The organism is Ignavigranum ruoffiae (genome assembly GCF_900110675.1).
GTDB classification, from domain to species: Bacteria; Bacillota; Bacilli; order Lactobacillales; family Aerococcaceae; genus Ignavigranum; species Ignavigranum ruoffiae.
In genome coordinates, this window is sequence record NZ_FOEN01000002.1 from 1 (window position 1) to 57,671 (window position 57,671).

62 protein-coding genes and 1 tRNA gene (1 of these 63 running past the window's edge) are annotated in these 57,671 nt (G+C 39.3%); 6 read left to right on the plus strand and 57 right to left on the minus strand.

Annotation, left to right across the window (positions count from 1 at the left end; translation table 11 throughout):
• From BMX34_RS02165 to BMX34_RS02295, 27 genes are all read right to left on the minus strand, one after another.
• Positions 1-216, minus strand: a 216-nt coding sequence (locus BMX34_RS02165; RefSeq protein WP_143440716.1) for a helix-turn-helix domain-containing protein, incomplete at its 3' end; no start/stop codon positions are given.
• Positions 217-352: 136 nt separating this feature from the next.
• Complete coding sequence (locus tag BMX34_RS02170; protein ID WP_092570305.1) at positions 353-769, minus strand: MarR family winged helix-turn-helix transcriptional regulator; 417 nt, start codon at positions 767-769, stop codon at positions 353-355.
• Between the two features lie 15 nt (positions 770-784).
• Positions 785-1,297, minus strand: coding sequence for a pantetheine-phosphate adenylyltransferase (gene coaD / locus BMX34_RS02175; protein WP_092570307.1), 513 nt, complete (start codon positions 1,295-1,297; stop codon positions 785-787).
• On the minus strand, positions 1,290-1,859 hold the full coding sequence (gene rsmD, locus BMX34_RS02180; protein WP_092570310.1) for a 16S rRNA (guanine(966)-N(2))-methyltransferase RsmD: 570 nt from the start codon (positions 1,857-1,859) through the stop codon (positions 1,290-1,292). Before rsmD ends, coaD begins: the two co-directional genes overlap by 8 nt.
• Positions 1,860-1,868: 9 nt before the next feature.
• On the minus strand, positions 1,869-2,198 hold the full coding sequence (locus BMX34_RS02185) for a YlbG family protein (RefSeq protein WP_092570312.1): 330 nt from the start codon (positions 2,196-2,198) through the stop codon (positions 1,869-1,871).
• 8 nt (positions 2,199-2,206) lie between these two features.
• Complete coding sequence (locus BMX34_RS02190; RefSeq protein WP_092570315.1) at positions 2,207-3,454, minus strand: FtsW/RodA/SpoVE family cell cycle protein; 1,248 nt, start codon at positions 3,452-3,454, stop codon at positions 2,207-2,209.
• Positions 3,455-3,688: 234 nt separating this feature from the next.
• Positions 3,689-4,288, minus strand: a complete 600-nt coding sequence (locus tag BMX34_RS02195) for a superoxide dismutase (protein WP_092570317.1) — start codon at positions 4,286-4,288, stop codon at positions 3,689-3,691.
• An 81-nt stretch (positions 4,289-4,369) separates the two neighbouring features.
• Positions 4,370-6,199 (minus strand): translational GTPase TypA, encoded by a 1,830-nt coding sequence (gene typA / locus BMX34_RS02200; RefSeq protein WP_092570319.1) that lies wholly within the window; start codon positions 6,197-6,199, stop codon positions 4,370-4,372.
• A gap of 11 nt (positions 6,200-6,210) precedes the next feature.
• Positions 6,211-6,990, minus strand: a complete 780-nt coding sequence (locus tag BMX34_RS02205) for an inositol monophosphatase family protein (protein WP_092570321.1) — start codon at positions 6,988-6,990, stop codon at positions 6,211-6,213.
• An 8-nt stretch (positions 6,991-6,998) separates the two neighbouring features.
• The gene (locus tag BMX34_RS02210; protein WP_092570323.1) at positions 6,999-7,274 is read right to left on the minus strand and encodes a UPF0223 family protein; all 276 of its coding nucleotides are present in this window, start codon (positions 7,272-7,274) and stop codon (positions 6,999-7,001) included.
• 387 nt (positions 7,275-7,661) lie between these two features.
• Complete coding sequence (gene epsC, locus BMX34_RS02215; protein ID WP_092570325.1) at positions 7,662-8,192, minus strand: serine O-acetyltransferase EpsC; 531 nt, start codon at positions 8,190-8,192, stop codon at positions 7,662-7,664.
• Positions 8,179-9,093 carry a cysteine synthase A gene (gene cysK / locus BMX34_RS02220; RefSeq protein ID WP_092570327.1) on the minus strand — a complete coding sequence of 305 codons (915 nt, stop codon included), beginning with the start codon at positions 9,091-9,093 and terminating at the stop codon, positions 8,179-8,181. The genes epsC and cysK overlap by 14 nt, the downstream gene beginning before the upstream one ends.
• A gap of 123 nt (positions 9,094-9,216) precedes the next feature.
• Positions 9,217-9,657 carry an ATP synthase F1 subunit epsilon gene (gene atpC / locus BMX34_RS02225; protein ID WP_092570329.1) on the minus strand — a complete coding sequence of 147 codons (441 nt, stop codon included), beginning with the start codon at positions 9,655-9,657 and terminating at the stop codon, positions 9,217-9,219.
• Positions 9,657-11,108: a F0F1 ATP synthase subunit beta gene (gene atpD / locus BMX34_RS02230; RefSeq protein ID WP_092570331.1), complete on the minus strand. Its 1,452-nt coding sequence runs from the start codon at positions 11,106-11,108 to the stop codon at positions 9,657-9,659. The genes atpC and atpD overlap by 1 nt, the downstream gene beginning before the upstream one ends.
• A gap of 18 nt (positions 11,109-11,126) precedes the next feature.
• Entirely contained in the window at positions 11,127-12,041 is a 915-nt protein-coding gene (gene atpG, locus BMX34_RS02235) for an ATP synthase F1 subunit gamma (protein ID WP_092570333.1), read from the minus strand.
• Positions 12,042-12,052: 11 nt separating this feature from the next.
• The gene (atpA, locus tag BMX34_RS02240; RefSeq protein WP_092570335.1) at positions 12,053-13,564 is read right to left on the minus strand and encodes a F0F1 ATP synthase subunit alpha; all 1,512 of its coding nucleotides are present in this window, start codon (positions 13,562-13,564) and stop codon (positions 12,053-12,055) included.
• A gap of 11 nt (positions 13,565-13,575) precedes the next feature.
• A complete protein-coding gene (locus BMX34_RS02245) occupies positions 13,576-13,878 on the minus strand; it encodes a F0F1 ATP synthase subunit delta (RefSeq protein ID WP_092570338.1) in 303 nt (100 codons plus the stop codon).
• Positions 13,875-14,378 (minus strand): F0F1 ATP synthase subunit B, encoded by a 504-nt coding sequence (gene atpF / locus BMX34_RS02250; protein ID WP_092570341.1) that lies wholly within the window; start codon positions 14,376-14,378, stop codon positions 13,875-13,877. Before atpF ends, BMX34_RS02245 begins: the two co-directional genes overlap by 4 nt.
• 27 nt (positions 14,379-14,405) lie before the next feature.
• A complete protein-coding gene (gene atpE, locus BMX34_RS02255; protein WP_092570343.1) occupies positions 14,406-14,618 on the minus strand; it encodes a F0F1 ATP synthase subunit C in 213 nt (70 codons plus the stop codon).
• A 20-nt stretch (positions 14,619-14,638) separates the two neighbouring features.
• On the minus strand, positions 14,639-15,388 hold the full coding sequence (atpB, locus tag BMX34_RS02260) for a F0F1 ATP synthase subunit A (protein WP_092570345.1): 750 nt from the start codon (positions 15,386-15,388) through the stop codon (positions 14,639-14,641).
• A gap of 518 nt (positions 15,389-15,906) precedes the next feature.
• Entirely contained in the window at positions 15,907-17,316 is a 1,410-nt protein-coding gene (gene lpdA, locus BMX34_RS02265; RefSeq protein WP_092570347.1) for a dihydrolipoyl dehydrogenase, read from the minus strand.
• Positions 17,317-17,328: 12 nt separating this feature from the next.
• Positions 17,329-18,960 (minus strand): 2-oxo acid dehydrogenase subunit E2, encoded by a 1,632-nt coding sequence (locus tag BMX34_RS02270; protein ID WP_092570349.1) that lies wholly within the window; start codon positions 18,958-18,960, stop codon positions 17,329-17,331.
• A gap of 42 nt (positions 18,961-19,002) precedes the next feature.
• Positions 19,003-19,980: an alpha-ketoacid dehydrogenase subunit beta gene (locus BMX34_RS02275; protein WP_092570351.1), complete on the minus strand. Its 978-nt coding sequence runs from the start codon at positions 19,978-19,980 to the stop codon at positions 19,003-19,005.
• 1 nt (position 19,981) lies between these two features.
• Positions 19,982-21,082 (minus strand): pyruvate dehydrogenase (acetyl-transferring) E1 component subunit alpha, encoded by a 1,101-nt coding sequence (gene pdhA / locus BMX34_RS02280; protein WP_092570353.1) that lies wholly within the window; start codon positions 21,080-21,082, stop codon positions 19,982-19,984.
• 311 nt (positions 21,083-21,393) lie between these two features.
• Complete coding sequence (locus tag BMX34_RS02285; RefSeq protein WP_092570355.1) at positions 21,394-21,621, minus strand: acyl carrier protein; 228 nt, start codon at positions 21,619-21,621, stop codon at positions 21,394-21,396.
• Between the two features lie 77 nt (positions 21,622-21,698).
• Positions 21,699-22,469 (minus strand): ABC transporter permease, encoded by a 771-nt coding sequence (locus tag BMX34_RS02290; protein ID WP_200793402.1) that lies wholly within the window; start codon positions 22,467-22,469, stop codon positions 21,699-21,701.
• Positions 22,459-23,136, minus strand: coding sequence for an ABC transporter ATP-binding protein (locus BMX34_RS02295; protein ID WP_092570359.1), 678 nt, complete (start codon positions 23,134-23,136; stop codon positions 22,459-22,461). Before BMX34_RS02295 ends, BMX34_RS02290 begins: the two co-directional genes overlap by 11 nt.
• Positions 23,137-23,466: 330 nt before the next feature.
• Between BMX34_RS02295 and BMX34_RS02300 the strand changes: the two genes are divergently transcribed.
• Positions 23,467-23,540: transfer RNA gene (locus tag BMX34_RS02300), tRNA-Arg, on the plus strand.
• Between the two features lie 253 nt (positions 23,541-23,793).
• Here BMX34_RS02300 and BMX34_RS02305 read toward each other — a convergent pair.
• Positions 23,794-24,672, minus strand: coding sequence for an MBL fold metallo-hydrolase (locus tag BMX34_RS02305; protein ID WP_234971661.1), 879 nt, complete (start codon positions 24,670-24,672; stop codon positions 23,794-23,796).
• Positions 24,673-24,812: 140 nt separating this feature from the next.
• Here BMX34_RS02305 and BMX34_RS02310 point away from each other — a divergent pair, with 140 nt between their 5' ends.
• Together BMX34_RS02310 and BMX34_RS02315 are read left to right on the plus strand one after the other, a co-directional pair.
• Positions 24,813-25,886 (plus strand): M42 family metallopeptidase, encoded by a 1,074-nt coding sequence (locus BMX34_RS02310; RefSeq protein ID WP_092570363.1) that lies wholly within the window; start codon positions 24,813-24,815, stop codon positions 25,884-25,886.
• A 12-nt stretch (positions 25,887-25,898) separates the two neighbouring features.
• On the plus strand, positions 25,899-27,497 hold the full coding sequence (locus BMX34_RS02315) for a peptide ABC transporter substrate-binding protein (RefSeq protein ID WP_092570365.1): 1,599 nt from the start codon (positions 25,899-25,901) through the stop codon (positions 27,495-27,497).
• Between the two features lie 247 nt (positions 27,498-27,744).
• Here the strand turns inward: BMX34_RS02315 and BMX34_RS02320 are convergent, their stop codons facing one another.
• From BMX34_RS02320 to comGA, 21 genes are all read right to left on the minus strand, one after another.
• On the minus strand, positions 27,745-27,951 hold the full coding sequence (locus tag BMX34_RS02320) for an LPXTG cell wall anchor domain-containing protein (RefSeq protein WP_092570367.1): 207 nt from the start codon (positions 27,949-27,951) through the stop codon (positions 27,745-27,747).
• 149 nt (positions 27,952-28,100) lie between these two features.
• On the minus strand, positions 28,101-28,664 hold the full coding sequence (gene def, locus BMX34_RS02325) for a peptide deformylase (protein WP_092570369.1): 564 nt from the start codon (positions 28,662-28,664) through the stop codon (positions 28,101-28,103).
• Between the two features lie 21 nt (positions 28,665-28,685).
• Positions 28,686-29,915 (minus strand): GTPase HflX, encoded by a 1,230-nt coding sequence (hflX, locus tag BMX34_RS02330; RefSeq protein WP_234971662.1) that lies wholly within the window; start codon positions 29,913-29,915, stop codon positions 28,686-28,688.
• Positions 29,905-30,870, minus strand: coding sequence for a tRNA (adenosine(37)-N6)-dimethylallyltransferase MiaA (gene miaA / locus BMX34_RS02335; RefSeq protein WP_092570677.1), 966 nt, complete (start codon positions 30,868-30,870; stop codon positions 29,905-29,907). The genes hflX and miaA overlap by 11 nt, the downstream gene beginning before the upstream one ends.
• A 10-nt stretch (positions 30,871-30,880) precedes the next feature.
• Entirely contained in the window at positions 30,881-32,617 is a 1,737-nt protein-coding gene (gene recN, locus BMX34_RS02340; protein ID WP_092570373.1) for a DNA repair protein RecN, read from the minus strand.
• A gap of 20 nt (positions 32,618-32,637) precedes the next feature.
• Positions 32,638-33,450, minus strand: coding sequence for a TlyA family RNA methyltransferase (locus BMX34_RS02345; protein ID WP_092570377.1), 813 nt, complete (start codon positions 33,448-33,450; stop codon positions 32,638-32,640).
• Between the two features lie 16 nt (positions 33,451-33,466).
• Positions 33,467-34,363: a polyprenyl synthetase family protein gene (locus tag BMX34_RS02350; protein WP_092570379.1), complete on the minus strand. Its 897-nt coding sequence runs from the start codon at positions 34,361-34,363 to the stop codon at positions 33,467-33,469.
• Positions 34,360-34,590 carry an exodeoxyribonuclease VII small subunit gene (xseB, locus tag BMX34_RS02355; protein ID WP_092570381.1) on the minus strand — a complete coding sequence of 77 codons (231 nt, stop codon included), beginning with the start codon at positions 34,588-34,590 and terminating at the stop codon, positions 34,360-34,362. The genes BMX34_RS02350 and xseB overlap by 4 nt, the downstream gene beginning before the upstream one ends.
• Positions 34,577-35,953 (minus strand): exodeoxyribonuclease VII large subunit, encoded by a 1,377-nt coding sequence (xseA, locus tag BMX34_RS02360; protein ID WP_092570384.1) that lies wholly within the window; start codon positions 35,951-35,953, stop codon positions 34,577-34,579. Before xseA ends, xseB begins: the two co-directional genes overlap by 14 nt.
• On the minus strand, positions 35,944-36,825 hold the full coding sequence (locus BMX34_RS02365) for a bifunctional 5,10-methylenetetrahydrofolate dehydrogenase/5,10-methenyltetrahydrofolate cyclohydrolase (RefSeq protein WP_092570386.1): 882 nt from the start codon (positions 36,823-36,825) through the stop codon (positions 35,944-35,946). Before BMX34_RS02365 ends, xseA begins: the two co-directional genes overlap by 10 nt.
• A gap of 341 nt (positions 36,826-37,166) precedes the next feature.
• A complete protein-coding gene (locus BMX34_RS02370; RefSeq protein WP_092570388.1) occupies positions 37,167-38,843 on the minus strand; it encodes a DUF1002 domain-containing protein in 1,677 nt (558 codons plus the stop codon).
• Positions 38,844-39,032: 189 nt separating this feature from the next.
• On the minus strand, positions 39,033-39,476 hold the full coding sequence (nusB, locus tag BMX34_RS02375; RefSeq protein WP_234971663.1) for a transcription antitermination factor NusB: 444 nt from the start codon (positions 39,474-39,476) through the stop codon (positions 39,033-39,035).
• Between the two features lies 1 nt (position 39,477).
• Positions 39,478-39,879, minus strand: a complete 402-nt coding sequence (locus tag BMX34_RS02380; protein ID WP_092570392.1) for an Asp23/Gls24 family envelope stress response protein — start codon at positions 39,877-39,879, stop codon at positions 39,478-39,480.
• 60 nt (positions 39,880-39,939) lie between these two features.
• Positions 39,940-41,001 (minus strand): M24 family metallopeptidase, encoded by a 1,062-nt coding sequence (locus tag BMX34_RS02385; protein WP_092570394.1) that lies wholly within the window; start codon positions 40,999-41,001, stop codon positions 39,940-39,942.
• A 133-nt stretch (positions 41,002-41,134) separates the two neighbouring features.
• Positions 41,135-41,800 carry a hypothetical protein gene (locus BMX34_RS02390; RefSeq protein WP_143440717.1) on the minus strand — a complete coding sequence of 222 codons (666 nt, stop codon included), beginning with the start codon at positions 41,798-41,800 and terminating at the stop codon, positions 41,135-41,137.
• Positions 41,801-41,876: 76 nt separating this feature from the next.
• A complete protein-coding gene (locus tag BMX34_RS02395; RefSeq protein ID WP_159428818.1) occupies positions 41,877-42,374 on the minus strand; it encodes a hypothetical protein in 498 nt (165 codons plus the stop codon).
• The gene (locus tag BMX34_RS02400; RefSeq protein ID WP_092570400.1) at positions 42,310-42,621 is read right to left on the minus strand and encodes a hypothetical protein; all 312 of its coding nucleotides are present in this window, start codon (positions 42,619-42,621) and stop codon (positions 42,310-42,312) included. The genes BMX34_RS02395 and BMX34_RS02400 overlap by 65 nt, the downstream gene beginning before the upstream one ends.
• Positions 42,618-43,061: a hypothetical protein gene (locus BMX34_RS02405; protein ID WP_092570402.1), complete on the minus strand. Its 444-nt coding sequence runs from the start codon at positions 43,059-43,061 to the stop codon at positions 42,618-42,620. Before BMX34_RS02405 ends, BMX34_RS02400 begins: the two co-directional genes overlap by 4 nt.
• Positions 43,058-43,411 carry a competence type IV pilus major pilin ComGC gene (gene comGC / locus BMX34_RS02410; RefSeq protein ID WP_092570404.1) on the minus strand — a complete coding sequence of 118 codons (354 nt, stop codon included), beginning with the start codon at positions 43,409-43,411 and terminating at the stop codon, positions 43,058-43,060. Before comGC ends, BMX34_RS02405 begins: the two co-directional genes overlap by 4 nt.
• 12 nt (positions 43,412-43,423) lie before the next feature.
• The gene (gene comGB, locus BMX34_RS02415) at positions 43,424-44,494 is read right to left on the minus strand and encodes a competence type IV pilus assembly protein ComGB (protein ID WP_092570406.1); all 1,071 of its coding nucleotides are present in this window, start codon (positions 44,492-44,494) and stop codon (positions 43,424-43,426) included.
• Complete coding sequence (gene comGA / locus BMX34_RS02420) at positions 44,448-45,503, minus strand: competence type IV pilus ATPase ComGA (RefSeq protein ID WP_234971664.1); 1,056 nt, start codon at positions 45,501-45,503, stop codon at positions 44,448-44,450. Before comGA ends, comGB begins: the two co-directional genes overlap by 47 nt.
• A gap of 253 nt (positions 45,504-45,756) precedes the next feature.
• Here comGA and BMX34_RS02425 point away from each other — a divergent pair, with 253 nt between their 5' ends.
• Both BMX34_RS02425 and rnjA read left to right on the plus strand, forming a co-directional pair.
• The gene (locus BMX34_RS02425) at positions 45,757-45,972 is read left to right on the plus strand and encodes a DNA-directed RNA polymerase subunit epsilon (RefSeq protein ID WP_092570412.1); all 216 of its coding nucleotides are present in this window, start codon (positions 45,757-45,759) and stop codon (positions 45,970-45,972) included.
• The gene (gene rnjA, locus BMX34_RS02430) at positions 45,973-47,682 is read left to right on the plus strand and encodes a ribonuclease J1 (protein WP_092570414.1); all 1,710 of its coding nucleotides are present in this window, start codon (positions 45,973-45,975) and stop codon (positions 47,680-47,682) included.
• Positions 47,683-47,807: 125 nt separating this feature from the next.
• On the opposite strand, the gene smpB is transcribed toward rnjA, so the two are convergent.
• From smpB to BMX34_RS02470, 8 genes are all read right to left on the minus strand, one after another.
• Positions 47,808-48,269, minus strand: a complete 462-nt coding sequence (smpB, locus tag BMX34_RS02435) for an SsrA-binding protein SmpB (protein WP_092570416.1) — start codon at positions 48,267-48,269, stop codon at positions 47,808-47,810.
• Between the two features lie 27 nt (positions 48,270-48,296).
• Positions 48,297-50,609: a ribonuclease R gene (gene rnr, locus BMX34_RS02440; RefSeq protein WP_092570418.1), complete on the minus strand. Its 2,313-nt coding sequence runs from the start codon at positions 50,607-50,609 to the stop codon at positions 48,297-48,299.
• Positions 50,596-51,372, minus strand: a complete 777-nt coding sequence (locus BMX34_RS02445) for an alpha/beta hydrolase (RefSeq protein ID WP_159428819.1) — start codon at positions 51,370-51,372, stop codon at positions 50,596-50,598. Before BMX34_RS02445 ends, rnr begins: the two co-directional genes overlap by 14 nt.
• A gap of 91 nt (positions 51,373-51,463) precedes the next feature.
• A complete protein-coding gene (gene secG / locus BMX34_RS02450; RefSeq protein ID WP_092570424.1) occupies positions 51,464-51,688 on the minus strand; it encodes a preprotein translocase subunit SecG in 225 nt (74 codons plus the stop codon).
• Positions 51,689-51,772: 84 nt separating this feature from the next.
• Positions 51,773-53,164 (minus strand): MATE family efflux transporter, encoded by a 1,392-nt coding sequence (locus tag BMX34_RS02455; RefSeq protein WP_092570427.1) that lies wholly within the window; start codon positions 53,162-53,164, stop codon positions 51,773-51,775.
• Between the two features lie 644 nt (positions 53,165-53,808).
• Complete coding sequence (locus tag BMX34_RS02460) at positions 53,809-54,978, minus strand: NAD(P)-dependent malic enzyme (RefSeq protein ID WP_092570430.1); 1,170 nt, start codon at positions 54,976-54,978, stop codon at positions 53,809-53,811.
• 15 nt (positions 54,979-54,993) lie between these two features.
• Positions 54,994-56,358 carry a class II fumarate hydratase gene (gene fumC / locus BMX34_RS02465; RefSeq protein WP_092570432.1) on the minus strand — a complete coding sequence of 455 codons (1,365 nt, stop codon included), beginning with the start codon at positions 56,356-56,358 and terminating at the stop codon, positions 54,994-54,996.
• An 88-nt stretch (positions 56,359-56,446) separates the two neighbouring features.
• The gene (locus BMX34_RS02470) at positions 56,447-57,379 is read right to left on the minus strand and encodes a LysR family transcriptional regulator (protein WP_092570434.1); all 933 of its coding nucleotides are present in this window, start codon (positions 57,377-57,379) and stop codon (positions 56,447-56,449) included.
• A 118-nt stretch (positions 57,380-57,497) separates the two neighbouring features.
• Here BMX34_RS02470 and BMX34_RS02475 point away from each other — a divergent pair, with 118 nt between their 5' ends.
• Positions 57,498-57,671 carry the start of an aspartate ammonia-lyase gene (locus tag BMX34_RS02475; RefSeq protein WP_092570436.1) on the plus strand. It continues 1,245 nt past the right edge of the window, so 174 of the gene's 1,419 nt are visible here — the first part of the coding sequence; the start codon lies at positions 57,498-57,500; the stop codon falls past the right edge of the window.

Here is a 57,671-nt window from a genome sequence, read left to right on the forward strand (position 1 = left end):
ATAGGTATAAACCTTCCCATGTTGCTTTTGTTGACGGACTTGTTCCACCGTACCCCGTTTGATTTCGTTATGAATTGTTTGGGGCGCCCGTCCCAGTATTCGCGCAATGGCTCGGTTAGAATAGCCTTGTTTTTTCAACAATTCAATTTGGCCCCGTTCTTTGAACGATAAGTGTTTTGATTTGCGGTCAGATGTGGTAAAGTGAGTTTGCGTCATGTAAATTCATCCTTCTTATATTTTTGTGTCGTGACTTAAATATAACATGAATTTACATGGCTTTTATTATTTTTTAGCGGTGGCTAAGTTGATTATAAAATCCGCCTCTCTTTCTGCATAATAAATATGGTAACTTCTATTTAATGCGTTTCAACAGACTAATTAACGTCTTCATTTCACTTTCTTCTAAATCTTCAAAAGCTTCTTCAATCCGATCAGCATGACACGGGAAAGATTTTGCGATGAGTTCTCGCCCTTTCTCAGTCAAATGAACAATACAGACCCGCCGATCTTGACAAGAACTCTCGCGATAGACCAAATCTTTCAAACACAGTTGATCGATTATATAAGTCGTTGATGAGTTGGCAATCAGAATCTTTTCGGTAATTAATTGAACCGTAGAAGGCCCCTTATGATAGAGTACCTCGAGCACGGCAAATTCATTAATATTTAAGCCATATTGTTTAGCATCGTTTTTTGCCAGTTTAAGTAATCGGTCTGATGTGCGCCGAATTCCAATAAACGATTTTAAGGCAGCTTCTTTATGAGACATTCCGCCTTCACTCCTTTACTTGCTCTGTTGTAGAGCTAATTCTTTCTTACGAATCTGCATGGCCTGATTCACATTCTCTGGAACCATATCGGTGATATCTCCATCGAAATAGGCAATTTCTTTAATCAAGCTAGAACTTAAATAGCGATATTGATCTGACGCGAATAGAACCACCGTATCCAAGTTCGCGCATTGTTTTTTGTTAGCTGAAGCAATTCCGTATTCATATTCAAAATCGGTGGAATTACGAATTCCGCGAACCAAAGCCGATGCGCCGACCCGATGATAATAATTAGCAATCAGTCCATTTCTTAAGGTGTCAACACGAACATTCGAAATTTGATCCACGGCTTGCTGAGTTAAAAGTACCCGTTCCTCAGCAGTGAACCAGGTTTTCTTACTTGTGTTGATGGCAATCAAGACAATCAATTCATCAAAAATCTTGCTAGCTCGCCGAATAATATCAATGTGTCCATGGGTCAGCGGGTCAAAACTTCCAGCATAAATCCCAATTTTTTTCTTAGTCATGATTGCTTTCACCTTTCTGATATATTCTAATGTAACTTTCACCGTAAATCTTCTCTTTTAATAAAGAAAAAGCACCAATCCCTTCTCTCAAAGTAGTGTCTTTTCCCGTTTCAACCACGATTAAACTGCCCACTTTAACACAATCCATCTCTTCAAAAAAGCTAACATCTTTCTCAATAGCCGCTTGCTTATAAGGTGGATCTAGAAAAATCAAATCGAATTGGCTTGGCTGCTCACTAAGATAGACCTTCAAACGATGATAATGGTCGCCAGCCAAAATAGTAAAGCGATCAGCTTCTTTGGTTACTGACACATTGGCTTTAATCGTCTCAATCGCTGGTCGATAATTATCACAAATTACAGCAAGGTCCATCCCTCGTGAAATCGCTTCGATGGCCAAGGCTCCCGATCCGCCATAAAAATCGAGGACGTTGCCTCCACTAAAGTTCATCCCTAACATATTAAAGATAGATTCTTTAACTTTATCTGTCGTCGGTCGAGTATGATTACCGGGAACAGCTTTTAAATGACGACTCCCATATTTTCCAGAAATAATTCGCATGCTCTTCTCCTAATCTTGAGCCTGATTTTCACGAATTTGCTCGGCAATTTGTAAGAAGAATTCACCGTTCTCGTGATTGCTATCATCCTGATCTTCCTGGTCAAAGACATCCGCGAAGGTCATATCAATATCGTCCTGATAAGAAAGTTCAACATTTCTTACAAAATGTAATTGCTCCAACTGTTTGATGGTTTTATCGGTTTGATCTTGGTCAACATACATCACAGCATACTTTAATCGTTGACTGATATAGTGAACAAAGCCATAACGTTTTAATACATTGCTATGTTTCAATGTGTACAACCAAACAATGAGACCCTGCCGCTTAATTAATTCCATCTTATCACCTACTTATTTTGAATTGCCTGTTCTTTATTATCTATATATATCATCTTTAATATCAAGAAAACACCAACCATACTTATAATGATACTTGAACCGCCCGAACTTATAAAGGGTAAGGTTACACCTGTTAGCGGAATAATGCCTAGCACACCACCAATATTGGTAGCTGTTTGAATCACTAAAACCAAAGCAAGACCAGTAATAACTTTAGAACGATAGGGATCAACCATCAAGGCCGCTTTACGGAAGAGTCGCATAAAGAACATTAAGAATATCATTAATAAAATGATTCCGCCAATGAAACCCAGTTCTTCGATAATATTAACCAAGATAAAATCATTATTAATCGCTGGAATTTGGCCATATTTCATAGTGCCTTGGCCTAAACCTTGACCTAACCAACTGCCTTTGCTCATTGCTGTATAACCATTGACTAATTGGTAGCCCACCCCACTTGGATCAGCGAAAGGATTCACAAAAATTCCCAATCTTTCAAGAAAATGAGTACCTGATTGGATTAAATAAGTTGAAAAATAAGACGAAAACGCATAAAAGACCCCAAATAAGACGATACAGGCCACATAAGCAATTAAATTCCGACCTTGTTTCTCTTTCTGAATCAACCAAAAAAAACCAAGCGATAAGGCAATAATCAATAACATTCCCAAGTCAGGTTGTAAGAAAATCAGCGCTAATGTGATGATCAAAGAGACGACGAGTAGATTAGGAATGGGAAACTTGCGAAAAGCTTCTTGAGTTAAGCGGACTTCTCGACTTGTATATTCCGATAACCAAGCAATCGATAACATAGCGAAGACTTTGGTTAATTCAGAAGGTTGAAAAGAAAATCCAAAAAGAAAAATCCAACTCTTAGCTCCGAAAGCTTCTTGACCAAAAAAACGAGTATAAAGCAATAATAAAATAATGACTGTCATCGCAAGCAATAAGATCACTGGATTGCGATAATAACGACTCGGCGTGACAAAAGCAATGACGCCTAACAATAAACCTGCCATGACTGCGGCTATTTGCCGCCATAAAGCTGAAAATGGGTCAGCCGGTCCCCCATTTATCGGTAAAAACATGGTAGATGAGAAAACCATGACCAAACCAAAAATAATTAAAGTTGCCATAAAGAAGAAAATTGGCCAATCAAAATTGGTCTTAAACTGTGACCAATATCCCGTAAATCGATCATGTTTTCGTACAGGAGAATGTTCGGTTTCGTCATAAAAATGATTTGACGTCATTCACTGTTCTCCCCTTTCAATTTTATCCGTCTCATTATAGCAAACAATTTCTCTCGCCTCAACGACCTCTGACTAATTCCTTTGTCATTCAAGCTTTCTGCTTAAATCCCTCAGCCAACCATTACAATAAACCAAAAAAAGACCTAAGTACAGGCACTTAGGTCTTAAAAATAAGCTTATAAAACGAGTTGTCTTAAATATTTTCAAGTGAATGATGAATACGAAGACAAGGCATTATGCTAAACGTGAAGCAACTTTATCCCAATCAACAACATCCCAGAAAGCTTTTAAATATTCAGGACGACGGTTTTGATATTTTAAGTAATAAGCATGTTCCCACACGTCTACACCTAATAGCGGAGTTTTTCCTTCACTGATTGGGTTGTCTTGATTTGGAGTTGAAACTACTTCTAAAGTTCCTTGATTATCAACTAACCAAGCCCAACCAGAACCGAATTGACCTTTGCCTGCGGCTTCAAACTTTTCTTTGAAAGCGTCCACCGAACCAAAGGCATCGACTAATTTATCTTCAAGTTCTTTTGGCATTTCTTTTTGTGAACTTGGAGATACTAAGGTTTCCCAGAAGAAACTATGATTTAAGTGACCGCCACCATTATTTCTGACTGCAGTTTGAATGTCTTCTGGAACTTGATCAAGATGAGCAACTAAATCTTCGATACTCTTATCAGCAAATTCAGTACCTTCAACTGCTTTATTAAGATTCTCAACATAAGTGTTGTGATGTTTGTCGTGGTGCAATTTCATTGTTTCTGCATCAATGACAGGTTCTAAAGCATCGTAAGCATAGGGTAAATCTGGTAATTTGAAAGTCATTCTAATTCCTCCTGTATCTTTTGGCTTGTTAACCTAAGTATAGCATCGACCGACCATCAACCAAAAGAAAATGCTCAAGACTTATTTGGCTTTTTTATTCGATTTCTCCCGGGCTCCCTTATCTAGGATAATTTTTCTCAGACGAATGGATTCTGGGGTAATTTCACAATACTCATCATCATCCATAAATTCAATGGATTCTTCAAGGGTTAAGATTCTCGGTTGCTTAATGACAGCAGTTTGATCTTTGGTCGCTGAACGAACGTTCGTCAACTGTTTGGCTTTAGTAATATTGACTGTTAAATCATTCTCACGACTGTGTTCCCCCACAATCATACCACTATATACTTCAGTACCAGGTTCAACAAAGATAGTTCCTCGATCTTCCAAGTTCATAATGGAATAAGTCGTGGCTTGGCCTTGATCAATTGACACCAAGGCCCCGGAACGCCGGCGACCAATATTACCTGGAACCACTGGACGGTATTCATCAAATGTATGATTCATAATACCGTATCCACGGGTGATAGACATGAACTCCGTCGAGAAGCCAATTAAGCCCCGGGCAGGTACTAAGAAGATAATCCGAACTTGACCCGTTCCCGTATTAATCATATCTGCCATCTCGGCTTTTCGTTGGCCTAGGGCTTCAATAACAGACCCCATATATTCTTCTGGTGTGTCAATTTGAACACTTTCGAACGGTTCATGTTGAACGCCATCGATTTCACGAATAATTACCTTTGGCCGTGACACTTGAAATTCATAGCCTTGTCGACGCATATTCTCAATGAGAATCGATAGATGTAATTCACCCCGTCCAGAAACGATAAAGGCATCGGGTGAATCCGTCGGTTCAACTCGTAAGGATACATCTGTATGAAGTTCTTTCATCAGACGATCTTCCAAATTGCGAGCAGTCACAAATTTTCCTTCGCGGCCGGCAAATGGAGAATTATTAGTTAAGAAAGTCATTTGTAAAGTTGGTTCGTCAATATGGAGAATAGGTAGCGGTTCAGGATGACTTTGAGCTGTCACGGTCTCACCAACATAGATATCTTCCATACCGGAAACAGCGATGAGGTCACCCGCACTCGCTTCTTGAATTTCTACCCGATCTAAGCCAAAGAAACCAAATAATTTGGTAACTCGGAAATTCTTCTTGCTACCATCTAACTTAATCAAGGTCACCGCATCACCTACTCGGACTTTCCCCCGGAAGATCCGACCAATCCCAATTCGACCCACGTAATCATTATAGTCTAACAGGGAAACTTGGAACTGCAGCGGTTCTTCTGAATTATCAACGGGGGCCGGAACATATTTTAGAACAGTATCAAAAATAGCATCCATACTTGCTTCTTGATCAGCTGGGTCATCAGATAAACTTGAGGTTCCATTAAGAGCAGAAGCATATACGACTGGAAATTCAATTTGTTCATCATCTGCTCCGAGCTCAATAAATAAATTAAGAACTTCGTCAACAACTTCTTGAGGACGAGCAGAAGGCTTATCAATTTTATTTACCACAACTACCGGGGTTACCCCAGCTTCTAAGGCTTTCATCAGTACGAAACGAGTTTGAGGCATGGTTCCTTCATAAGCATCTACCACTAAGAGCACCCCATCAACCATCTTCATAATCCGTTCTACTTCTCCACCGAAATCCGCGTGCCCAGGAGTATCTAAGATGTTAATTCGATGCCCTTTGTATTGAACGGCTGTATTTTTAGCCAAAATGGTAATACCGCGCTCTTTTTCAATATCATTATTATCCATCACGCGGTCGCCAAGTTCAGTACGGGCGTCCAAGGTGTCAGACTGCTTGAGTAATTCATTGACCAAGGAAGTCTTACCATGGTCAACGTGAGCAATAATGGCAATATTTCGAATAGTTTCTCTTGTTTTCATATTTATTTCTCCTATTTATTCGTTGATTCAACCATCGACATGATTTCTCGATGGATTAGGGGCGGTGCAAAGATTATTGTAGAGGCTTGAAGGATGTCGGGAGGCAATCCATCTAAAGTTGTCACTTTAAAACCAAGAGCTTGACAGATTGCATAACCAGCCGCAAAATCCCAGGGTTGTAAACCGACCGATAGATAGGCACCCAATTCCCCTTTAAGGACACCAATGATTTCAAAAGACGCTGAACCATAATAACGAATCCCTAAGGATTTACGATAAATATGGAAGAAAGCATCTTCATGATCCATAAAGTGAAAAGGATTCCCAGCAATCAAACAATCTTCAAGTTGATTTACTGGCAAAGGCTCCAGCGGAACATCATTAAGATAAGCTCCTTCACCCACAAGGCCATAATAATAATTATCTTGAATCACATCATAAATATAGCCCGCCAGAGGTTGACCATCCTGATAAATGCCTAACATAATTGCAAATTTATCTTTTTGTTTAATAAAATTCATCGTTCCATCAATTGGATCCAGTAGCCAAAGATACCCTTGTGTACTTTGTAAGTGTTTGCCTGTCTCTTCTTCACCAATCATTCGATGACTTGGATAGTAGGTCTGCATCTTATCACGGAAGAAGCGTTCAACTAATCGATCCATTTCAGTAACCAAATCACGAGGACTCTTCTTCTCTTCAATATGTAATGATTCGTTGAGGGATTCAAGTAAGAGTTGGCCAGCTTGTTTCATCCAAACCCCTATCCGTTGATGTAATAAAAAATCCATTCTTCCCCCTAGTTCATCTTCAATACAGTTGCCTGATCAAGGCTTCTTCGTTTCTTAACTAATTGATAGATTGAATAGCCACTAACCTCATTAAATTGGCGGTCAATTTGTTTCTCACCAGCAATACTATCTACAACCTCTTTAAAGGCCTGATAATGCTGGTCAAATTCTTGACATGAAATTTGAGATTCATAGGCCTTCTCGACCACATTTAAGAACGATACGACCTTGATAATTTCATCAGTGGTCCAATCTGGATCAATCGGATATTGATAAGTCTGCATCCCTTGCCTCCTTTATACCAGTCAACTAATATAATAGCTTATTTAAAAAAGAATGTAAAAGTCTTGACAAATGTAAACGAATCCAAATAACAAAAAATATGATTGAGTCTTCCCATCATCGACCAATCATTCATCAAGCAAAATAAACTGAACATTTACCCAATAATAATTACTTGAAGAAACAAGTAATATTCTTGAAAATATATCAGAGATTGACTTAAATAGGACAAATATCAGTCAACGCCGAGATAAATTTCACATCTTATGGGTAAATATTCAGCTTTTGCTTGAAGTTAATTCTACATTTTATGAATTGAACGAATGACCTCTCACTAAACGAGCTTGGTCAAAGTTTGTCATAATGGGTTTGATCAGTATTGGCCTCACTTATTTATGACGGTGAATGACACGACCGGGTACCCCCACCACTGTTGAATAAGGCGGGACATCTTCCAAGACTACCGCTGCGGCACCAATTTTACTATGGTGGCCTATAGTAATATCACCAAGAAGAATCGCATGGGCCCCAATTTCAACATCATGTTCAATGGTTGGATGGCGCTTTTCACCGGCATGTCCATGAAGTCCGCCTAAGGTTACCCCATGATACATCTTAACACGGTCACCAACAATCGCGGTCTCACCAATCACAACACCCATACCATGGTCAATAAAGATATTATCGCCCAATTCAGCTCCTGGGTGAATTTCAATGCCTGTCTGATGTCGATTACGTTCTGAAAGCTTGCGGGCAAGAAAGTGACGTCCTTTCAAATAAGCGCGATGGGCTGGCTCATGATTTTTTATGGCTTTAAATCCTGGATATAATTGAACCACTTCACGGTAAGAAGGATTCGCCGGATCATTGGCCATAATATAATGAGCTAGTTCCTTCCATTTCTGCTTATTCGCCTTCATTTCCAAAAATACCTGAAGATAAGTAACGCTCACCAGTATCTGCGACAATCGTTACTACGTTCTTTCCTTTTCCTAATTCTTTAGCCATTTGAAGTGCCATAAAGATGTTAGCACCTGAAGAAATTCCAGCCAAGATGCCTTGTTCTTTAGCTGTTGCCACAGCAGTATTAATGGCATCCTCATTCGCAACCACTTTAACTTCATCGATGTGTTCTAAATTTAACACCTCAGGAACAAAGTTCGCTCCAATTCCTTGGATCTTATGGCCACCGGCTTTTCCTTGACTAATTAATGGAGAGTCCTTAGGTTCTAATGCCCAAACTAAAGTATCTGAATTATTAGCCTTAAGCACTTTACTGACTCCGGTAACGGTACCCCCTGTTCCGAAACCAGCAACGAATCCATCGACCTGATTCAAATCGGCTAGGATCTCTTTAGCGGTAGTTTCTTCATGAGATTGTGGGTTCAGCTGATTGGTAAATTGGCCAAAAATTAGACCTTGACGTTCATCTGCAATTTCTTGAGCTTTCTTAGCCGCAGTCGCCATTCCACCTTCCCCGGTAAGAACAATTTCAGCGCCATAAGCCGTCATTAATTTGCGACGTTCAATACTCATTGATTCAGGCATCACTAAGACCACTTTCAATCCTAAAGCAGCTCCAGCTGCTGCTAAGGCAATTCCAGTATTACCACTGGTTGGTTCAACAATCACGCCACCTTCTTGTATCGCATCAGTTTCTAACATGTTTTCAAGAATTGCACGAACCGGTCTATCTTTAACACTTCCGCTTGGGTTTCTGCTTTCTAATTTTACGTAGACATTGGCCATTTCTTCATCTAATCCGTTTAATTTAATGAGTGGAGTATTTCCAATCGCTTCAACAATATTGTTGTATAACATCGTATCCTGCTCCTTCTATTCATTATTTCTAATTCTACTTAATACGATAAGCTAATAAGTAACATTATAAGCAAAAAAATCCTTATTAGCCAATGAAACAAACTAGACTAATAAGGAAAATTTTTAGGGTTTTAACTTGCTGACTTCGAGCATGTTCAAAGCGCGTTTCAGACTGAGTTGAGCCCGCTTGTATGCTACCACATCTTTACGACTCAACGCTGCAGCTGCTGCAGCTTCAGCTTCTTGCTTCTCAATCAATACAGCTCCATCATCAATATCGCGCGCTCTGATGGCATAAGTGGCTACAATGGTACACACATTATCATGCATTTCTAGCACACCCCCGTTAACGGCGATATAATTTGGTAATTCCTTATCATCGGTCACCCGAATCACTTTAATCACCCCGATATCAACCGTTGTAACAATCGGCATGTGATTATAAAGTAAAGTCATACCAGAGTTTTGTGATTGGAGGGAAATACTTTTGACCCGGTGAGAATAAATTAACCCTTGGGGGGTAATAATTTCACAACGCATGAAGCGCTTCTTCGTCTCAGTCATCAGCTATCGCTCCCTTTATCCGTCATTGATTGGGCTTTAGCAATCACATCCTCAATCGGGCCGACATTTCGGAACGCTTCTTCAGGATAGTTATCGTACTTACCTTGTAGAATGCCTTCGAATCCATCAAGTGTTTGCGATACTTTCACAAAGGAACCAGGAATACCCGTAAAGGATTCTGCCACATGGAAGTTTTGTGATAAGAAAAGTTGTATCCGTCGAGCTCGTTTAACGATAATCTGTTCTTCATCACTCAATTCATTGACCCCGAGGATAGCAATAATATCTTGCAATTCTTTATAACGTTGCAAGGTCGCTTGAACTGAACGAGCGATACGATAATGACGCTCACCCACAATTTCTTCTGATAAGGCAATGGAAGTAGAGTCTAAAGGATTCACCGCGGGGTAAATTCCTTGCTCAGTTAATTTACGATCGAGGTTAGTCGTCGCATCCAAGTGGGTAAAGGTCGTTGCTGGAGCAGGGTCCGTATAGTCATCTGCTGGCACGTAGACGGCTTGAATCGAAGTAATAGATCCATCTAAAGTAGATGCAATCCGTTCTTGCATTGATCCCATCTCAGTCATTAGCGTCGGCTGATAACCCACTGCCGAAGGCATCCGTCCCAATAAGGCTGATACTTCAGAACCAGCTTGAGTGAAACGGAAGATATTGTCCACAAAGAGGAGGACATCTTGTTTCATGGTGTCACGGAAATATTCTGCCATTGTTAAGCCCGTTAGAACGGTACGCATCCGTGCGCCTGGCGGCTCATTCATCTGACCGAATACTAAAGCTGTATTCTTATCTACTCCAGATTCACGCATCTCATAGACTAAGTCATTCCCTTCACGTGTCCGCTCTCCGACACCAGTAAAGACAGAAATCCCGCCTAATTGTTCGGAGATATTATGTATCAGTTCTTGAATCAGTACAGTTTTACCGACACCCGCTCCCCCAAAGAGGCCAATCTTACCACCTTTTAAATAGGGTGCAAGTAAATCGATTACTTTAATACCGGTCTCAAGGATTTGATAATCATTAGTTAAATCCTCATAGGTAGGAGCAGTCCGGTAAATCGATTGTCTTTGAACAGGTTCTTCTAAATCTTCCAATCCATCAATTGTATCTCCTAATACGTTGAAGACCCGCCCCAAAGTTTTACGACCCACGGGAACCTCTATGGTTCGATCTAAATCAACCACAACCATCCCTCGAGCTAATCCTTCAGTAGCTTCCATGGCAATTGTTCGAACTAAGCCATCGCCCATATCTAACGCTACCTCTAATACAATAGAGTGAGCTTGGGCCATATTCTCTTCAGTTAATTCTTGATCATTTAAGTCTGGATAGACTACGAGGGCATTGTGAATATCGGGGAACCCCCCTTCAACCGGGAAATTCACATCGATTACCGGCCCCATAATTTGTTCGATATGTCCAATTCTCATTCTTTAGCCTTCTTTCACTTATTGCTGTGCTGCCGACCCATTAATAATATCTAAGATTTCATTGGTGATTCTTAATTGACGCTGTTGATTATATTGCTTCTTCAAATTAAAAATTAAATCCTCGGCATTCTGCGTTGCTTGGTTCATGGCTTGCATTCGACTCGCTTGCTCAGCAGTTTTGGCATCAATAATAGCACCATAAATTTGACTTTCAACGAATTTAACCAATAGCTCATCAAGAACTACTTCTGGATCCGGTTCAATAATATAATCAATATCTTCATCAGCACTATCCTCAGGAAATTCAATATTGCCTAAAGGAAGCAGAGTCTCTAAGCGTAATTGGGTCTGCATAATATTTTCAGAGTGATTATAAGCCACTTTCAAAGCGTCGTAAGTTTTATTATTATAACCCTCGATAGCTTCTTTAATCACTTTTTGAACTTCAGTAAAGGTTGGATAGTCGGAGATATTATGCGTTTTAAAAGTCATAGTGATGCCATTAGCTCTGCAATACTTGATAATCGGATCACCAATCCCTAGCACGACAATCTCAGAAAAATCCTCATGATGAGTCTTCAGATATTGATCGAATTTCTTAATCAAGGAAGAATTGTAATCTCCGGCTAAACCCTTGTCAGAACTAATCACCAAGTAAGCAGTCTTAACCACTGGTCTTTGAACTAACATATGGTGGTAATCAATTGGATCGAGTCCAATATTACTTTGAAGATCTGTATTTACGAAACGAGGGATATTACGTGAAATAATATAATAAACCAGCTTACGCACCATTAAACTGTATATATCATAATTCTTAGCCTCTTGAACCATCCGATTATATTTAGAAGTGGAGACTAGACGCATAGCATTGGTGATTTGTTTGGTTTTATTTATCGAATCAATTTGTTTTTTAATTTGAAATAATGACATGCAATCATCCTCTATCCTCGTTGACTTTCTACTTTAAACCATTCATTAAAATTGGATAATAATTGATTTAGGATTTCTGCATCCGGTAAATTACCATCGATTTCGATTTGTTTAACAAGGTCAGAATAATTAGTATCTAGATATTCATACAATTTTTCTTCATATAATTTGACTTGTTCACTTTTGAGCTCAACCATAAATTGATGGGTTAAGGCATAGATTAAAATCACTTGCTTGCCTACAGCGATTGGATGGTGGGCCGCTTGTTTTAGAATTTCGACGGTTTTCTCCCCATGGTTTAAAGCACGTTGAGTATCATCATCCAAATCAGAACCAAATTGACTGAAAGCGGCAAGTTCGCGGTAACTTGCTAAGTCAATCCGCAAGGTTCCTGCAACTTTCTTCATGGCTGGAACTTGGGCTGATCCTCCAACCCGAGAAACTGAGAGCCCTGCATTAATCGCAGGTAAGACCCGAGAGAAGAACAGATCGCTTTCCAAGAATATTTGACCATCTGTAATCGAAATAACATTGGTAGGAATATAAGCTGAAATGTCTCCAGCTAAGGTTTCAATAATCGGTAAAGCGGTTAGGGACCCTCCACCTAATTCATCACTTAATTGAGCAGATCGTTCTAATAAGCGAGAGTGTAAATAAAAAATATCCCCAGGATATGCTTCTCGACCTGGTGGACGTTTCAATAGTAAACTCATTTCACGATAAGCAGTCGCTTGTTTTGATAAATCATCATAAACAATTAATACGTCTCGGCCATTATACATAAATTCCTCAGCCATCGCTGTAGCTGCATAAGGTGCAAGATATAATAAAGAGGCTGCTTGTGAAGCGGAAGCCGACATCACAATGGTATAATCTAAAGCTTCATACCGACTTAATGTTGCCACAATATTTTTAACCGTTGAAGCTTTTTGGCCAATTGCCACATAAATACAGATAACGTCTTTTCCTTTTTGATTCAAAATGGTATCTACAGCTATGGTCGTCTTCCCAGTCTTACGGTCACCAATAATTAATTCCCGTTGACCCTTTCCAATCGGAACCAGAGCATCAACCGCTTTAATTCCTGTCTGCAAGGGGCGGTCGACTGATTTTCGTTCCATGATTCCAGGGGCTTCAGCTTCAACTGGCCGCGTCTTTTGGGTATGAATCGGACCCAAACCGTCAATTGGCTGACCTAGCGGATTGATGACTCTACCTAATAGTTCTTCACCCACCGGCACTTCCATCATTTTTTCGGTTTGATAGACAACATCACCTTCACCAAGATCGTCATAATTTCCAAACATAATAATTCCAACATGATCGGATTCTAAGTTTTGAACCATGCCGATTGTTCCGTTAGAAAATTCGACCATTTCTCCGTAACGCGCACGATTTAAGCCGGTCACATTCGAAATTCCATCCCCAACTGAGACGATCGTTCCTATGTTCTCAACTTCAGCCTCGACATCAAATTGGTCGATTTTATCTAAAATATTCTTTTCAAAAGATTTTATATCCATTTGTATGCCTCCTAGGATTGACTGGAGATTTCGTCAACCATCGAACTGATTTCCTTACTTTGTTTGATTTCGTCAACCATTTCATTAATAATTCGACGACCACTGTATTCAAACCCAATCGAATCAGATTTCACACTGACTCCACAAATTAAACGTGGGTCGATAATGGATACAATTTTATCGTAGTTTTTGTCTGTGTTTTTTGAAACAATTTGAATAATTTGTTGACGTTCTTCTTCTAAGAGCGGAACTGCAGAACGTATGGTCAGGACATCTTGATGTTGTTTAACTTTCTTCTTGATACTTGATCTCATTTGAACTCAGCATCCAATCTATTGATGAATTCATGGATATATTCGCGATGGTCAGCTTCTGTGATTTCACGTTGAAGAACCTTTTGGGCCATCATGACTGAAATATTAATCACACTTTCTTCCATTTCATGATGGAACTGACGCCGTTGACGATTCAAGTCGGCGTTGGTCTTTTCAATCAGTCCTTCTGCTTTAACATTTGCTTCTTCAATGACTTTATCCGCCATTTCTTGACCATGAGCCTTCGCATTCTTTACTAATTCTTGAGCTTGGCTAAGAGCTTTTTCAACTTCTACTTTAGAGTCTTGGATTTCTTTCTGACTATTTTCTTTTAATTGGTGAGCTTCATTGATATCTTTAGTAATTTGATCTTGACGTTCTTTCAAAATCTTATCAATCGGTAGCCACGCAAATTTATACACAATATAAATAACTAAAATAAATGAAATTAAAGTCATTAATATTGTCCCTATCGGGGTCGATCCCAATATAGCTGACATAATTAATTCACTCCATTTCTTATTTTATTATCTGAATACCAAAATAAATGCAATAACCACAGCCATGATTGGGATTGCTTCGATTAACCCTACCCCAAGGAACATAGTGGTTCTAATTTTGTTTTCCATTTCTGGTTGACGAGCCATTGATTCAATCGCTTTAGAGATAACCAAACCATTCCCAATGGCGGCTCCAAAGGCAGCAAGGGCAATTGCAATCGCAGCAGCTAATCCATTCATATTTCATTCTCCTTTGATTTCTATTGAATTTTATTCTTTTGTTTCTTACTGGTTGGTAACGGAATTTCTACTTTATGTGACAAATAAACTAATGACAGAGTGACAAAGATATAAGCCTGAATACAGCCAATAAATAACGAGAAAGCTTGCCAAATCATCTGCAAAGGAATGCCAACTAGCCAGGTCGCTAGACCAAATTTATTCCCAACAGAAGAAATCAGATTCAGTAAAACTTCACCCGCAAAGATATTCCCAAATAACCGCAAAGCTAGGGTAAAGATATTAATGACTTCTTCAACAATCTTGACTGGCATCAATACAATATTTGGCTTAAGGTAAGTGTTAACCCAGTACTTGCCAACCCCTTGAGCCCGCATCCCTAAGATATGGGAAATCAGGTTCATTATGACCGCCAATGAAAGAGCAACGACGGCATCTGCGGTTGGACTCTTCCAGTAGGATTGCTCATGAATATGGACGATAAAAGGTAGACCCAAGAAATTTGCCACTAACAAGAACAAAAATAAGGCCAAGGAAATAATAATGTAGGCATCCTGGTAGGACCCTTCAATCGTGTCATGAATAATCCCCTTTATAAAGTCAATTAATGACTCCAAAATCACCTGTGGTCGCGATGGTTTATCGACCGACAAATTACGAGTCATTAATATACATAGAATAAATACAATAACGACAGTAACGATTAAGGAGACAAGAACGTTGAAGCTCATATCAATACCAAACAAATTTATGATCTTTGTCTCTTCCACTTCGCTCTCCTCTTTCTATCTAAGATTTGGACCTGATTGCTCAAAGCCCACGCAGTCTATTCTACTCTTTCATCATTTATTGTCAAAAGTTTTTGAATTAATTTTAGACCTAACTTCATTATAGGGTTTAATAAGATTTATGTCCATTCTAGTTAATTTGTTAACAAGCATAACCCCTTATTCCCCGCAATGATTTATTGAACAGATGCAGGGACTGACAAATATATCTAGGCAATATCAGTATATATAATGAAGCTAAACACAAAAATAAACCGAATATTTACTTGGAGCAAGATCTCCTAATTGGAGCGGAGACCCTTAGAGAGGTTTCAAGCCATTCAACGTAGTTGTGAGGGGTAAACTCCCCAGCAAAATCGATGAATCTATGACTTAAACAAGTAAATATTCGGATTATTAATTTTTAGATAACATAAACTTATTCAAAGACTGACAAGTAAATTTGATACCAGCATCCAAACATAAACTAGTATTGAAATAACTTGATGCTTCCAGGTATCTTATAAATGAATTGGCATGTCTAAAGCAAGTTCAGCAGCATCCATCGTCACTTCAGCTAAAGATGGATGTGAATGAATGGTTAAAGCAATATCTTCAGCATTCATACCGGATTCAATGGCTAAGGTTAATTCAGCAATCACATCAGAAGCATTAGCTCCCGCAACTTGAGCTCCAACTAAGATATGATCTTCTTCCGTGCTAATTAAGCGAACAAAGCCATCTGTCGCATTTAATGACAGAGCTCGGCCATTGGCTCCGAATGGGAATTTAGCAGCTTTGACCTTCAAACCAGCTTCTTTAGCTGAAGCGAGCGTATGCCCTACTGAGGCTAATTCTGGATCAGTAAAGCAGACCGCTGGTAAGGCAATATAGTCTACCACACTGGCTTGATCTCCGGCGATAGCTGCTGCCGCCACTTTGGCTTCATAAGAAGCTTTGTGGGCTAAAGCGGGACCAGGAACCGCATCACCAATCGCAAAAATGTTCTTCACATTAGTCCGACCTTGTTGATCGACTTCAATTAGACCTCGAGCGCCAACTTTCACGCCAGCTTGTTCTAAGCCCATCTCGTCAGTATTAGGACGGCGGCCTACGGTTACCAAGCAGTAATCTGCTTCTACGGTATGAGTTTTCCCGCCAACTTCATAAGTCACACTCACCCGATCACCATTAATGACAGCTTCTTTAGCCATCGCGTTAGTAATAATGTCAACGCCCTTATTTTTAAATTCATTCTCAACTAATTTGACCATATCTTTCTCAAAGTTTGGAATAATCTGAGCAGAACCTTCTAATATTGTAATTTTTGTACCAAAATTAGCGAAAGCTCCTGCCAATTCAGAACCAATATAGCCACCACCGATAACTACCATTTCTTTAGGAATTTCAGTTAAGGCAAGGGCTCCGGTAGAATCAAGGACTCTATCTGAGAATTTGAAACCTGGAATCTCAATCGGTCTGGATCCTGTAGCGATAATGGCATGTTTAAAGGAGTAGGTTTCTGCAGCTTCTTCGTGGATTACGCGTAAGGTGTGGTCATCAACGAAGAATGCTTCTCCTTTAAGAATTTCGACCTTATTCTTCTTAAGAAGCATCGAAACGCCACCGGTTAATTTACCGACAACTTCTTGGTCTTTCCATTGTTGGGTCCGTTTGAAATCAACGGTAATATCTTGTGTATGAACTCCAAAGAAATCTCCGTGTTTAGCATTATGGTAGACATGCCCCGCATTGATTAACGCCTTAGAAGGAATACAACCGACATTTAAACAAGTTCCACCAATGGCATCGCGTTCAATAATGGCTACTTTTTGACCTAATTGGGACGCTCGAATCGCAGCTACATATCCCCCAGGTCCAGAACCAATCACTACTGTATCTAGTTCTACGGCAAAATCTCCAACTACCATTATTTATTCACCTTATCCTTCCATTAATAGCAATTCTGGGTCGGCTAAATATTTCTTAATCTCGTTCATGGCATTCTGAGCCGTCGCACCATCCATCACACGATGGTCAAAAGTTAAGGAAAGCTTAACAACACGACCAACCGCAAGTTCTCCATCTTCATTAACAATTGGTTGTTGGACGATCGAACCAAATCCTAAGATAAAGACTTCAGGATGGTTAATGATTGGCGTAAACCATTTACCGCCAGCTGAACCCAGATTAGAAATAGATACACTGCCATCGCGCATGTCAGCCGCTGCAAGTTTTCCTTCATGGGCTTTCTGAGCGAGTTCAGAGATTTCTTGAGCGATTTCGAAGATTGATTTACGATCTGCATCCTTAATGACCGGTACAAACAATCCAGCCTCAGTATCGGTTGCAATACCAATATTGAAGTAGTCTTTCATAATAAGCTCATTGCTAACTTCATCAAGACTGGCATTGATGATTGGGTATTTCTTAGCAGCCGCGATGAGAGCTTTCACGACATATGGTAAGAACGTTAATTTAATATCACGTTCAGCTGCCACAGTCTTAAATTTCTTGCGATGTTCCCATAGCTTGCTCACTTCAATTTCATCAAAGTGAGAGACTGATGGAATGGTCGTTGCCGAATTTACCATCGCTTTAGAAATAGCTTTACGCATTGGTGTCATTGGCACACGAGTCACGCGATCTTCATTTACTGCTGGTGAGTGTTTCTTGGCTGTTTCTTGAGCTTGACTTCCACTTTGTAAGTTTTCTTGATCAACCCGAGGTACCCGAGGAGCCACTTTTCCTTGAGCAGATTTCTTAGCTGAACCATAATTATTGATATCTTCTGCTGTTACCCGGCCACCTTTTCCAGTTGGTATTACGGTGCTAATATCAATGCCTTTCTCCCGAGCCAACTTACGAACGGAAGGCATGGCTAGAACATGACCAGCAGGTGTTGACTTGGCTGCAGCTGTTTCAGTAGCTTGTTCAACTGGCACTTCGGTTTGTTCTCCTACTGAGCTTTCGCTCGTGATCTGTTCTGCACTTCCTTCATAAGAATCTGATTCGAATTCAAACAGGCTGTCACCAACTTTCGCAACATCCCCTTCAGCGAAATTAATCTTTAGAATCGTTCCGGTAAATGGTGAAGGAATTTCTTCAACAGCTTTATCATTTTGAATTTCTAATAAAACCTGGTCTTCACTAACTTGATCCCCTTCATTCACTTTCCAAGCTGCAATTTCTCCTTCATGAATGCCTTCCCCCAATTCAGGCATTGCAAAAGCAAAGCGAGCAGAACCATTCCCTGCTTCAGCCACTGGAACTTTAGCTGGTGAGGCTGGTGTCGATTCAACTTGTTCTTCAACAGCATCAACTGATGTTTCTTCCCCTTCAACATCAATTTCTACCAAAACATCACCGACTACGGCCACAGTCCCTTCATTAACATGAATTTTCCGAATCACCCCTTCAACGGGTGAAGGAATTTCTTCGACGGCTTTATCATTTTGAATCTCAACTAGGATATCATCTTCCTTAATCGTGTCACCTTCTTGGACATGCCATGTTACAACTTCGCCTTCATGGATGCCTTCGCCAAGTTCTGGCAAGGTAAATTTATAAGCCATTAATTTTCATCCTTTCATATCTTTACGTGTCGAAATCCGGATCTAGAAATCTGTCGTTTCTTTAACTTTTTCAATAATATCTTGAGCGTTCGGCAACCAATCTTTTTCAGCCATACCAAATGGATAAATCGTATTTGGTGCAGACACAAAAGCAATTGGAGCTTTCAGAGATAGGACTGCGCGTTGGGAAATTTCAGAAATTACTTTTTCACCAACTCCGGCTTGTCGTTGAGCTTCTTGAACCATCACCACCCGACCTGTTTTCTCAGTGGTTTGAACTAAAGTCTCAATATCTAAAGGATAAACGGTTCGTAAATCAACCACCTCTGCTGAAATTCCTTCTTCTGCTAAGGTCTCAGCCGCCTTCTCAGCTTCTTGAACCATTGCACCGTAGGCAATAATTGAAACATCGGTTCCTTCACGTACAATATTAGCTTTGCCAAGCGGTACAGTATATTCTTCTTCAGGCACTTCGGCACGGAAAGAACGATAAAGTTTCATATGTTCTAAGAAAACTACCGGATCATTATCACGAATGGCTGAAATTAATAGTCCTTTAGCATCATATGGATTTGAAGGGATGACAACTTTAATGCCGGGTGATTGGGCAATTAAGCCTTCCAGTGAATCGGCGTGCATCTCTGGAGTGGCTACACCACCTCCAAATGGTGAGCGAATGGTCACCGGCATATTTCGTTTACCACCCATCCGATAACGTGTTCTTGCCATTTGACCCACAATAGAATCCAGTGTTTCGAAGACGAAACCGAAGAATTGAATTTCCATAATAGGACGGAAGCCTTCCAAAGCTAAGCCCATTGCCATACCACCAATTCCAGACTCAGCAAGTGGCGTATCGATCACTCGGTCTTCCCCATATTTATCAAATAATCCTTCAGTAGCACGGAATACTCCACCGTTCTTACCAACGTCTTCGCCAAAGATTAATGTCTTATCATCTTTAGCTAATTCAAGGTCTAAAGCCTGAGTGATAGCTTGTATCATGGTCATTTGAGTCATCTTAATTACGCTCCTTTGCTTCGAAATGTTCAATTTGTTCTTGGATAATGGTATCTGGCGTTTCAAACATATTTTTTAAGAAGTCAGAAACTTTTTGTTTTGGTGTAGCATCTGCTTCTTTAATGGCTTCTTTGGCCAACTCTTTAGTTTGATTTACAATGGCTTCTTCTTTTTCTTCAGACCAGAGACCTTTTTCAGTTAAATAAATGCGCATACGGTTTAGCGGGTCACGTTGACGCCATGTTTCTTGAACCCCTTCAGGTTGATAACGTTTTGGATCATCACCCGATAGAGAATGTGGACCGTAGCGATAGGTTAAGGTTTCAATTAGTACTGGACCGTTCCCCGCTGCTGCATAAGCACGTGCAGCTTTGGTCACTGCATAGATGGCTAAAGCATCCATCCCATCTACTTGAATGCCAGGAATTCCAGCAGCAACTGCTTTTTGTGCTAAAGTTGGCGCAGCTGTTTGACGTTCGCGTGGCGTTGAGATTGCCCAACCATTATTTTGAATCACAAAAATTACCGGAGATTTGAAAGCTCCCGCAAAGTTCATTCCTTCATAAGTATCTCCTTGAGAAGATCCACCGTCACCGGTATAGGTAATAACAACAGCGTCTTCTTTCTTCTTCTTAATTCCTAAACCAACTCCAGCAGCTTGAACAAACTGAGCACCGATAATAATTTGTGGAGGATAAGCATGAAAATCTTCAGGATACATTGAGCCAGCTACATGTCCTTTAGACCAAAGAAATGCATTCTTATAAGGCATCCCTTTTTTGACTAACTGAGGAATGTCGCGATAGCCTGGTAAGATACGGTCTTGAGGTTCCATAGCTGAAATTGTCGCCATTTGCGAAGCTTCTTGACCTTCGGTTGGACCAACAAATCCTAGACGACCTTGACGTGAGAAAGCTTTAGTACGATTGTACCATTCCCGCTCCCACACCATGTCTTCCATTAAAGTTACTAATTCTTCATCCGTTAAATCAGGCATCAGATCTTCATTAACAATTTTTCCTTCTTCGTTTAATACTTGGACAGTTTCAAAATCAAAGTTATTTGGATCTAACAATTGTTCGAATGTCTGCTTGTTTACCATAACTTATTCACTCCTTATCATTTTGCCAATTGAAACAGCTTGAAAATTCTGTATCATTATTATATATAATTTACCACGATTGATTCGCTTTGACAAGAAATAAACAGCGAGATAACAGGGTTTATATTGCTCAGTTATTAACTAATACATTAAAACTGTTTTGTTTTAAATATTTCTGCTGTTTTCTATATTTATAACTATGATAACAAAAAGGTTTGTTTGTAATAGTACAGACTTCTCCTGTTAAATCCAAGGTGAACATTACTGCACAAAGTCAAAAAAATAAGATGGCTAGCGCCATCTCATTTAAATTATTTGTTCAATTGTTGTTCAATATAGTGGACAAGATCTGCCACGGTGGCTAAATCTTCATCCGTATCAATTTCCACATTCAAAGAGTCTTCGATTTCACTAACAATTTGAAAGACATCTAAGCTATCTGCTTCTAAGTCTTTCTGGAAATTGGTATCCATTGTAATTTTATCCGCATCAACTTCTAATTGATCGACAATAATTTCTTTTATTTTATCAAAAATCATAGTATCCCTCCGCTTAAGCTATTCTTCCTTCATAGCTTATCTAAGCCGGTCTATGATGTCAAACATAAAGAATAAAATTAGCGAGTCATTTTAAGTTGTAAGCGCTTGGTAAAGAAAGAGCTATAGGTCAGGTAAGCGATAGTGTAAGCTCCAATAGCTGTTGAAGATAGCATCATAAACATAATCACAATTTGATATAAGATTGCTTTCGCTGGATCTACCCCCGCAAACATTAGACCGGCCATTAGGCCAGGTAAGGTTACCAAACCTGTGGTCTTAATACTGTCTAATGTTGGTTGCATGGTATCATTAATCACAATCTTAATAACTTCTTTTGAGGCTTGCTTAGCATTCGCTCCCAGAGCCAACATCTCATTAATTTGTTGTTGACGATCCTTAAAGATTTGACGCATATAATTAAAGACCATGCCACATTTCTGCATAGTAGTTCCGATGATCATCCCATTCACTGGAATAATTTGGGCAGGGGTAAATTCCAAAGTGCCAGACCCTACCATAACAGATAGAGCGATGAAAGAGGATAAACTGATAGCAATTAAAGAATAGATAAAGGAATTTTCTATCCCTTTGCCCCGTTTACCGGCATTCCAAGCTGCGTTGACAATCATCACCAATACCATAATTAGGGTCAGCCATACATTATTCACTCTAAAAATCCATTGCAAAATTAAACCGATGACAATCAGTTGGACAATCATTCGCACAACCGAGATAATAATATCTTTCTCTAATTTTAACTTTTCACGATAAGAAACAAACAGGGTTAATAAAACTAGAGCGAAACTCAATGCAACAGATAATGGTGTCGCCTGTAAATTATTGTTCACTATCTTTTTCCTCCTTATCAAGTTCTTTAGTCGCTGACAATTCAAGACGACGGTCGGCAAGATCTTGTTCACTTTCATGGTGACTTACCATGACCAGAGCAATATCTTTCTCTTGACGTAAATGAGATAAGCCTTGCCAAATTTTCTCCCGTGTATTTACATCTAAAGCACTGGTTACTTCGTCCAGCAACAATACTTTAGGTTCAAATAATAAATTACGGATTAAAGCTACTCGCTGCTTCTCTCCGCCTGATAATTCATGAATCGATTTATCTAAGTAAGAAGTTGGCAATTGCAACTTGTCTAGTAACTCTCGTGCTTTATCCTCATTAAATTCTTGATTACGGATATCATAAGGAAACGATAAATTATCGCGCACGCTCTCACCAAACAAATTTGGTGACTGAAAACAATATGAGACTTGTTTTCTTAATTCGATGGGGTCCATGTCATTAACTTTTTTGCCTTCAAAAGTGTATTGGCCAGAACAATTTAAATTAGGATCCAAGAGTTGGGCCAAAAACTTCAAAATAGTACTCTTTCCTGAACCTGAAGGTCCTGTAATGGCCACAAACTCGCCTGATTGTAATTCTAACGAGAAATCTTGAATAATATGTTTCTCTTTCGACTTTATATTTAATTGATTGACTTCGATTAACGCCGACAAAACGATCCCTCCATATCTTTAGTTTATAATCATTATAACATAGATTAGGTCGAAATATTTTTTCTTGCTTTAGAGATATGGGGAAGTTGATGAATTAATTGTAAAATATCAAAAATTTCTATGTTATAGTTTTCCTCCTTGAGCGTCCCCAGGAAAAAGATGATTGAATGATAGGCTCGGCCAGCATCAGAAGTTTTCTATATTTGTAACATATGTTTGACAACTCTAGAATTTTTTATGATACAGCTAGAAATTATCCTTGCTTCAACAGTAGATTCTGTGCTAATATATAAATATTGTCTGGTGAGTAATTATATTTATCAGTCTGTTGTTCCAGTAGCTCAGCTGGATAGAGCATTCGCCTTCTAAGCGAACGGTCGGGGGTTCGAATCCCTCCTGGAATATAAATAACTTTTATTACATATCAAAACACCCGATAAACCTTGATAATACAATGCTTTCATGAAAACTTGATTTAATTTGATATGGCGTAAAATTTTAACCCCCTACAGACAAATGTAAAGGACTAGCATAGGCTAGTCTATTTTTTTAACTTAAATTTTAGTAACTTCGATGCTCCAATCAATTTTAAAAAAGAAAAAAGTATCCGTGGCTTTGCCAGCAGATTCTTGTGCAAAAAATATATAAAAATTATTCCTACTCTTCCCCATCCCATGGCACTAGCGCTTCTTTCTCTCGCCGTTGTGAATAGCGCATGGTTTTGCCATCGGGTTCATACTGAATCACTGTATAGTAAGGATCGTGGTAGAAGAAGAAATAGTAGCCTTTTTCAAAGGCTTCGGTTAACCATTTCTCTTTTGCAGCAATGGTATCCATCGGATAATCGTCGATACCAGTGACATATAAAGGGTTATTATGCCAGTGCGTAATAAAATTATCAGAAACATGAATCATTTTTTCATCGTTCTGGCTCAGAATAATATTTGAGATACCATTTGAATGGCCACCCATGTGATGCATTTCTATATTTTCCATTATTTTAATCGAATCATTAAATAAGATGACTTGGTCTTCAATAGGTTGCCAATTATCTTTCAAATATGTCCCTTGGGTGCGTTTATTTGGCTCTGTCGCTTCCTTCCACTCGATATCATTGATATAAATCTTGGCATTAGGATAATTCTTAACAATATCTCCTGATTCTGTTTTACGACTTAAGCCACCGATATGGTCATTATGCATATGGGTCACTAGGATGATATCGATATTTTCTCCTGTAAGTCCCAATTTCTTTAGGCTATCTAAGGTAAAATTCTCCGAATAAATTTCTTCATTTCGAATTTGTTTAGCTGTCAATTTACTATTTCCATGACCCGCATCGACCAAGATGTTGTGGTCTTTGTATTGAATCAAGATTGGGTCTACGGTTTGAGAAACCCGGTTCTTCTCATCATAAGGCATCTTTCTCCCCCAAACCACGCGAGGCACGGGTCCAAAATATTTGCCCCCATCGATCAGTGTCTGGTTCCCTTCCAAAAAAGTTAAGGTCATATCGTGAAATTCAAACGTGTTCATGCTTATCCCCCATTATTATTTTTATCATTTATAGTATATGTGTAATGATTTTATTGCTCAAGTTCTTTGCTTAGAAAACGATTTGACAATTAGAATATTATGAGTATCATTAGATTAAAATGATAACAAGGAGTGAGGAGATGTCGGTCAAGCTAATTGAACAACTGTCCAATGCTTTCGGTGTTTCAGGTTTTGAAGATGAAGTTGCTAGCATTGCCCAGAATTATCTACAATCGATTGCTAAGGTGCAAGAAGATAAGATGGGAAATCTATATTTCTCAAAGGAGGAAGAAAAAAACAACTCGTCAAAAGTCAAGGTGTTGTTAGATGCCCATCTAGATGAAGTAGGTTTTATTGTCCAAGCCATTCAACCCAATGGCATGATTGAATTTCTTCCCGTCGGCGGCTGGGTCAGTCATAATGTCCCCGCTCATCCAGTCATCATTCGAACAGAAACCGGTCAAAAAATCTCCGGATTAACAGCTTCCATTCCACCCCATTTTCTATCGGCCAAAGAACGTCATCAAGTCTTGCAGATGGATGACATTTTGATTGATGTGGGCACATCTTCTAAAGAAGAAACACAGAAATTAGGCATCCAAATTGGTGATCCGATCGTTCCCGATGTTCAATTTAAATCAATGCGTGAGGGCAAACTATTCAGAGGTAAGGCATTCGATTGTCGGATTGGTTGCGCTTGCTTATTGGATACTTACAAAACATTTCTGGCTAAAAATGAATCCCATAAAGTTCAAGTAGAAGCCGTCTTGACCACACAGGAAGAAGTGGGTGCTCGTGGGGCCCAAGTCGTTGCCAATCAAATAGATGCAGATTTAGCGATTGTCTTCGAAGGCTGTCCTGCGGATGATACCTTTACTTCCGACTATAAAATCCAATCGGCCTTAAATAAGGGACCCATGCTCCGAGATTTTGATGTTTCGATGATTACCCACCCTGGCTTTCAAGGCTATGCTTTAAATTTAGCCCAGAAACATCAAATTCCTGTCCAACGTTCTGTCCGTAAAGGTGGAGGCACCAACGGGGAAGTCTATCATATCGCCAGCAAAGGAATCCCAACAATCGTCGTCGGCATTCCGGTCCGTTATGCCCACACTCATTATGGCTACGTCGCTTACCAAGACTATTTGGCCGCCAAGGAACTCGTCTTAACTCTCTTAGCAGAATTGACTCCAGAAATTTACCATGCAATATAGAAAGGAACTGCCATGAACAAAATTAGTAAAATTATCAGCATCATCGCACTATTAACTAGCCTGATACTTTCTCCGCTGACTAGCTTTGCTCAAGAAAAGGTCTTAAATTTAGCAATCAGTGCCGAGCCGCCCACGATTGATCCAAGCTTATCGACGGATACGACTTCGGGGTCGATTATTGATAATGTTTTCGAGAATCTTACTGAAATCACACCCGATCAAGAAGTCGTGCCGGGTGTGGCCGAATCTTGGGAAATTTCAGAAGACGGTCTGGTCTATACCTTTCACTTAAGAAAAGAAGCCCAATGGTCAAATGGCGATCCAGTGACAGCGCATGACTTTGAATTTGCTTGGAAACGCATGCTAGACCCTGATACTGCTTCGCCGCGAGCTAACTTGTATTACGACATTAAAGGGGCTGAAGCATTCAACACTGGTCAAGGAAAAGTCGAAGACGTTGCTATTAAAGCCTTAGACGATAATACGCTTGAGGTGACTCTAAATAGTCCGGTGGCTTACTTCCTTGAATTAATTAATCATTATGCTTTTGCACCCGTCAATCAAAAAGTAGTGGAAGCTAATCCTGACTGGGCTCTAGAAGCAGGTCCAGATTATGTTACTAATGGCCCCTTTGTCTTAAGCCAATGGAATCACCAAAGCGATTATACTCTAGAAAAATCATCGACTTATTGGGATAAAGATCAAGTTCACTTAGATCAAGTCAATGTTAAAATCATCGAATCCGAAGCCACGGCCTCCTCTGAGTTTCAAGCAGGTTCGATCGATTTCTTAGGAGCCCCTTATGGCAGTATTTCTTTAGATTCTGTTCCAATTTTTAAAGACCAAGGTATTCTTAACAAAAAAGCTTTCTCAGGAATTTACTGGTACAAACTCAATACTACTGACCCAGTGATTGCCAACGTAAATATTCGTAAAGCCCTTGCACTTGCCATTAACCGTCAAGCGCTCATCGAAAATATTACTTACGGAAATAATCAACCAGCCCTCGGCTTAGTTCCGACAACGATTCCAGGATTTGAAGAAGATCGTCAATATCTTAAAGATGCTGATTTCAAACAGGCTAAAGAGTATCTCAACAAAGGTCTAGAAGAATTAGGCATGAAGAGCCCTGAAGAATTAAATTTAAAAATTTCCATTAATACCTCTGAAGCCCATTCGGCTATCGCTCAATTTATTCAAGAAACTTGGAAACAGGAACTCGGTATTCAAACAGAAATTGATAACACCGAATGGCAGGTCTACTTGGATAAGATTGATACGCTTGATTACCAAATCGGTCGCATGGGTTGGTCGGGTGACTATAATGACGCTGCTTCATTTCTAGAAATGTACAAAACAGCTGATACCCCAAATAATTCAACCGGTTGGGAGAATAATGATTTTAAAGAAAAATTAAATCAAGCTCGCTTGGAACTTGACCCTGCTAAACGTACCGAAGTACTTAAAGAAGCTGAAGCGATCATGATGGAAGAAATGCCGGTCATTCCGATTTACTATAACGAGTCAATCTTTGTTCAGAAAGATAATCTAGTGAATATGAAACCCGATGCCATTGGAAGATATAACTTAAAATATGTCGATCTTAAATAGCTCCTCCTCGAAGATTTTTATCGACTGACTTGCTAATTGATATTCGATTCAAAATTTTTTCTGGCTATAAATCACCCGAATTACTGAAACCACTTGATGGAGGGTCAGTGATTCGGGTTTTTATTTTATGTTAAGAGGCGAGTTAATTAAAAGTTCATGAAGGAAAAGTTTCTTTTCTCATATAAAAAAACCAGAGTAAGCAATTCACTCACTCTGGCTACAAAATTTTGGATTCTATGATGAACAATTAACGTGTTTTCTTTTTGTCAGATTGATACGTAAGTAATCCCAAGCCCGCTAGAATTGTGGCACTTGCACCAAACCAGACAAGATTTTGCTTAGCTTCACCCGTTGCTGGCAAAACGCCCGCTTCTTGAACTGCCTGTGGTTGTTCAACTGATTCAAGTGCTTCAGATGTGGGGTGTTCTAGCTCTGGAACTTCAGTCTCTGGCACTTCTGGCTAACTTCAGCTCATAAACTATCTTCATTAATTAATCAGTTCATTAAGTTCAGCACATCGTTGTTTCACAGCAAAATTTTCTAACATCATAATTTGTGAATGATATATTATTTAAGACAAAAAATAAAAGCCCTGCCAGGCTTTTATAAAAGTTCGATTCCTTGACTATCCCATGGATTTTTAGGATTAATGTGGTCGTAGAACATGATTCCTTTCAGATGATCAATCTCATGTTGAACCACAATCGCTTGGAAATCTCGTAATTTTAATTCGTGTTTCTGCCCATCCATGTCTTGGTATTCAATCCGAACCCGTTTAGGACGCGGGACTAGACCAGGAACGTCACGAGGAACAGACAAGCACCCTTCTCCTTCCCGGATTGCGATCTGTTGAACCGCATGGGATTTAATTTTAGGGTTGATTAAAATTTGATCCATAATTACAGTTTCTTCATCGGTTTCTGAGTCATATTCAGTCAAATAGATGGCAAAAATTTGTTTACTGACACCCAATTGAGGTGCTGCTAAACCCACACCAGCTCGAAGATGATATTTCTCAGCCATTTCCTCATCTTGGCTATTAATCAGAAAAGTTCGCATCTCTTCACAAAGTTTCAAGAGGTCTGCGCTTAAAGGAAACTCAACAGCTTCAGCCTCTTGTCGCAAAATTGGATTATTCTCTGCTATAAAATCTTTCATCGTAATCATTAGCGCTTCCTCCATTCATTGTTATTTTTTGAAACCTGTCACGATATAATTTTGTTTCACTTGATCAAAATCAATTGATTCTACAATAGTATTTTGCTGATATTCGTAAATCTTTTGGGCCTGATCAGCCGGAATCAGAATACGGTAAGGTTGGGCGATGGACTTGCAAGTCTGCCAGATCTCCTCTTTCAACAATTCAATACTTTCTTCCCAATATGCTGAAATTTGAACATTAGGAAATAAACTTGGTTGAAAAGGTTCATTTAGCGTATCTATTTTATTATAAACCACTAATTGAGGAATTTGATCCATCTTTAGATCCTTTAAAAGTGAAAGAACGGTTTGTTCATGAAGAAAACGGGCAGGATGTCCAGCATCAATGACGTGCAATAATAAATCGACATCACTAATTTCTTCTAATGTAGACTTAAATGCATGAATCAGTTTGGTCGGTAATTCTTCGATAAATCCGACAGTGTCCGTCAAGGTAAAATTCTCAAAACCTCGAATCGCAAAAGACCGAGTCAATGGATCCAAGGTAGCAAATAATTTGTCTTGGACCAAAGTATCACTTTGGGTTAGCTTCGTCAAGATAGTTGACTTTCCAGCATTGGTATAACCGACTAGACCAATATTAAATTCATTGCCTTGCTGTCGCTTCAAGCGCGTCCGTTCTCGATGCGCTTCGATGGCACTGAGATCCTTTTCGATCTTCCGCATCCGTGTTCTCAGATAACGTCGATCCGACTCTAATTTAGTTTCTCCCGGACCCCGTGTACCAATACCACCACCCAGACGTGAGAGTTCCAATCCTTGGCCAATAATTCGCGGTAATAGGTACTGATATTGGGCGAGTTCAACCTGTAATTTCCCTGCCCGACTTTTCGCTCGTAAAGCAAAGATGTCAAGAATGAGTTGAATCCGATCGATAACTCGACAGTCCCAAGCTTCCTCCAAATTACGGTGAACCACTGGTTTTAGCGGGTTTAAGCTTACTACTAAATCAATGTTTCTGTGTTTAATGATTCTTTGAATTTCGCCCACTTTTCCCTTTCCCAATAGGGTCCTACCATCTTCTTTGGGTAACTTTTGCATCATTCGTCGGTCTAAAAAGGCCCCAGCTGTATTGACTAGGGCTTCCATTTCTTGCATCAAATTTTCAAATTCGAAATCAGTCCATTGTGGTGTTTGCACACCAACCAACAATACCTTTTCTTGTTTTATTTCATTGTTATAATACTTATCTGCCACTTTCATCACCTTTTTCTAAGTCATTCTGGATGATTGTTAGCATGTTATCTAAAGCTTTTTGCTCATCATCAATTTCTAACCAATGTTTATCTTTAAATCGATTGCGGAACCAGGTCAATTGACGTTTAGCATATCGTCTTGAATGTTGTTGAATATCTTGAATAATTTCTTCTTGCGATTTCTCATGGTTAAAAAAAGGAAGCCATTCTTTATAGCCTATTCCTTGTAATGATTGCCAGGAACTCCCTTGACTCAAACTAAAGAGCTCAGAAACTTCTTCAACTAAACCTTGATTAATCATTTGTAAGACGCGGTGATTAATGCGTTCATATAATTCGGCTCGCGGTCGATCGAGGACGATTAAACAATGCTGATAGCGAGCTTGATGTTGTTGGTGGCCCCTTTGATCGGAGAAGAGTTGACCGGTACTACGAATCACTTCCATCGCCCGAATCATTCGTCGAGTGTTTGCTTGAGGGATTTTCTTAGCGGCTTGGGGATCAATCTCATTGAGTCGTTGCCAAAAAGCGGTGGGTCCTACTTTTTCTAATTCTTGTTCTAATGCTTGCCGTATTTCAGGCTGATTAGAACCTGGCCGGCCCAACTCTAAGGGATATAGGAGAGCCTCAATATAGAGCCCACTCCCGCCCACAATAATGGGTAGGCGCTGACGTGCTGAGATTTCGATTATTTTTTGATGGGCTTGCTCAACAAAAGCACTTACGTCGAAGGATTGATCTGGTTCCAAAATATCCAACAGATGATGAGGAACTTGATCCATTTCAGTAGGCATGATTTTCCCAGTTCCAATATCCAGACCACGATAAAATTGCATACTATCCGCATTAATAACTTCACCATTGAAATGATGGGCTATTTTAAGGCTAAAGGCGGTCTTGCCCACTCCCGTTGGTCCAGCTAAAACCACCACCGGTATCTGATACGTTGAAATCATGCTCACATCCTTATTCATTCCTTCTTAACACACTCATCATCGATCGAACCACCTCAATAGTCTGTTGATCAACATGGTGCCCGGCTAATATTTGACCAATCACTTGTAATCGCTCGGCCTCAGTTAAGTGACTTACCTTGGTATAAGTTCTTCCTTGTTCAACTTTCTTTTCAATCAACAACTGATGATCACTGACCGCAGCGACTTGAGCTAAGTGAGTGATGGCTAGTACTTGATGTGACCGTCCCACTTGATACATCTTTTGCGCAATCACATCTGCTACTCGACCACTGACACCCGTATCGATCTCGTCAAACACCATCACCATCGACGAATTAGAGCGGCTGAAGACCACTTTCAAGGCCAACATAAAACGAGATAATTCCCCACCGGAGGCCACCTTGACTAGGGCTTTCTCTTCTTCCCCCGGATTCGTTGCAATCATAAACTCAATTTGATCCAGACCTGCCGAACTTAATTGATAAATAGGCTCAGCTGGATTGCTCAGTTCGCTCATCTGTGAATCCAAATTTTGGTCAAGAAATTGAACTGAGAATCGACTATGGGGCATGTAGAGATCTTTCAATTGATTCTCAATATCGGCTTTTAAGGCTAAGCTAGCTTCTTGACGAAGTTGATGAAGCCGCTGAGCCAAATCATAGGCAGATCGATAAGCTGGTAACAGCTGGCCTTGTAAATCTTCAAGATAACGATCTCGATGCTGAATTTTATCAATTTCTTGACGAAGCTCCTCTTTATAATCAATCAGACCTTGGTAATCTCGCTGATATTTGCGTTTAAATTGGCCAATTTGACTCAACCGTCCTTCAACCTGATCAATATCTAGCTCATCCATATCTAATTCACTCATTGCCTGGGCACAAAAATGAGCTAATTCAGCCGTATTAATCTGCACCTGATCCAATAATTCAGCCGCTTCCTGATAATGATCATCGATTTCAGCAACTTGTTGGAGTTCTGTACTAGCTTGTTGGAGTAGAGACAGAGCCGTCGTATCGCCTTCACTTAACAATTGATTGATATTTTGTAATTTTTGCATCATACTTTGAGAATTTCTTAAAAGCTTACTCTGTTTCAAAAGCTCATCCTCTTCACCAGCAATGAATTGAGCTTGATCTAGTTCGTCCAGTTGATACTGCAAATAGGATAGTTGCTGAGCTTGATCATGTTCTGCTTGATTAGCCTGTAACCATTCTCTTCTTAAACCCCGATAATTATCATAAGCTTGCTGATATTTCGCAAAAGTTTCGGCCAGACTATCTTTGGCATATTGGTCTAATAGATGAAGATGGTGCTTACTGTTCAACAATAATTGGTGTTCATTCTGCCCATGGATATCAGCAAGAAATTGGCCGATTTCTTTCAGAATTTTAACTGTGGCCAATTGACCGTTCAAACGAATCAGATTCTTACCTTTCTGATTAATCTCTCGATGAATAATCAAATCCTCAGCTAATAAGTCGATATCAAATCCATATTCATACAATATATTCTGTAACTGGGGGTCAAGCTGATCGAAAGAAAATAAAGCTTCCACAATAAGTTCTTCACAACCTTGGCGAATAAAATCACTAGAACCCCGTCCACCCATTAACAAAGAGAAAGCATCAATAATAATGGATTTACCAGCACCTGTTTCCCCCGATAAGACGGTCATTCCTTCTTGGAAATCGATTTGAACCGACTCAATAATAGCAAAATTCTGAATGCTTAAACTTCGTAACATCTTGGACAATCCCTACCTTTTTATAAAGTCTGATGTGCTTGCTCCACGACTTGTTCAATATTGACATCTTGATATGACAAATTATGGGCTTGTTTCGCATTTCTTAAATAGACCAGAAATTCAATATTACCTTCTCCCCCCGTTATCGGTGAGAAAGTGAGTCCGTGGATGGTATAACCTATCTGGCAAATAAATTGAAGGACTTCTTCCAAAACTTCACGGTGAATCCTAGCATCGCGAATGACTCCCTTCTTACCTATTCGTTCCGGCCCCGCTTCGAATTGTGGTTTGATTAAGGCAACAACCGGGCCGTTATCAATCAGAATAGCCTGTAAAGGTGGTAAGATTAAAGACAGGGAGATAAAAGAGACATCAATACTGGCGATGGTGGGCTGACCTTGGCTGAAATCTTCAGGCACAGAATAACGAAAATTTTGACGTTCCATTACCACAACTCGCTCATCTATCCGAAGTTGATAAGCCAGTTGATTATAGCCAACATCTAAAGCGTAGGATTTCTTCGCACCAAATTTCAAGGCGACATCAGTGAACCCCCCGGTCGATGCGCCAATATCCAATAATATCTGATCTCGCAAATCTAAATCAAAGCGTTGGATAGCCTTTTCTAATTTTAGGCCACCGCGGGAAACATAGGGAAAAGGTTTGCCTTTGATTTCTAAGACTCGTTCCGTACTAATTTTCTCGCCAGGTTTGTCATAACGTTGGGCTTTCTCATCGTAAATTTGTCCTGCCATGATGAGACGGCGAGCCTTTTCCCGACTGTCAACCAATCCTTGTTGGACGACTAATTTATCTACACGTTCTTTATTCAAAGCTATCATTCCTGACTTAATGACTATGATAGTCTAAATTTAAATAATCAATAAATGTTTCCAATAAATAATAAGGCTGCTCAGTAAGATTGCTTAAGCGTTTTAAAGCAATTTTGGCTTTTTTAATCTCTTTATTTAAGGAGGCCTTAGATTCTTCCACACCAATCAAAGCTGGATAGGTCGCTTTGTTCAAAGCCGCGTCGGCTTGACCATGCTTTCCAGTCACTTGTACATTGCCTAGAACATCCATCAAATCATTATGAATTTGATAAGCAATACCAAAAGCGTTGCCAAAACGGTCTAATAACTTCCGCGCTTTGTCTTCCATATTTAAGATAATCGCTGCCGCTTCTAACGAATAATTAAAGAGACAGCCTGTTTTGAGGTAATGAATTTCATTGAGTTCAGCCAAACTCAATGAACTGTTCTGCCCTTCAATATCTTTAAGCTGTCCAGCAACCATGCCCACACTGCCCGATGCCTGGACTAACTTGCTGATTAAGGCCACTTTCTGTTTGGCTTTTAAATGATCATCCTGGGCGATAATCCCAAAAGCATCCGTCAATAAAGCATCTCCAGCCAAGATGGCAGTGGCTTCATTAAACTGAATATGACTCGTTGGATTGCCCCTTCTTAAATCATCATTATCCATCGCTGGCAAGTCATCATGAATTAAAGAATAGGTATGAATATGTTCTAAGGCAATCGCCGTTCGCATTCCATACTCAATCAACTGACGATTATTAATCTCCAAAGTAGCTAAGAGTAAGAGCGGGCGCAAGCGTTTACCCCCCCCTTTGAGCGAGTAAATCATCGGCTTTAAAATATCAATCGACACATCTAAATGAAGAATATAGTCATCTAGGGCTGCTTCAAATTCGGCCCTTAATAAACTTAAATCTAGTTGTCTCATGTTAAATCACCATCCAATAAAGCCTCACCTTCTTCAGTCATAATCTTGGCAACAGTAGCTTCTGCTTTATTCAGGCTTTGCTGACAATATTGACTTAATTCAATACCCTTCTTAAAAGCTTCTAAAGATTCTTCTAAAGGGAGATCTCCTTTTTCTAACTTCTGAACGATTGTTTCTAATTCAGTCATCGCTGTTTCAAAGCTAGGTTTATTCTTATCTTCCGTCATTCCTATTCTCCTTACTTATCATTTGATCCACAGTACTGACTATCATACCATCATAAAGCTGTATCGATAAGGGATGATCTGGATTTACGTCGTTTACGCTACGGACAATCATTTCATCCTGCTCAACAATCGCATAACCTCTCTGCATAATCTTTAAAGGACTTAAAGCATCTAAAAGCTGAATATGAGTCATTAAAGCGTTCTGCTGGTTCTGGAGCTGTTGATTAATCTGTTTATGGACTTGTTTATCCAGTTCTACTAAACGTAGTCGAGTTTGATTAATCATCTGGCTGAGATTCTGTGACTTCAACCGCTGATGCAAATATTCCAAGCGCTGACCCTGATTCCTAATCATCTGTTGACTTTGCTTATTCAGTTGTAAGGTCAGTTCGTCCAAACGTTGAGCATATGTTTGATAAATTCTGACCGGATCCTGGAAAATATAAGATTGCTGACTATATTCGAGTCGTTTCTTAAGCATTTGAATTTGTTTATAAAAGACAGATTGTAGTCGGTGATCATAGGTCTTGAGCAAGCTTAGAACCTCACTGAGGACTGGGACTGCAAGTTCTGCTGCCGCTGTAGGGGTTGCTGCGCGCAAATCAGCCACATAATCTGCAATGGTCACATCCGTCTCATGGCCAATTGAAGAAATGATAGGTAAAGAGCTTTGAAGCATGGCCTGAGCCACCATTTCTTCATTAAAACTCCATAAATCTTCAATTGAACCTCCACCCCGGGCAAGTATAATCACGTCAAATTGATCTTTGAGTTCTTCAACTCGTTGAAGAGCACGAACAATTTCATATTTAGCCTCTTGCCCCTGCACCCTCGTTGGAAAAACAGTCACTCCAACAATGGGATAACGTCTTTGAACAGTTGTCAGTATATCACGGATGACTGCTCCGGAGGGGCTAGTAATCACAGCAATATTCTTAGGAAAGCGAGGTACTGTCAAGCGAGGTCGGTCAAATACGCCTTGTTCTTTAAGTTTATTTTTCAATTGTTCGAAGGCTTGGTATAAGGCTCCCACGCCGTCCGGTTGCATTGACTTAATCGTAATTTGATAGCGACCACTGGGCCCGTAAATTGAGACACGACCTTGAACAATGACCCGCATCCCTTCTTCAGGTTGAAAAGTCAATCGATCAAAATCTGATTTGAACATCACCGCATTTAACTTAGATTGATCGTCTTTTAAAGAGAAATAACGATGGCGTGTTGCTTTGGGATTAAAATTTGATAATTCACCTATTAAGATGACATCTTTTAAATAAGGATCCACATCAAATTTACGCGCTAGATATTTAGTCAGCGCCGTCACAGTTAAATAATTCTTCTGTCCTTCTTGTTCTACCTGCATTCAATCACCTGTTGATAATCTATTCCGTGCTGATAACACGTTGCCATAATCGTCTGATCCATTAACATGGCAACCGTCATCGGCCCTACGCCACCTGGAACAGGAGTTATCTTAGCCGCCTTATTAATCACTTTAGCATAATCGACATCGCCGACCAAGGAGCCATCGGCCAATCGATTCATGCCCACATCGAAAATAATTACACCACTTTTGACATCGTTTGAACCAATCAGATTAACACTTCCTGCAGCCGAAATAATGATATCCGCTTGCTGACATTTTGCAGACAGATTCGCTGTCAATCGGTGACACAGTGTTACCGTAGCATCTTGGTGAGTCAAGATAATCGCCAAGGGTAGACCTACAATATGGCTATTACCAATAATGACAATATCTTTGCCAACGACATCGATATTATAGGCATCCATCAAATACAGAATGCCTTTTGGCGTGCAAGGAAGGAAATGTGCCTGATCCGTCAATAACCAACCCATGCTCATCGGATTCAAACCATCGACATCTTTGTCAGGACTAATCCAAGTGGATACTTCTTTCAAGTCATATTGCTGAGGAATCGGAAATTGAATAATTATTCCGGAAGTTGAAGGATCATTATCATATTTTTTTACGCACCGTTTAAAATCTTCTTGAGAAACTGAGTGATTTAGTCGATGGCACTCAAAATCAATCCCAATTTGTTTGGCTTTCTTGGCCTTTTGTTTGATATATACTTGGCTTGCTTCATCGTCAGAAAAGGTAATCACAACGAGTTTAGGGATAATGCCGTCATTTTTTAAGCGTTGGACAACTTTTTGTTGTTGTTTGAGTAAGCGATTGGCAATTTCTTTCCCATTAATCTCTATGGCCTTCATGATTGAACCCCCTCTTATAATCTTAATCTATTCTATCATAGAATTAGCTTTCTGAATATCTGCATTGATAGGTTCACTGACGTGATAGAGATTCCAACGAATATAGCTAAATCATCTGATATCTATGACTTACCCAAGTTCAGTTAAAATTTATCACCTTAAGTAAACTCCCATAATTAAAAATCCACCCACCCATGTCGTCTCAGCACTGATATGCTCTAACATGGGTTAGTGGATTAATTTGGATTAAGGAAGCGAATGAAATGTTAACACTTAGCCGACAAAGTGGCCAATATCGATGTAAAAAATTTATCTTACGCGTGACCGATCAATCTGTCTAATTACTCAGCTTGATCAGCTGCTGAACTTTGATCTTCGCTAACTTGGTTATCATCCTCAGAAATGACATCCTCTTGGCTAGTTACCTCTTCAGTCGCTGTAGTGTCCTCAACTGCTTCACTAGCAGTAGTCGTTTCGTCTTCCACCGTCGTTTCTGATTCAGAACTTTGCGGATTTTCTAAATAGTTTTCTGGAACTTGATAATCAGCCGGAATGGTTACTGGATTTGATCTTAAATCTTCAAGATTCTTGCCAAATATCGAAGTATAATCCATTGGTGTGACTGGTGTATCGGTTACCGCATCAAGTACAGTACCGGTAGCTATATCATATTTGTAGTGAGAGGTATTAATATGATCACCCGCATCTTCAACGACATCAATAAATACTATAGAACCTTCCTGGTCCATCACATGGTATGAATAGGCTTGTGGCATCAAGCCGGTTTGAATCCCGATTTGAAGATAGATTTCTGCCAGCACTGGGTCTGAAAGTTTAAGATTTTCAAAGCTATTGAGATTTTCCATCCATTGACTTTGCAATTGACTAGATCCAAACATCTCTGCCCATTGACCATTCAAGTGATAGAATATTTCGGTCCGCAAAGCATTCAAGGCTTGTTTATTTTCGGTTGTCATCTCTGGATTTAAACTTTCCAAGACAAATGAATAGGAATAATTAGCTAAAGGACTTAATGCTTGATCAAGGTCATTATAGAATTTGCTAGTTAAAGATTGAATTTCAGGCATAATATTATCATCTTGGCTGAAATCTAAGCGTGGTCGTGCTTGTGCATCAGCATAGGTTAAAGAAGGATCTAACTGAGTTAGCGCATCCGACCAGACTGGAGTCGTACTTTCTTGTAATTGTTGAATCGTATCTTCATTAGCTGCCGCATCTGTTTGAGAATATTCCTTAGCATAGTCTTTCAATTCATCGACGATTTCAGGATGTTCCTCAGGATCAATCCCTTTTTCTTCTATAACGGACACAATGATATTATTAATCACGGTTTCATTGACTTCTGTCTGATTCACAATATTATTGGTAATTTCAGTTTTAACTTCAGCGACTGCTTGGTTAACTTGGGTATTATTTAATCCGGTTTGTTTTTCTAATTCATTGACTAAAGTGATTTCTTTTTGAGCAACCGCCACGTCTTCTGTCTTAACTTCAACCCCTGATTGTGCCAATAAAGCATACACTCCGGCCAAAGCACCTTCACCCGTTACCGGTTCTACAGTAGCAACACGAATTTGAGCATTCTTAGCTCCGGCAGTAATGGCCGCATTCTGATAGGTTAATTGTGACACATTCAAAATGTTCTGCGGAGTCACAATTTGGACTTGGACACCATGTCCTTCAGGCATTTGTTGAATAAAAGCAGAAGAATAAACTACGGTGCTACTATTTGACCCATCTTGTAGGTATTGATTGATAATATTACCGTCAACATACTTAATTTGTCCGGCAGGAAAATCCCCGGCACCTAGAAGTTGAAGTGTTTCTTGGGCTTGTTGGTCTGATAAAGAAGCCCCTAAAGCAACTAATTCTTGTTGTTGAGATTGTGTAGCTTGGATGGCAGAAACTGTATGAACATTCGATACTGCTGAATAGATTGGCAAAGTCAACATTAAAGTTGCTGCACTCGCCGACAAAATTTTATTAAATTTTTTCATAAACTCGCTCCTTTTTCTTTCTTGCTCACATCCTTATCTTAACAAATTTTAGATATAGAGTCTGCTGAATCCACTTTATTACTATGAAATTTCATAAAAACTTCTAATAAATAGATATTCGTGGATACAGTCTATGATAATTTTAGCCAAAATAAAAAGAGTCCCAGAATTAGGGACTCGATTCTAAATTTATTTACCTTCGTTCAAACGTTTCATTAAGATACCTGAAACAAACTGTCGTGATTTATCATCGGAAAAACCGCGAGCTAGCTCAATGGCTTCATCCACTGCCACAACTTTAGGAACTTCTGCTTCAGGGAGAAATTCCATTTCAAATAAGGCTAAGCGCAAAATGACACGATCAATCTTTTGTAAACGTTCTACAGACCAATTATCTAACTCTGTGGATAAAATCTGATCTAATTCTTCTTGATGTTCAAGTACACCATAAACCAACTGATTCAAAAATAAATAGTTTTCGGCAAGATAACCTTCATCAGGAAAATTACCATTTTCCAAGGCATAGGCTAAAGCCGCTTCTACGCTAAGGTTATCAGACCCATCAAGAAGTTGATATAAAGTTTGAATAGCGACCATACGCATATGCCGTCTATGCTTCAATGGTTTATTCACATTATTCACCATCGCGATCGAAGATTGTCAATAGATTTTCAGTTTCTATGGCTTCGATATGAACATTAACCTGACTCATATGAATATCAGTCATAAAGAGAATTTGCTCTTTCACCCGATCTTGAACACTTAAGGCAACTTCAGGCACTTTATAGCCAAACTTCACACTAATAAACATATCAATCACAATCTCACCGGATTCATTATTCACATGTGATTTAATCCGGTCTCGATCCATACCTAGAAAACTACCGGCCTCTTTTTGTAATTTCGATTTAGTGGTGGCGACACCTTTGACTTCACTGGCCGCTTTAGCAGCAATGGATTCTAGGGCAGCCAAGCTTAAATTTACTTGCCCTAAATCAGCGCGGATATCTGATGATAATTCTTTCGCACTATTCATAATATAACCTCCTTAGAATCATGAGTTCTCATCTATTGTAGCGGAAAGAAGGTTAGATTACTAGAGAATTATCAGTTCTTTCGCTGAACGGTTAATTGATTCAACTCCATCTTTATGGATAATCAAATCATCTTCAATACGCACGCCACCCAAGCCAGCAATATAGATGCCTGGTTCATCGGTAATGACCATATTTTCTAAGATGACATTTTCTCCTCGAACAGAGACTGTAGGTTGTTCATGCACATCTAAGCCGAGTCCATGTCCTGTTGAGTGACCGAAGTATTCTCCGTAACCTTTTTCGGTAATATAGTCGCGTGCAATGGCATCAATTTCTTTACCCGTCATTCCAGCCTTTGCTTCAGCAATCACTTTCAAATGGGCATCCAAGACAATTTGATAAATTTCTTTTAATTTAGGATCCACTTCGCCGACAGCAATCGTACGAGTAATATCTGAAGAATATCCTTTGTAATAGCAACCAAAATCTAAAGTGACCATGTCACCTTGTTCAATCAATTTTTCACTGGCTACACCGTGAGGCATGGCTGAGCGAACACCGGATGCGACAATCGTATCAAAGGACATCCCTTCTGCGCCTTTGCCCTTCAAGAAATGCTCTAATTCATTAGCTACCGCAATTTCACTAACGCCAGGTTTAATAAACGTTAGGATATGATCGAAAGCTTCATCGGTAATCTTGCAAGCTTCTTTTAAAATTTCTAGTTCAGCTTCATCTTTGATAAGACGAATATTTTCAATAACATTTTGTGTCTCAATGAGTTCAGCTGGGAAGATATCAGCCACTTTACGATATAGGGACAATGATAATTCATCTGCTTCTATGGCTAATTTTTTGATACCGTCCTTCGTCATAATATCGGCTAAGCTTTGATACAAGTCCCCTTTATGAATCACAATTTCAAAACCTTTAGCCTGTTGACCGGCTTGTTCTGTATAACGAAAATCAGTAATGAAATAAGCTTTATCGGCCGTAATAATAACTTCACCTGCAGATCCGGTAAAATTAGCAAGATATCTTAGGTTTTTACTATTAGACACCCAAATCCCATCAAGTTGTTCTTTGGCTAAATATTCTCTGACTTTTTCAATACGTTTCATAGAAACCCTCCTCTTTCTTTATCTGTTATTATAGCAGAACAATAATAAACAAGGAATGGTTATAAAATTTGTTGATTGGATTTAGTTCGATGGCAAAAAATTAGCAGGATTGTTATCGAAGTGGATAATTTGTTCAATCAAATGGATCATCAAGTTTCTGCCATTTTTCTCCATAGCCATAGATTGTATAATTAAGCTTTCGTTGAGGAAAATATTCTTTCATCTTGAAATCTTGTTGGTCGACTTGGCTAGTCAAAACCAGTAATTCTGAATCTTGCTCATAATTCTCAACCCAACCCGTTGAAAAATTGATGACTTGATCTATACTAAGTAAGCATTGCCATTGATCAGTACGGCTTAACTGGTAATCATCCACTTTTTGATAGCCTAGTTCTAGAAGATCCAGACTTGTTTGTCTTAACCATTCAGCTTGTTGACTTTGGTCTTGAGTCAAAGAGGTTAAAGCTAAGAACGATTTCTCGTCGGCTCGACCAAGTTGACGAATGTCTTCAGGTTCGATTTCCAGATAAAGATAATAAAGACAGAGAGTTTCTGACTGCCCAGCTTGATACAAAATATCACGGTCTAAATTATTCTCTAAAAGATTTGTTACAGGAAGTAGTTGACTCAAATCTTTCATTAATTTCATTCGGGTCTGATCCAAAGACTGTTCAAAACTCTCTAACTGATTAGACACATCTTGATAAAGATTGGCCTCGACCATAGCTAACTGAATTTTACCAATATAATAATTTTCAAATAATTGATGTCGTTCTAAAATCCCTTGTTGAATAGTCAACAGACAAACATATAATATTTGACAGATTATTAAATAGACCAAAATATATGGGAAGATAAATGCTCTTTTGCCGCATTTAGCGGATCGGTATTGATGATGGAGGTTGGTACCGTGCCAGCCTAATATGCCCTTGATAGAGTTTTTGATCATCCATTAACACCCAAATCTTTAAGAAATTTTCTTCCACTTCAATTTGCCAGGCAAGAACTCCTTGCAAAAAAGGATGAAAACCGGGTCGTTTGTAGATCGTTTCCTGCTGACAGACAAATTCAAAAAAATTATTTTCTTCAATATCTCGAACATAAATCATATCATCACTGGCATTTAATACTTGATAATGATCCATTTCTTTCTCAAAGATTACTAAAAATTGGGAAAAATCTCGCGCTCGGCTAGCTCCAAAATTCTCAGCAAGCCCATCATAATGCCAAATAATAACTTGGAACAGATACAGGACACTGGCCAAAACCATCAGTCCGATGAGCAACTCACTAAAAGTGAAAGCTTGCTTACCCTTGACTTCTTTCCACACTATATTGTTGGTCATCAATCGTAATTGTGCATCGATACGCATCACAGTCAAATGCCCCCACATGTCTCTGAGTCTGTTGTTCAAATTCATAGATTCGTACGGGTACTTTATCTGAACTCATCAAAGCTATCTCAGCAAGCTCTTTAAAAAATCGATAATTTTCTAAGTCAACTTCTGCTTGCTGAAATTGTTGTTGCAATTGATACATGCCTGGTAGATATATAGAGAGAATCAAAGCCAAGATGATTAATCCCAGCAAAGCTTCATAAACAATATATGCTTGTTTCATAATTGGACCTCTTCAATGGTAAAGATACCTGAACCTAATTGAAAACGAAGAGCAAAAGCTTGATCAGTTTGCGATTGATAAAAATTTACAGCGCGAAAATCACTGATACGTCCATCAGCTAAATACGATAAACGCAAATTATTTTTGAGATCCCAAGTGTCAGGTAAGGTGTGTTTCAATAATATTTCCTGTTCATCTTGGTTCATAACTGTAATTACTTCTGCTTCTGCATCGAAGTCAATTAAGTAATTTGTATTTTCTAAGACGGATTTTTCTTTATAATAATTTATTGTTTGAACAAGTTCTTGCAGATAAGCGCGGCTCTCAAGCTTAAACTGATAGGCTTGAATATTAGGGGGCTGAACTAATATTAAGATGACTGAGATTACAAATAATACGGCACTAATCTCAGCAAAGGTAAAGGCCGATTTCAGCCTCATTGACTTTGGAATTCAGGCCGGATCTCAACTGGATCCCCAAGATCTCCTTCAACTAAGAGAAATTTTTCCGCTTCACTGACTTGTTTTTCAGTCAAATAGCCATTTTCATAAAGTTCATTCAAGCTCACTTGGTCATCATTCTCTACCAGAACATAAGTATTGCGTTGAGTCTCGACAATTTCTTTGATATTCTCGGCCGCTTGTTGATTAATTCGATCTCTCTGTCCTGATACATTGGGGATAATGATGGCCATTAACAAAGCTACAACGATTAAAACAATTAACATTTCTAATAAGGTAAAAGCCGATTTTGATTTCTTGCTTTTCAAAAATTGAGTCAATTTATTCATTATCTATTCCTCCTAAAAAGTTTGCATAGTAAGTAAAGGCAACATCATTAATAAGTACATCGAAATAATTAACAGGGCAATCCATGAGAATAACACGGGTTGAATATATGAAATTTTTCGGCGTATATCTTTAATTAACTCTTGATAAAGGCGTTCAGAATATATTCGACATTGGTGTGATAAGGCGCTAATCATCGTACCTCGGCGTATCACCAAGGGAAGTTCAGCGGTAAAGATATTGACTTGTTTTAATTGATCTTCTAAATGATGACCAGACTCAAATCCAGCAGCCAAATGGGCTGCCATCTCAGTTAGAAAAGCATCTAATGGATATTGGCGTAAAAAATGAATAATTTGTTGCATCGAAAAACCCGCTTCAAAAAAGAAAGCAAATTGATAAGTTAATTTATAGGAACCATAATATCTTAACCAACGACCAAACAAAGGAACTTTGACACATTTTTGATATCGTTTCAAAAGTGGCATCCGTAGCAAATAATAATTTATTCCACAATAAGAAAAGATTAGTAAAATACCGATACCCGTCAATATTTGCGGTAAATATCTAAAAAAATTCACTAGAATTTGTACCAGCAAACTCTCCTGATAAGTGACTTCACTAATAAACGAAAGCATTTGTGGCAAGATAAAACTGCGAACACCGAAAAGCATGACGACAATACAAACCAACAAAAATAATGGATAGGTCAGTACTTTGATTATCGTCTCTCGGTCTTTTTGTATTTGCTGAATTTGGCGACTGGCGTCATATAGTCCTTGAACGAAGCGACCCTGTTTCTCTGCGAAAAAAATTTGAGCAATCAAGGACGAGCTATAGCCCATCTCTTTCAAGCTAGTCTCAAAAGGCAATCCTTTAAGAAGTTGCTCGCGAATGAATTGAAAATTGGCTGAATATCGGGGAAGTAAGACTTCCATGAATTCTAAGCTTTGATTCATTGAGAATCCCTGCTGGGCTAAATCAGCTAAGGTCAGCAAAAAATAAGCCCGATCGCGAGGACGAATCAAATACTTCGCTTTAGACGACTTCAAAATGTTGATAGGTTTGCTCATCAATGTAGCCATATAACCAAGCTCTCTTTAATTTATCATTCAATCGAGTGAATTTTACTTCTTCATCGGCTAAATACTGACTTAAAGTCTGACCACAAAGCAATTCAAAGATAGCAGCGCGCCGACTCTGAATAGGAAGGTAAGGACATAAAGCATCACAAGCTCCCTGACAAAAAGGACAATAGCGAGGGAGCAGCCTTTGCGATACGACTCCGATTAAAGTTTGAGCCAATTGTTGTCGACTGATTTGTAATTCTTCCAGACGAGCAATCACACCCAAGGTATCTTTAGCGTGAATAGTGGCAATCATCAAATGACCCGTTAATGCACCCCGTATCATCATCCGGGCGGTTTGTTCATCTCGAACTTCTCCAATTAATAAAACATCTGGATGATGTCTTAAAGACGATTTAATCAATAAATCATAGCTGATTTCTGCTTTTTCATTAACTTGAGTTTGTAAAAAATTAGGTTCAAAGATTTCGACCGGATCTTCCATCGTGATGACTTGAATGGCTTCTTGATTCATCCGCTTCCTAAGTAGATAATAGATGACAGTCGTCTTACCCGAACCCACAGGACCTGAGAATAAGATGAGACCTGATTTTCTGGCTACTAATTGGACCATCACTTCTAAATCTAAGGGAAAATACGTCTGTAAATCTCTTTCTTGTGTTTGCTGACTTCTTAAGATTCGAATGACTAAAGATTCATGGAACAAAAAATTAGTAATCGTTGATAAACGTATTTCAATCCGTTCCTCGGCTAAATCAAAAGCAGTCGATCCTGATTGGGGTTTGCGTTTCTCACCGACGTCTAAATCGGCCAAATATTTGAGATAGAAAATAAATTTCTGTCCCCATTCAATGGTCCGACTAAACATATAATTCAATTTTCCAGCTAAACGAAAATAGACAAAATAACTTTCATTATGGGGAAGAAGATGAATATCTGAGCTTCCCTGATTAACCGCTAAAGTTAATAATTCACGTGCTTGATCTTCGATTCTATCCCCCCTCACATTTATGAGTGCCTCATCATCTTTGAGGTCACTAATCATAATTACAAGATGACCTTTATTTTACGTTTTTATCTGATAAAAAATTTTATTTTCTACAAAAGAGTGCCTAGTTTGTAACTAAACTCATAAACTTCAGCTTATATTCTCTCTCTGGAATTAAAAACTATACTTGAAAATGGCCTTATGATAGAATGTTAATAGCTGACAGCATATTGCGACATATGCTGATTAATATATGAAAAGGAGTGTCATAATGATATACAAAGTATTCTACCAGCCATCTAAAGAAGAATCCCCATCCCGGGAAAACACGATGGCTCTCTATATAGAAGCAGATTCTATCGTAGAGGCGAGACAACTTATAAGTGCGAATACACCATACAGAATCGACTATATTCAAGAACTTTCGGCGGCTCACCTCAATTACGAAAAAAATCATCATCCAAATTTTGAGGTCGTGAAGTTTTAGATGACAGTGAATTTAAAAAATAATGAAGTTGGCGTCTTCGCCATCGGTGGTTTAAATGAAATTGGAAAAAATATGTATGGGGTTCAGTTTCAAGATGAAATTATTCTATTAGACTGTGGTATTCTCTTCCCTGACGATGATTTATTGGGAATTGATTACATTATCAATGATTTCTCTTATATTCTTGACCACCGAGATAAAGTCAAAGCGCTCATTATTTCTCACGGACATGAAGACCACATCGGCGGTATTCCTTATTTACTGATGCAGCTGAATGTGCCGATTTATGCGGATCCGTTAGCTTCTGCTTTAATTCGCAATAAATTAGCTGAAAGAGGCTTATTAAGAGATGCAAACATTACGGAGTATAATGAAGATACGGTCATTAAGTTTCGTAAAACTTCTGTCAGTTTCTATCGGACCACTCACTCTATTCCGGAAGCTTTTGGAATTGTTGTAACTACTCCGCCAGGTAATATTGTCTTTACCGGCGATTATAAATTTGATTTCACCCCAGTCGGTGAACCCGCAAACTTACACCGGATGGCAGAACTCGGCCAAGAAGGTGTTCTACTTATGCTTGGTGATTCAACAAATGCGGAAATCCCTTCATTTACTATGTCAGAAAGAATTGTTGGTAAATCCATCAATGATATCATCCAATCGGTAACCGGACGGGTAATCTTTGCCACCTTCGCTTCTAATGTTTCCCGTTTACAACAAGTTGTCGATACTGCGATCAAAACGCATCGCAAGATTGCTGTGTTTGGTCGTTCGATGGAGAATGCGATCAAGATTGGTAAAGAAATTGGCTATATCGATGAAAAAGGTCAAGATATTTTTATTGGCAGTCGGGAAATTAATCGCTATCCGGCCAATGAAATTATTATTCTTTGTACCGGTTCTCAGGGAGAACCAATGGCTGCCCTGAGTCGGATTGCTAATGGAACTCACCGTCAAATCGCTATTCAAGAAGAAGATACCGTTATCTTCTCTAGCTCACCGATTCCAGGAAATACGAAGAGTGTAAACCGAGTTATCAATCAGTTGACCGAAACAGGCGCAAATGTTATTCATGGTAAAATCAATAATATCCACACCTCTGGGCATGGTAGTCAACAAGAACAGCTTTTAATGATGCGTTTGTTGAAACCGAAATTCTTTATGCCAGTCCACGGGGAGTATCGGATGTTAAGTATTCAGGCTCGTCTGGCTGAGTTAGTCGGAATTGACCGAGACCATAGCTTTATTCTATCCAATGGGGATATGCTCGCCCTAACTGCCGACTCTGCTCGCCGAGCTGGACATTTCCAAGCTGGCGATGTCTATGTTGACGGGTCAGGAATTGGTGATGTGGGTAATATTGTCCTGCGTGATCGTAAAATTTTATCCGAAGATGGTTTAGTAATTATTTCTGCGACCCTAGATTATGAAAATAAACAACTTATCTCAGGACCTGATATTATGTCGCGCGGTTTTATTTATATGCGTGAATCAGGTGATTTAATTCAACAAATTCAACAAGAGATGAAAGCTGCGATTAATCGAGGTCTTAACGAAAATGGCAATAACATTAACGAAAAAATGATTCGCGATATCATCTTCACCTCTTTGAAACCTATTCTATTTGACAAGACTCAGCGATCACCAATGATTCTTCCGGTCTTATTAGATATCAATAAAGGCGTTCGCAAACGTCATAATCATTGATCTGGTTAAATTTGCGTAAGATAAACATAATAAAAACGGTGCTGACTAAATGTATAATCAGTACCGTTATTTGTTTCGATATTTATGAGACTATCTACATCGTGATAAGTCTTTTTTATTTATGCTCAATAATTTTTTAAGGCGCGATCAATATCTCGTTTCATTTGTTCTTGCTTCAAGGCTTGACGTTTGTCATATTTCTTCTTACCTCGGGCTAGACCAAGCAAGACTTTTGCCCGACCGCGAACTAAATAGACTTTCAAAGGAATAATGGTTAAACGGTTTTGCTTAACTTCTACCCCTAATTTATAGATTTCACGTTTATGTAAAAGTAACTTACGTTCCCTTAAAGGATCATGGTTAAAAATATTCCCTTGCTCATAATGACTAATATGAACATTCTTTAACCAAGCTTCGCCATGGTGCAAGCTCACAAAACCATCTTGAATATTAATCTTCCCAGCGCGTATCGATTTGATTTCCGTACCTTTTAGAACAATGCCTGCCTCATATGTCTCTAGAATTTCATAGTCATGGCGGGCTTTTCGATTTTGAGCTAAGGGTTTATCTAAGGGTTTTGCTGACATAGCATCACTTCTTCCTAAACTTACAACTTATTTGCGTTTTCTAATCTTAAATTTCTTCTTTTTCTTTGCCATAGGTTTCTTTTCGGTCTTTTTATTTCGTTTCCGTTGGTCCGAACGAGAACGTCCACCCCGATCACGTATTTGTTTCACTGGATAGACAGCAATTCCTTCAACCACTTCGGCATCGATCAGCTTGAAATCGATCTCTCTTTCTTCAACATCGACATGTTCCACTTCGATTCGCACAGCTTGGCCAATTCGAAAGACTTTACCCGTTCGCTCACCAATCAACATCATGTGTTCTTGATGGAATTTATAATAGTCCCCTTTCAAGTCAGAAAGTTTAATTAAACCTTCTACCGTATTCGCTAAGGAGACAAATATGCCAAAATTCGTCACGGAAGTAATAATACCATCAAATTCTTGGCCAATCTTATCTTCCATGTATTCGGCTTTCTTCAGGGCTTCGGTTTCACGTTCAGCATCAACGGCACGCCGCTCCATCTTCGAGGTATGTTCAGCGATACCGGGAATCTTTTCTTCCCATCTTTGACGTTCTTTAGCAGTTAGCTTTCCACTTAAATATAGATGAATCAGGCGATGTACTAACAAATCGGGATATCGACGAATGGGCGCAGTAAAGTGGGTATAATCTCGAGTCGCTAGTCCATAATGGCCTAAAGGTTCCTCGCTATACTTGGCTTGTTGCATACTACGTAACATCATCATCGAAACCACAGTTTCATAGGGTTCACCTTTAATTGAAACTAACATCTTCTGTAATTGTTTAGGGGTTATATTCGCTGTGTTCCCGCGCAATATAATCCCAAAAGCCGTCACGAACTCGGCGAATCGATCCATCCGTTCCTCATCAGGTTGTTCATGAATCCGATAAAGAAATGGCAGATGCTTGGCCTGGTAATCGGCGGCAATCGTTTCATTGGCCACTAACATAAATGATTCGATTAAACGTTCTGCGGTTTCCCGTTCTCTTAAAAGAATTTCAGTCGGATGTCCTTGATCATCGACCACTATTTCTGCTTCTTTAGCATCGAAGTCCAAGGCCCCGCGTTCTCGACGCATTTGTTCAAGGATCTGATGAACTTCAACCATTTGTTCAACCATCGTCGCAATTTCTTGGTATTGATCGATAACTTCGCTTTGTCCTTCAATCATGGCATTCACATCGTCATAGGTCATCCGATATGACGATTCAATCACTGACAAAGCCAATTGATGTTTAATGACTTTACCCTGACCATTAATATCCATAATACAAGAGACCGCCAAGCGTTCTTCATGAGGAAGCAGCGAACAGATACCATTCGATAATCGTTGAGGTAACATTGGAACCACACGATCCGTCAAATAAACTGAAGTGCCACGATCTAGGGCCTCGCGATTAATGGCCGAGCCTTCTTGAACATAGTGGGCTACATCGGCAATATGGACACCTAGACGATAGGTGTCTGGTCCTAATTTTTCCAAGGAGATGGCATCATCAATATCTTTAGCTGAAGCCCCATCAATGGTAATAATTAACTGATCTCTTAAATCTAAGCGGCCTTGAAGATTTTCTGCTTGAATCTCCTGAGGGATAGCTTCCGCTTCTCGCTTAACTTCTTCAGGAAATTCATGAGGAATATTAAATTGATAGAGTATTGAAAGAATATCCACACCTGGTTCATCTTTATGTCCAATTTCCTTAGTAATCAACACTTCAATGCGTTGCGGATATTCGCGGCTAGGATAGGACTTAATTTCAGCAATACAGATACTACTTGCTGCCGGGTGAATGCCATCAGGCAAGACAAATACGCGCAAATCTTTAGAAAATTCGCCTTGTGGTATTAAATATCCTAGATAGCCTGTCTGTTGACGCTCATCACTATCAAAACCAACAAACTCGCCAACCACTTGTTGACTAGCTCGTTCGACTACTTTAATAATTTTGGCCAAAGAGCCTTTACCGGTCTGTGGGTCAACTTCTTTAATAATTTCGGCTTCAACAGTATCCCCATTCAAAGCATTCCCATGATCGCCTTGAGGAACAAATAAATCGGTTAGATGCTCATCATAAGTAATAAAGCCAAAACCCTTGGCATTGGCACGATAAGTCCCAATCACTCTTCGTTGGGATGGTCGCCACTGGTACTGCCCTCGTTGGTTAATATGTAAATCTCCATGATTTTCTAAGAAATTTAAGGCTTTGACTAGTCGTTTGTATTGTCGATTTGAAGTCATTTCAAATAATGCAGCCAAATCTCCAGCCCTAAAGGCCTGTTCAGCATGACCTTCAAAAAAATCTAATAAATCTCGTTCTAATTTAGATAGACTCATGGTAGCCACCTTTCTTCTGCGAGCGATTCTGATCAATAAATTCTAACAAATCCTTTTCAAAGTCAGAACGTTGGGGATTTACCGTAATAACATGGGTATTCTCGGGATACTCATGATAAGCGACTAAGTTGTCAGGTAAAGCTTGAGCTAATATAGCGGCATCGTTTGGATTTATCAGTTCATCTTGTAAAGATTGGGCAATAAAATAGGGACGCTTAAGTTGGCTCATTAATGGTCGGAGACTTTCCTTAAAGCTTTCGATCTCTTGAATCTGTGCTCGATGAGATTTAAGAATATCTTGACGAACAGTCTGATAATCTGATGCGAATTTATTTTGATAAAGCGTTTGAGCAAACTGGTCAAAGGCGGATTGAATATTTATCGGACGTTGGGTCATTACCGGAGAATTAAAAATCCCCCCCGCCCTTAAAGCAAAATCATCTTGACATAAAGCCCAAGAAGCTAACAAACCGCCCATCGATAAGCCAAATAAAAATAAATCACGATAATCACGTTGAGTCATCCAAGCGATGGCATCGCGAGTCTGTTGTTGCCAAATTTCTATATTTCCTTCAAAAAGATCATAAATATTTTGGCTACCATGACCGGCAAATAAGGGGCTTAAGACTTGATAGCCTTCCCTTTTTAACCGGTTAGCGAGCAGATTGACATCCATCGGCGAACCCGTATAGGCATGGAGGAGAATGATTCCGACCTCCGAATCATCTCCTTGATAAAATCTTGCTCCTTCCAATCTGTCCAAGTCGCCATACCCCTTCCTGAATATATTCATTCTAACATGAACTATTAAAAAAATCTCTGATGACCCTCACCAGAGACCTAAAGTTGAATGATTAGCCAATAACAGCCAAACTAATCGCTAATACAAAAAATAAAATTGCGAGTACCGTCGTAGCTCGAATTAAAAAGGCCTCAAAACCTCTAGCTTTCGCTTTAGGTTGGCCATCATCGCCACCACTTAACATACTTGCCGCATTAGACTTTGAAGGTTGCATAACGACAAAGATGATAATCAACACAGCAACAATAACTAATGCAGTTAACAGAATCTGTCTCAAAGTGATCCTCCTTTAATCAAATATACAAAGGTAATTCTAACACAAATAAATTTAAATAACTATAAGCGGTTAAGAATTTATCAATCAGGATCGGGATTGAATCAGACTAGTCCAATTACGGGTCCGATAAATATAATAACCATACAATACAATGAGCATATTTGAAAGTAACATGGCGATCCAGATCCCTGTTGAACCTAGATCGGTAAAATAACTCATGATCATAATCAAAGGCAGACGGATAAACCAAAGACGCCCCACCGACATATACATGGCATACTTGGTCTGGCCGCAACCCTGGAAGAAACCATTAAAGGCAGAAAATAGTCCCATAAAGAAAATAATAAATGCTGTATAATCCACGTATTCTTTCGCTTGTAACCACAAATCTGGATCCGCTTGTCCGGCAATGAAGATTCCTAAGACCTGGTCTTTAAAAATCAAAACTAAAGCGGAAGCAATCACTGACATCAGCATTATAAATTGAATCGCTCGTTTAAAGATTAAGAAACTACGGTCATATTGACGAGCTCCCATATTCTGCCCAATAATCGAAGTCAAAGCCATCCCAATGCCTAATTGAGGCTGCATCAATAAATCAGAAATACGGTTGACCATCGAGAAAGCAGCCAAAGTATTGGTTCCATAAGATTGAATTAAGGAATTCATAACCGTAAATCCTAGAGCTGCCCCACTATAACCCATTGACGAAGGCAAAGCGACTTTTAAAATATGCCAACTAATAGCCGGTTGATATTGCCAACTTAAGAACTTCATCGGAATCGGTGTTTGTCGATGAACCGCACTAATCGCTAAGAGATAGAGCACGATTTTGGCAATAATAGTTGCCCACGCGGCCCCTGCGATTCCCATACCTAAACCAGCTAATCCAATTACAGGCACTTTCTGATAAATAAAGAAAGGATCTAAAATAATATTCAAGAACATTGAAATCGCTGAAATTAAAGTAATGGTTTTCGTCTTGCCCTGAGCATTTAAAATCGCTTGATAACCAAAGAAACCAAAATCAAAAATAATTCCAATAAAGTTTATCTGTAAATAAATAATCGCTTTTTCTAAAAATTGGCCTTGCCCACCCATCAGGCGCAACATCCAAGGGGTTAATAAATAGCCAAAAAAAGCAATCGTTAATCCAGCAAGCGATGTGATCAATAAAGTATTATCTATATAAGATCGGACAAAATTGTTTTGTTTTGCACCGATATGTTGAGCAATTAAAGCAGTCGCTGCCACCCCAATCCCCATCCCGATCGAAATAAATAGAAAATTCAGTGGCCAAGTGAAAGCGGTCGCTGCAAAATCTTCAGCAGACAACTGCGCCACATATAACCCGTCCGTTACCGTATACAAGGTCCGAACCAAATTGTTTAGCATTAAAGGAGCAGAGATGGTTAGAATAACTTTCATAATGGGTCCATGAATCATAAAATCCTGCTCTGTTTTATTTTTCTGCATGGCTATCCTCCTACAGGATATTATTATACACTAAACCAACTTAAGCGGGTCAAACTTATTGAACAGAGATGAACATTATTAATCTGAAAACAGTTATTTGAAATTCATGACTTGATAGGAATCAGATGACAGAGTGAAAACCATCGGATCAGCATACTTTACTCACATCAGTCCCTTGAAGCCTTAGGCCCTAATTCGTAAAAGTAAGTCTGAAGCTTATCAGATAAGCGAAAGACGGTGCCAAATTTATTTACCCTGTTCATGAATTGACGTGAGTAACTTAAACTAGATTTTTATTAATACCCACTTTATATTTCGTGCATTCCACATAATTAGTATTGTACAATTCTTAATTTTCTGAACACTATTATAAAAAACAAATTTTGAACCAGAGCTACTAGCAAGAAATAGGAAAATCCACCCAGCTTACCATCACTTAGCAACTTGTTGCTTAGAGATGGTCTAGTGGATTTAGTCTGAAAAAGCGTATGCTTTGAAAGACGGTCTCTTGCATGAGCGATGGTTCAATAAAGTTTGTTTTTTGGATAGAATAGACTCAATAAAATAAAAGACCTAGGCTCATTAAAAACCTAGATCCCCTGTTGGAATTGATTTCATCAACCAATTTTTACATTTTAAATATTTTATTCTCGGGTAATCCCTTGTTCGCGCGCACAATCTGCTACAGCCTTGGCTACCACATCCGCCACCTCACGATTTAAAGCTGAAACGATAATATTTTCTGCTGTAAGCTGATCATCTGGAACCATCTTGGCAATCGCATAGGCCGCTTCCTCTTTCATCTTTTCGGTAATTTCTTTAGCGCCCACGGATAAAGCGCCTTTAAAGATTCCTGGGAAAGCTAAAACATTGTTAATTTGATTTGGATAATCTGAACGACCCGTACCGACAATCAATGCACCTGCTTCAAGGGCATCTTCTGGCATAATCTCTGGAATCGGATTAGCCATGGCAAAGATAATCCCCTCATTCATTGATTGAACCATTTCCTTCGTAACCGTACCTGGAACTGAAACACCAATAAATACATCTGCACCCTTTAGCGCATCCGCCAATGTTCCCGTTTGATGGTCTAAATTGGTAATTTTGGCAATTTCTTCTTTTTCCTTGTTGAGTCTTGGATCGCCTTCGCAAATGATTCCATGACTATCACACATAATAATTTGACCAAATTTCATTGTATCTAATAGTTTAGCAATCGCGACACCAGCAGCCCCGGCTCCATTAATGACGATTTTTAATTGTCCCATTTGCTTGTTTGAAATCTTCAGGGCATTAATCAAAGCCGCCGCAGTAACAATCGCCGTACCATGTTGATCATCGTGAAAAATTGGGATGTCACATTTTTCTTTCAAGCGACGTTCAATTTCAAAGCAAGCGGGAGCAGAAATATCTTCTAAATTAATCCCGCCAAAACTTTTTGAAATTAATGCAATGGATTCAACCATTTGGTCAATATCTTCAGTATCGACACAAATAGGGAAGGCATCAACACCGGCAAAATGTTTGAAGAGAGCACATTTTCCTTCCATAACTGGCATCGCTGCTGCTGGACCAATATTCCCTAAACCAAGTACAGCAGTCCCATTGGTAATGACTGCGACGAGATTAGAGCGACGCGTAAGTTTAAAAGATTCATTGTAGTCTTTAGCAATAACGCGGCAAGGTTCCGCAACTCCTGGAGAGTAGGCTAAGGATAAATCTTCTGAACTCTCAATCTTAGCACGAGAAATGACTTCAATTTTGCCATTTAAGTCATAATGCATTTGTAAGGCTTTCTCAAATACGTCCATAATATTTCCTCCTATTTAGACCATTTCTTCTGGTTTAATGATTTGATCATACTCTTCTTCACTTAGGTAACCTAATTGAACACTAGCTTCTTTTAGACTGATAGACTCTTGGTAGGCTTTCTTAGCGACTTGGGCAGCTTTCTCATAGCCAATCACTGGATTTAATCGAGTTACCAGCATCAAGGACGCTTGTAGATTCTCTGCCATGACGGATTCATTGGCTACAATTCCTTGGGCACAATTCTTGTTGAAAGAATTTAAGCCATCTGCCAATAGTTGAATCGATTCAATCACGTTCTTAATCATCACTGGCATATACACATTCAATTCAAAATTTCCTTGAGACGCAGCTAAACCAACAGCTACATCGTTAGCCATGACTTGAACAGCGACCATGGTTAAAGCCTCGGATTGGGTCGGATTGACCTTGCCAGGCATAATGGATGAGCCTGGTTCATTAGCTGGGATGGTAATTTCAGCTAAACCACAACGAGGACCAGAAGCGAGCCAACGAATATCGTTGGCAATCTTTAAGGCATCCGCAGCTAAAGCTTTCAAAGCCCCATGTAGAAAGACTAACTCATCCTTAGAGCTTAAGGCATGGAACTTATTCTCAGCTGTTCGAATCGGATAACCCGTCAAATCAGCAATTTGCTCAGCCACACGTTCAGCAAAGCCAGCCGGTGCATTGAGTCCGGTACCCACCGCAGTTCCACCTAGAGCAATCTCGTACACATCTTGCAGACTCCGCTCAATCATTCTTTGGTCACGGTCCAAGGAAGCCTGCCAACCAGAAACTTCCTGACCAAAAGTAATCGGCGTAGCATCTTGCAAATGAGTGCGACCTACCTTAATCAAGTTTTGGTACTGTTGACTCAAATCTTGGAAGGTTTGACTTAAATCTGCGATAGCAGGTAGCAACTGCTCTTCGACCAGATTCACAGCAACTAAGTGCATCGCCGTTGGGAAGGTATCGTTCGAAGATTGTGACATATTCACATGATCGTTGGGATGTAACAAAACTTGCCCGGCAATTTCATTCCCTCGATTAGCAATCACTTCATTCACATTCATATTCGATTGGGTACCAGATCCCGTTTGCCAGACAACCAAAGGAAAATGGTCATCTAAACGCCCTTCCTGGATTTCATCACAAACTTGACAGATCAGTTGACAACGCTCTTGATCCAACTTACCTAGCTGATAGTTAGTCAGTGCAGCTGCTTTCTTCAAAACGGCAAAGTTATAAATCAGTGGAAGTGGAATCCTGTCCTGACCGATTTTAAAGTTTTGGAAACTTCGCTGGGTTTGGGCCCCCCAGTACTTATCAGCAGGTACTTTGACCTCTCCTAATGAATCGTGCTCAATACGAAATTCCAAGTTATAACCCCCTGTTTATTTTGAAATAATTTTTATACCGGCTCAATTATACTATAGTCGGAGAAAAATGAAACCCTTTTCAACTTCTTTACTTAATTAATTCAATAAACTTGCGTAAAGCGTTGGAATGATAACGATCTCGTTTCCAATAGAAATACAGGTTCCGATGAGCTGGCTGATCATCTAAGCGATAATAAATTACATTATCACGACCAGGTGTCTTTGAAATCAGGGTCGTCCCGACAAACGAAACCGCCATGCCTGAAGAAGTAATATTATAAGCGGTCATTTGTTGGTCCACTTGAAAAGAAACCAGCGGTTCAAACTCATTGTCCTGACAAATTTGGCGAGCTCGCTCACCGGTGTCATTATCTTCTTTTAACAACACAAAGGGCTTATCTTCCATTAAATGCAAAGGTAGACTTGGTTTATGAGTTAGGTTTGGATAGGACTGGCAAATTTCTTGAGCAGTGAATTGATATTCCTTTAATTCTTGATTAATCGAAAAATCTCCAGGAATGGCTAAAAATAGCGACTCATGCCCATATAAAACGCGATCAAAAATTTCAGCATCTAATTCAGTATTATCGATCAAAATATCGATTTGCCCGTCATTCAACATTTTGACTAATGTATTGGTCGTCTCCTCCACTAAATCGAGATCTAAGTTAGGGTAAGTTTGTGAAAATTCGGCCATCAATTTAGGCAAAATGAGTGACGCAAAGAGACTGGTCCCACCAAAAATTAATTTCCCCCGTTGTAAATTAGAGTAGTCGCTAATGTATTTGGCAAAGTCATCCTCAATTCGGGCAATTTCCTGCGCCTTAGTAATATATTCATGACCAAATTCTGTCAGTGTCAATGGAATCGTCGACCGATCAAATATCGGTAACCCCAATTTCTTTTCAATTCGTTTAATATTGGCACTTAAGGATGGCTGGGAAATAAATAATTTCTTGGCGGCTTTAGAGAAACTCTTCTCCTCATAGACGGCCATGACATATTCTAAGCCTTGAAACATAGTTCTCGCTCCTTCTATAATCTTTTGATTATATCTATTATAAACTAAAATGTATTGGAGTACATCCTTTTCCCCCCCTATAATAAGGGCAACGCTTACAATAATAGGAGGACTCTGAATGCTTAAAGATAGCAAGTCGTATAGAAAAGAATTTGATTCCATTGGCTCACATGATGTTCCTATTGATGCCTATTACGGTGTTCAAACGATTCGCGCCAAAGAAAACTTCCCAATTACCGGATACCAACTTAACCCAATCTTTATCAAAAGTTTGGCTTATATCAAGAAAGCG

What these genes read in the sequence shown, in the direction of transcription:
- BMX34_RS02170 (WP_092570305.1), bottom strand. Translation starts at nt 769, where the DNA reads ATGTCTCATAAAGAAGCTGCCTTAAAATCGTTTATTGGAATTCGGCGC.
- coaD (WP_092570307.1), bottom strand. Translation starts at nt 1,297, where the DNA reads ATGACTAAGAAAAAAATTGGGATTTATGCTGGAAGTTTTGACCCGCTG.
- rsmD (WP_092570310.1), bottom strand. Translation starts at nt 1,859, where the DNA reads ATGCGAATTATTTCTGGAAAATATGGGAGTCGTCATTTAAAAGCTGTT.
- BMX34_RS02185 (WP_092570312.1), bottom strand. Translation starts at nt 2,198, where the DNA reads ATGGAATTAATTAAGCGGCAGGGTCTCATTGTTTGGTTGTACACATTG.
- BMX34_RS02190 (WP_092570315.1), bottom strand. Translation starts at nt 3,454, where the DNA reads ATGACGTCAAATCATTTTTATGACGAAACCGAACATTCTCCTGTACGA.
- BMX34_RS02195 (WP_092570317.1), bottom strand. Translation starts at nt 4,288, where the DNA reads ATGACTTTCAAATTACCAGATTTACCCTATGCTTACGATGCTTTAGAA.
- typA (WP_092570319.1), bottom strand. Translation starts at nt 6,199, where the DNA reads ATGAAAACAAGAGAAACTATTCGAAATATTGCCATTATTGCTCACGTT.
- BMX34_RS02205 (WP_092570321.1), bottom strand. Translation starts at nt 6,990, where the DNA reads ATGGATTTTTTATTACATCAACGGATAGGGGTTTGGATGAAACAAGCT.
- BMX34_RS02210 (WP_092570323.1), bottom strand. Translation starts at nt 7,274, where the DNA reads ATGCAGACTTATCAATATCCGATTGATCCAGATTGGACCACTGATGAA.
- epsC (WP_092570325.1), bottom strand. Translation starts at nt 8,192, where the DNA reads ATGAAGGCGAATAAGCAGAAATGGAAGGAACTAGCTCATTATATTATG.
- cysK (WP_092570327.1), bottom strand. Translation starts at nt 9,093, where the DNA reads ATGTTATACAACAATATTGTTGAAGCGATTGGAAATACTCCACTCATT.
- atpC (WP_092570329.1), bottom strand. Translation starts at nt 9,657, where the DNA reads ATGACTGAGACGAAGAAGCGCTTCATGCGTTGTGAAATTATTACCCCC.
- atpD (WP_092570331.1), bottom strand. Translation starts at nt 11,108, where the DNA reads ATGAGAATTGGACATATCGAACAAATTATGGGGCCGGTAATCGATGTG.
- atpG (WP_092570333.1), bottom strand. Translation starts at nt 12,041, where the DNA reads ATGTCATTATTTCAAATTAAAAAACAAATTGATTCGATAAATAAAACC.
- atpA (WP_092570335.1), bottom strand. Translation starts at nt 13,564, where the DNA reads ATGGATATAAAATCTTTTGAAAAGAATATTTTAGATAAAATCGACCAA.
- BMX34_RS02245 (WP_092570338.1), bottom strand. Translation starts at nt 13,878, where the DNA reads ATGAGATCAAGTATCAAGAAGAAAGTTAAACAACATCAAGATGTCCTG.
- atpF (WP_092570341.1), bottom strand. Translation starts at nt 14,378, where the DNA reads ATGTCAGCTATATTGGGATCGACCCCGATAGGGACAATATTAATGACT.
- atpE (WP_092570343.1), bottom strand. Translation starts at nt 14,618, where the DNA reads ATGAATGGATTAGCTGCTGCGATTGCAATTGCCCTTGCTGCCTTTGGA.
- lpdA (WP_092570347.1), bottom strand. Translation starts at nt 17,316, where the DNA reads ATGGTAGTTGGAGATTTTGCCGTAGAACTAGATACAGTAGTGATTGGT.
- BMX34_RS02270 (WP_092570349.1), bottom strand. Translation starts at nt 18,960, where the DNA reads ATGGCTTATAAATTTACCTTGCCAGAACTTGGCGAAGGCATCCATGAA.
- BMX34_RS02275 (WP_092570351.1), bottom strand. Translation starts at nt 19,980, where the DNA reads ATGACTCAAATGACCATGATACAAGCTATCACTCAGGCTTTAGACCTT.
- pdhA (WP_092570353.1), bottom strand. Translation starts at nt 21,082, where the DNA reads ATGGTAAACAAGCAGACATTCGAACAATTGTTAGATCCAAATAACTTT.
- BMX34_RS02285 (WP_092570355.1), bottom strand. Translation starts at nt 21,621, where the DNA reads ATGATTTTTGATAAAATAAAAGAAATTATTGTCGATCAATTAGAAGTT.
- BMX34_RS02305 (WP_234971661.1), bottom strand. Translation starts at nt 24,672, where the DNA reads ATGAACACGTTTGAATTTCACGATATGACCTTAACTTTTTTGGAAGGG.
- BMX34_RS02310 (WP_092570363.1), top strand. Translation starts at nt 24,813, where the DNA reads ATGTCGGTCAAGCTAATTGAACAACTGTCCAATGCTTTCGGTGTTTCA.
- BMX34_RS02315 (WP_092570365.1), top strand. Translation starts at nt 25,899, where the DNA reads ATGAACAAAATTAGTAAAATTATCAGCATCATCGCACTATTAACTAGC.
- def (WP_092570369.1), bottom strand. Translation starts at nt 28,664, where the DNA reads ATGATTACGATGAAAGATTTTATAGCAGAGAATAATCCAATTTTGCGA.
- miaA (WP_092570677.1), bottom strand. Translation starts at nt 30,870, where the DNA reads ATGATTTCAACGTATCAGATACCGGTGGTGGTTTTAGCTGGACCAACG.
- recN (WP_092570373.1), bottom strand. Translation starts at nt 32,617, where the DNA reads ATGTTACGAAGTTTAAGCATTCAGAATTTTGCTATTATTGAGTCGGTT.
- BMX34_RS02350 (WP_092570379.1), bottom strand. Translation starts at nt 34,363, where the DNA reads ATGAGACAACTAGATTTAAGTTTATTAAGGGCCGAATTTGAAGCAGCC.
- xseB (WP_092570381.1), bottom strand. Translation starts at nt 34,590, where the DNA reads ATGACGGAAGATAAGAATAAACCTAGCTTTGAAACAGCGATGACTGAA.
- xseA (WP_092570384.1), bottom strand. Translation starts at nt 35,953, where the DNA reads ATGCAGGTAGAACAAGAAGGACAGAAGAATTATTTAACTGTGACGGCG.
- BMX34_RS02365 (WP_092570386.1), bottom strand. Translation starts at nt 36,825, where the DNA reads ATGAAGGCCATAGAGATTAATGGGAAAGAAATTGCCAATCGCTTACTC.
- BMX34_RS02370 (WP_092570388.1), bottom strand. Translation starts at nt 38,843, where the DNA reads ATGAAAAAATTTAATAAAATTTTGTCGGCGAGTGCAGCAACTTTAATG.
- BMX34_RS02380 (WP_092570392.1), bottom strand. Translation starts at nt 39,879, where the DNA reads ATGAATAGTGCGAAAGAATTATCATCAGATATCCGCGCTGATTTAGGG.
- BMX34_RS02385 (WP_092570394.1), bottom strand. Translation starts at nt 41,001, where the DNA reads ATGAAACGTATTGAAAAAGTCAGAGAATATTTAGCCAAAGAACAACTT.
- BMX34_RS02395 (WP_159428818.1), bottom strand. Translation starts at nt 42,374, where the DNA reads ATGCGTATCGATGCACAATTACGATTGATGACCAACAATATAGTGTGG.
- BMX34_RS02400 (WP_092570400.1), bottom strand. Translation starts at nt 42,621, where the DNA reads ATGAAACAAGCATATATTGTTTATGAAGCTTTGCTGGGATTAATCATC.
- BMX34_RS02405 (WP_092570402.1), bottom strand. Translation starts at nt 43,061, where the DNA reads ATGAGGCTGAAATCGGCCTTTACCTTTGCTGAGATTAGTGCCGTATTA.
- comGC (WP_092570404.1), bottom strand. Translation starts at nt 43,411, where the DNA reads ATGAATAAATTGACTCAATTTTTGAAAAGCAAGAAATCAAAATCGGCT.
- comGB (WP_092570406.1), bottom strand. Translation starts at nt 44,494, where the DNA reads ATGGCTACATTGATGAGCAAACCTATCAACATTTTGAAGTCGTCTAAA.
- BMX34_RS02425 (WP_092570412.1), top strand. Translation starts at nt 45,757, where the DNA reads ATGATATACAAAGTATTCTACCAGCCATCTAAAGAAGAATCCCCATCC.
- rnjA (WP_092570414.1), top strand. Translation starts at nt 45,973, where the DNA reads ATGACAGTGAATTTAAAAAATAATGAAGTTGGCGTCTTCGCCATCGGT.
- smpB (WP_092570416.1), bottom strand. Translation starts at nt 48,269, where the DNA reads ATGTCAGCAAAACCCTTAGATAAACCCTTAGCTCAAAATCGAAAAGCC.
- rnr (WP_092570418.1), bottom strand. Translation starts at nt 50,609, where the DNA reads ATGAGTCTATCTAAATTAGAACGAGATTTATTAGATTTTTTTGAAGGT.
- BMX34_RS02455 (WP_092570427.1), bottom strand. Translation starts at nt 53,164, where the DNA reads ATGCAGAAAAATAAAACAGAGCAGGATTTTATGATTCATGGACCCATT.
- BMX34_RS02460 (WP_092570430.1), bottom strand. Translation starts at nt 54,978, where the DNA reads ATGGACGTATTTGAGAAAGCCTTACAAATGCATTATGACTTAAATGGC.
- BMX34_RS02470 (WP_092570434.1), bottom strand. Translation starts at nt 57,379, where the DNA reads ATGTTTCAAGGCTTAGAATATGTCATGGCCGTCTATGAGGAGAAGAGT.